This is a genomic window from Pseudomonas sp. NFPP24 (genome assembly GCF_900112095.1).
GTDB lineage: Bacteria > Pseudomonadota > Gammaproteobacteria > Pseudomonadales > Pseudomonadaceae > Aquipseudomonas > Aquipseudomonas extremorientalis.
Map to the genome: position 1 here is coordinate 1 of NZ_FOKD01000020.1, position 57,671 is coordinate 57,671.

49 protein-coding genes, 1 rRNA gene and 1 pseudogene (1 of these 51 running past the window's edge) are annotated in these 57,671 nt (G+C 61.4%); 27 read left to right on the plus strand and 24 right to left on the minus strand.

What is annotated here, in order from left to right:
• The first annotated feature begins 97 nt into the window (after window positions 1-97).
• Together rrf and mrdA are read left to right on the plus strand one after the other, a co-directional pair.
• Window positions 98-213: ribosomal RNA gene (gene rrf, locus BM026_RS27850) — 5S ribosomal RNA — on the plus strand.
• 216 nt (window positions 214-429) lie between these two features.
• Entirely contained in the window at window positions 430-2,322 is a 1,893-nt protein-coding gene (gene mrdA, locus BM026_RS27855) for a penicillin-binding protein 2 (RefSeq protein ID WP_071489740.1), read from the plus strand.
• A gap of 1 nt (window position 2,323) precedes the next feature.
• Here the strand turns inward: mrdA and BM026_RS27860 are convergent, their stop codons facing one another.
• Entirely contained in the window at window positions 2,324-2,725 is a 402-nt protein-coding gene (locus tag BM026_RS27860) for a GFA family protein (protein ID WP_092249497.1), read from the minus strand.
• Window positions 2,726-2,824: 99 nt separating this feature from the next.
• Between BM026_RS27860 and BM026_RS27865 the strand changes: the two genes are divergently transcribed.
• On the plus strand, window positions 2,825-3,292 hold the full coding sequence (locus tag BM026_RS27865) for an SRPBCC family protein (protein ID WP_093530805.1): 468 nt from the start codon (window positions 2,825-2,827) through the stop codon (window positions 3,290-3,292).
• A gap of 34 nt (window positions 3,293-3,326) precedes the next feature.
• Here the strand turns inward: BM026_RS27865 and BM026_RS27870 are convergent, their stop codons facing one another.
• Window positions 3,327-5,537 carry a TonB-dependent receptor gene (locus BM026_RS27870; RefSeq protein ID WP_093530807.1) on the minus strand — a complete coding sequence of 737 codons (2,211 nt, stop codon included), beginning with the start codon at window positions 5,535-5,537 and terminating at the stop codon, window positions 3,327-3,329.
• A gap of 198 nt (window positions 5,538-5,735) precedes the next feature.
• Here BM026_RS27870 and BM026_RS27875 point away from each other — a divergent pair, with 198 nt between their 5' ends.
• The 4 genes from BM026_RS27875 to BM026_RS27890 all read left to right on the plus strand — a co-directional run bounded on the left by BM026_RS27875 (window position 5,736) and on the right by BM026_RS27890 (window position 10,141).
• Complete coding sequence (locus tag BM026_RS27875; RefSeq protein WP_092249506.1) at window positions 5,736-8,093, plus strand: DNA polymerase II; 2,358 nt, start codon at window positions 5,736-5,738, stop codon at window positions 8,091-8,093.
• A 69-nt stretch (window positions 8,094-8,162) separates the two neighbouring features.
• A complete protein-coding gene (locus BM026_RS27880; RefSeq protein ID WP_092249509.1) occupies window positions 8,163-8,741 on the plus strand; it encodes a GNAT family N-acetyltransferase in 579 nt (192 codons plus the stop codon).
• A gap of 12 nt (window positions 8,742-8,753) precedes the next feature.
• Window positions 8,754-9,386 (plus strand): glutathione S-transferase N-terminal domain-containing protein, encoded by a 633-nt coding sequence (locus tag BM026_RS27885; RefSeq protein ID WP_092249512.1) that lies wholly within the window; start codon window positions 8,754-8,756, stop codon window positions 9,384-9,386.
• A gap of 164 nt (window positions 9,387-9,550) precedes the next feature.
• Window positions 9,551-10,141 (plus strand): DUF4174 domain-containing protein, encoded by a 591-nt coding sequence (locus BM026_RS27890; RefSeq protein WP_092249515.1) that lies wholly within the window; start codon window positions 9,551-9,553, stop codon window positions 10,139-10,141.
• A gap of 261 nt (window positions 10,142-10,402) precedes the next feature.
• On the opposite strand, the gene BM026_RS27895 is transcribed toward BM026_RS27890, so the two are convergent.
• The 15 genes from BM026_RS27895 to BM026_RS27965 all read right to left on the minus strand — a co-directional run bounded on the left by BM026_RS27895 (window position 10,403) and on the right by BM026_RS27965 (window position 30,246).
• Window positions 10,403-11,458, minus strand: a complete 1,056-nt coding sequence (locus tag BM026_RS27895; RefSeq protein ID WP_093530809.1) for an acyltransferase family protein — start codon at window positions 11,456-11,458, stop codon at window positions 10,403-10,405.
• A 22-nt stretch (window positions 11,459-11,480) separates the two neighbouring features.
• Window positions 11,481-12,890 (minus strand): murein biosynthesis integral membrane protein MurJ, encoded by a 1,410-nt coding sequence (murJ, locus tag BM026_RS27900; RefSeq protein WP_093530811.1) that lies wholly within the window; start codon window positions 12,888-12,890, stop codon window positions 11,481-11,483.
• Window positions 12,890-14,317 carry an O-antigen ligase family protein gene (locus BM026_RS27905; protein WP_093513835.1) on the minus strand — a complete coding sequence of 476 codons (1,428 nt, stop codon included), beginning with the start codon at window positions 14,315-14,317 and terminating at the stop codon, window positions 12,890-12,892. The genes murJ and BM026_RS27905 overlap by 1 nt, the downstream gene beginning before the upstream one ends.
• Window positions 14,318-14,319: 2 nt before the next feature.
• Window positions 14,320-15,423: a glycosyltransferase family 4 protein gene (locus BM026_RS27910; protein WP_093127049.1), complete on the minus strand. Its 1,104-nt coding sequence runs from the start codon at window positions 15,421-15,423 to the stop codon at window positions 14,320-14,322.
• Complete coding sequence (locus tag BM026_RS27915; protein WP_092249528.1) at window positions 15,414-16,631, minus strand: glycosyltransferase family 4 protein; 1,218 nt, start codon at window positions 16,629-16,631, stop codon at window positions 15,414-15,416. Before BM026_RS27915 ends, BM026_RS27910 begins: the two co-directional genes overlap by 10 nt.
• An 8-nt stretch (window positions 16,632-16,639) precedes the next feature.
• Window positions 16,640-17,968 carry a GH39 family glycosyl hydrolase gene (locus BM026_RS27920; protein WP_071489729.1) on the minus strand — a complete coding sequence of 443 codons (1,329 nt, stop codon included), beginning with the start codon at window positions 17,966-17,968 and terminating at the stop codon, window positions 16,640-16,642.
• Window positions 17,958-19,148: a glycosyltransferase gene (locus BM026_RS27925; protein WP_093513823.1), complete on the minus strand. Its 1,191-nt coding sequence runs from the start codon at window positions 19,146-19,148 to the stop codon at window positions 17,958-17,960. Before BM026_RS27925 ends, BM026_RS27920 begins: the two co-directional genes overlap by 11 nt.
• The gene (locus tag BM026_RS27930; RefSeq protein WP_071489727.1) at window positions 19,148-21,139 is read right to left on the minus strand and encodes a GumC family protein; all 1,992 of its coding nucleotides are present in this window, start codon (window positions 21,137-21,139) and stop codon (window positions 19,148-19,150) included. The genes BM026_RS27925 and BM026_RS27930 overlap by 1 nt, the downstream gene beginning before the upstream one ends.
• 15 nt (window positions 21,140-21,154) lie before the next feature.
• Complete coding sequence (locus BM026_RS27935; protein WP_071489726.1) at window positions 21,155-21,931, minus strand: polysaccharide biosynthesis/export family protein; 777 nt, start codon at window positions 21,929-21,931, stop codon at window positions 21,155-21,157.
• 29 nt (window positions 21,932-21,960) lie between these two features.
• Window positions 21,961-22,872, minus strand: a complete 912-nt coding sequence (locus BM026_RS27940; protein WP_092249537.1) for a glycosyltransferase family 2 protein — start codon at window positions 22,870-22,872, stop codon at window positions 21,961-21,963.
• Window position 22,873: 1 nt separating this feature from the next.
• Window positions 22,874-24,334: a mannose-1-phosphate guanylyltransferase/mannose-6-phosphate isomerase gene (locus BM026_RS27945; protein WP_093530813.1), complete on the minus strand. Its 1,461-nt coding sequence runs from the start codon at window positions 24,332-24,334 to the stop codon at window positions 22,874-22,876.
• Window positions 24,334-25,773 carry an undecaprenyl-phosphate glucose phosphotransferase gene (locus tag BM026_RS27950; protein WP_092249543.1) on the minus strand — a complete coding sequence of 480 codons (1,440 nt, stop codon included), beginning with the start codon at window positions 25,771-25,773 and terminating at the stop codon, window positions 24,334-24,336. The genes BM026_RS27945 and BM026_RS27950 overlap by 1 nt, the downstream gene beginning before the upstream one ends.
• Window positions 25,774-26,204: 431 nt before the next feature.
• A complete protein-coding gene (locus tag BM026_RS27955) occupies window positions 26,205-28,688 on the minus strand; it encodes a TonB-dependent siderophore receptor (RefSeq protein ID WP_093127061.1) in 2,484 nt (827 codons plus the stop codon).
• Between the two features lie 105 nt (window positions 28,689-28,793).
• On the minus strand, window positions 28,794-29,744 hold the full coding sequence (locus BM026_RS27960) for a FecR domain-containing protein (RefSeq protein WP_092249549.1): 951 nt from the start codon (window positions 29,742-29,744) through the stop codon (window positions 28,794-28,796).
• The gene (locus BM026_RS27965) at window positions 29,731-30,246 is read right to left on the minus strand and encodes a sigma-70 family RNA polymerase sigma factor (protein WP_071489720.1); all 516 of its coding nucleotides are present in this window, start codon (window positions 30,244-30,246) and stop codon (window positions 29,731-29,733) included. Before BM026_RS27965 ends, BM026_RS27960 begins: the two co-directional genes overlap by 14 nt.
• Window positions 30,247-30,406: 160 nt before the next feature.
• On the opposite strand from BM026_RS27965, the gene BM026_RS27970 reads away from it, so the two are divergent.
• The gene (locus BM026_RS27970; RefSeq protein ID WP_093513821.1) at window positions 30,407-31,036 is read left to right on the plus strand and encodes a LysE family translocator; all 630 of its coding nucleotides are present in this window, start codon (window positions 30,407-30,409) and stop codon (window positions 31,034-31,036) included.
• A 56-nt stretch (window positions 31,037-31,092) separates the two neighbouring features.
• Here the strand turns inward: BM026_RS27970 and inhA are convergent, their stop codons facing one another.
• The gene (inhA, locus tag BM026_RS27975) at window positions 31,093-31,773 is read right to left on the minus strand and encodes an isonitrile hydratase (RefSeq protein WP_092249555.1); all 681 of its coding nucleotides are present in this window, start codon (window positions 31,771-31,773) and stop codon (window positions 31,093-31,095) included.
• Window positions 31,774-31,863: 90 nt separating this feature from the next.
• On the opposite strand from inhA, the gene BM026_RS27980 reads away from it, so the two are divergent.
• Entirely contained in the window at window positions 31,864-32,868 is a 1,005-nt protein-coding gene (locus tag BM026_RS27980) for a GlxA family transcriptional regulator (RefSeq protein ID WP_093127071.1), read from the plus strand.
• Here BM026_RS27980 and BM026_RS27985 read toward each other — a convergent pair.
• From BM026_RS27985 to BM026_RS28005, 5 genes are all read right to left on the minus strand, one after another.
• The gene (locus BM026_RS27985; RefSeq protein WP_093530815.1) at window positions 32,802-33,716 is read right to left on the minus strand and encodes an alpha/beta fold hydrolase; all 915 of its coding nucleotides are present in this window, start codon (window positions 33,714-33,716) and stop codon (window positions 32,802-32,804) included. The two genes, BM026_RS27980 and BM026_RS27985, sit on opposite strands and share 67 nt — an antisense overlap.
• A 78-nt stretch (window positions 33,717-33,794) precedes the next feature.
• Window positions 33,795-34,355, minus strand: coding sequence for a GNAT family N-acetyltransferase (locus tag BM026_RS27990; RefSeq protein ID WP_093530817.1), 561 nt, complete (start codon window positions 34,353-34,355; stop codon window positions 33,795-33,797).
• Window positions 34,352-34,825, minus strand: coding sequence for a cysteine hydrolase family protein (locus BM026_RS27995; protein ID WP_092249565.1), 474 nt, complete (start codon window positions 34,823-34,825; stop codon window positions 34,352-34,354). The genes BM026_RS27990 and BM026_RS27995 overlap by 4 nt, the downstream gene beginning before the upstream one ends.
• Window positions 34,826-34,874: 49 nt before the next feature.
• Window positions 34,875-36,701, minus strand: a complete 1,827-nt coding sequence (locus BM026_RS28000; RefSeq protein ID WP_092249569.1) for a glycoside hydrolase family 15 protein — start codon at window positions 36,699-36,701, stop codon at window positions 34,875-34,877.
• Window positions 36,694-37,494, minus strand: coding sequence for a glucose 1-dehydrogenase (locus tag BM026_RS28005; protein ID WP_093127083.1), 801 nt, complete (start codon window positions 37,492-37,494; stop codon window positions 36,694-36,696). Before BM026_RS28005 ends, BM026_RS28000 begins: the two co-directional genes overlap by 8 nt.
• Before the next feature lie 253 nt (window positions 37,495-37,747).
• Between BM026_RS28005 and BM026_RS28010 the strand changes: the two genes are divergently transcribed.
• From BM026_RS28010 to BM026_RS28085, 15 genes and pseudogenes are all read left to right on the plus strand, one after another.
• Complete coding sequence (locus BM026_RS28010; RefSeq protein ID WP_092249576.1) at window positions 37,748-38,452, plus strand: HAD family hydrolase; 705 nt, start codon at window positions 37,748-37,750, stop codon at window positions 38,450-38,452.
• A gap of 25 nt (window positions 38,453-38,477) precedes the next feature.
• Window positions 38,478-39,701, plus strand: a complete 1,224-nt coding sequence (locus tag BM026_RS28015; RefSeq protein WP_093530819.1) for a transaldolase family protein — start codon at window positions 38,478-38,480, stop codon at window positions 39,699-39,701.
• Window positions 39,698-40,426, plus strand: coding sequence for a sulfotransferase-like domain-containing protein (locus tag BM026_RS28020; RefSeq protein ID WP_093530821.1), 729 nt, complete (start codon window positions 39,698-39,700; stop codon window positions 40,424-40,426). The genes BM026_RS28015 and BM026_RS28020 overlap by 4 nt, the downstream gene beginning before the upstream one ends.
• Window positions 40,427-40,436: 10 nt before the next feature.
• Complete coding sequence (locus BM026_RS28025) at window positions 40,437-41,162, plus strand: SDR family NAD(P)-dependent oxidoreductase (protein WP_093127098.1); 726 nt, start codon at window positions 40,437-40,439, stop codon at window positions 41,160-41,162.
• Window positions 41,159-42,295 (plus strand): SDR family oxidoreductase, encoded by a 1,137-nt coding sequence (locus tag BM026_RS28030; protein WP_093530823.1) that lies wholly within the window; start codon window positions 41,159-41,161, stop codon window positions 42,293-42,295. Before BM026_RS28025 ends, BM026_RS28030 begins: the two co-directional genes overlap by 4 nt.
• Window positions 42,296-42,302: 7 nt before the next feature.
• Window positions 42,303-43,073, plus strand: coding sequence for a class I SAM-dependent methyltransferase (locus tag BM026_RS28035; protein ID WP_071489708.1), 771 nt, complete (start codon window positions 42,303-42,305; stop codon window positions 43,071-43,073).
• Window positions 43,074-43,082: 9 nt separating this feature from the next.
• The gene (locus BM026_RS28040; protein WP_092249591.1) at window positions 43,083-44,312 is read left to right on the plus strand and encodes an MFS transporter; all 1,230 of its coding nucleotides are present in this window, start codon (window positions 43,083-43,085) and stop codon (window positions 44,310-44,312) included.
• Window positions 44,309-44,914: an adenylyl-sulfate kinase gene (gene cysC / locus BM026_RS28045; RefSeq protein ID WP_093513815.1), complete on the plus strand. Its 606-nt coding sequence runs from the start codon at window positions 44,309-44,311 to the stop codon at window positions 44,912-44,914. Before BM026_RS28040 ends, cysC begins: the two co-directional genes overlap by 4 nt.
• A 107-nt stretch (window positions 44,915-45,021) precedes the next feature.
• A complete protein-coding gene (locus BM026_RS28050; RefSeq protein WP_093127110.1) occupies window positions 45,022-45,672 on the plus strand; it encodes a CGNR zinc finger domain-containing protein in 651 nt (216 codons plus the stop codon).
• A gap of 78 nt (window positions 45,673-45,750) precedes the next feature.
• Window positions 45,751-46,251 (plus strand): sigma-70 family RNA polymerase sigma factor, encoded by a 501-nt coding sequence (locus BM026_RS28055; RefSeq protein WP_093530825.1) that lies wholly within the window; start codon window positions 45,751-45,753, stop codon window positions 46,249-46,251.
• A gap of 26 nt (window positions 46,252-46,277) precedes the next feature.
• Window positions 46,278-47,231: a FecR family protein gene (locus BM026_RS28060; RefSeq protein WP_093530827.1), complete on the plus strand. Its 954-nt coding sequence runs from the start codon at window positions 46,278-46,280 to the stop codon at window positions 47,229-47,231.
• A gap of 97 nt (window positions 47,232-47,328) precedes the next feature.
• Window positions 47,329-49,734 (plus strand): TonB-dependent siderophore receptor, encoded by a 2,406-nt coding sequence (locus tag BM026_RS28065; protein ID WP_093530829.1) that lies wholly within the window; start codon window positions 47,329-47,331, stop codon window positions 49,732-49,734.
• Window positions 49,735-49,933: 199 nt separating this feature from the next.
• Window positions 49,934-50,863: a type III secretion effector protein gene (locus tag BM026_RS29080; protein WP_139217588.1), complete on the plus strand. Its 930-nt coding sequence runs from the start codon at window positions 49,934-49,936 to the stop codon at window positions 50,861-50,863.
• A 15-nt stretch (window positions 50,864-50,878) separates the two neighbouring features.
• A pseudogene (locus BM026_RS29480) lies at window positions 50,879-51,087 on the plus strand (RNA polymerase subunit sigma-24); the annotation flags it as partial.
• A gap of 654 nt (window positions 51,088-51,741) precedes the next feature.
• A complete protein-coding gene (locus BM026_RS28085; protein ID WP_256575426.1) occupies window positions 51,742-52,671 on the plus strand; it encodes a hypothetical protein in 930 nt (309 codons plus the stop codon).
• Window positions 52,672-52,729: 58 nt separating this feature from the next.
• Here BM026_RS28085 and BM026_RS28090 read toward each other — a convergent pair whose 3' ends face one another.
• Window positions 52,730-53,881: an MFS transporter gene (locus BM026_RS28090; protein WP_093530831.1), complete on the minus strand. Its 1,152-nt coding sequence runs from the start codon at window positions 53,879-53,881 to the stop codon at window positions 52,730-52,732.
• 354 nt (window positions 53,882-54,235) lie between these two features.
• Between BM026_RS28090 and BM026_RS28095 the strand changes: the two genes are divergently transcribed.
• The 3 genes from BM026_RS28095 to BM026_RS28105 form a co-directional block, all read left to right on the plus strand.
• On the plus strand, window positions 54,236-55,222 hold the full coding sequence (locus tag BM026_RS28095; RefSeq protein ID WP_093513810.1) for a diaminopimelate epimerase: 987 nt from the start codon (window positions 54,236-54,238) through the stop codon (window positions 55,220-55,222).
• Between the two features lie 306 nt (window positions 55,223-55,528).
• The gene (locus BM026_RS28100) at window positions 55,529-57,544 is read left to right on the plus strand and encodes a type VI secretion system Vgr family protein (protein WP_093530833.1); all 2,016 of its coding nucleotides are present in this window, start codon (window positions 55,529-55,531) and stop codon (window positions 57,542-57,544) included.
• Window positions 57,544-57,671, plus strand: the 5' end (the start) of a protein-coding gene (locus BM026_RS28105; RefSeq protein WP_093127138.1) for a DUF4123 domain-containing protein. It continues 709 nt past the right edge of the window; only the first 128 of its 837 coding nucleotides appear in the window; the start codon lies at window positions 57,544-57,546; its stop codon lies off the right edge, out of view. Before BM026_RS28100 ends, BM026_RS28105 begins: the two co-directional genes overlap by 1 nt.

The window sequence follows — 57,671 nt, forward strand, 5'->3', positions numbered from 1 at the left end:
AAATGAACCGAAAGTTCGACGTTCACAAAACACCGAAAGCTGTCACATACCCAATTTGCTGAAGCGAGGCCCAGGCCGCGACTCAGTACCCGAATTTCTTGACGACCATAGAGCATTGGAACCACCTGATCCCATCCCGAACTCAGTAGTGAAACGATGCATCGCCGATGGTAGTGTGGGGTTTCCCCATGTGAGAGTAGGTCATCGTCAAGATTAAATTCCAGAACCCCTGATTGCTAACGCAGTCAGGGGTTTTGTTTTGGGCGGTCGAAAATTCAAGCGCAGCTCATCCTCAATAAATACCGTACCGTTGAGCAAAACGATGCAAAGTGTTTCTGCATTTTTGGTATGGTGCAGCACATTTTCACAGGGATTGATCTTTCACCCGCAGGATGCGGCGTCGACCTTCTTCAACGAGATGCTGTAGAAATGCCTGAACCGATACCCATCAAAGATCACGAAAAAGAAAACCGTCTGGTCAACAAGCGCCTGCTCGCCTGTGCGCTGCTGGTGATTGGCATTTCCTGCGCCCTGGTGGGGCGCATGTACTTCCTGCAGGTCGTGCAGTTCGACTATCACTCCACGATTTCCGAAAACAACCGCGTCCACGTATTACCCATCACGCCGACGCGTGGGCTGATCTACGACCGCAATGGCGTCGTGTTGGCCGACAACCGCCCTAGCTATAACCTGACCATCACCCGAGAGCGCACCACCGACCTCAAGGGCGAGCTGGACGCCATCGTCAGTTTGCTGCACCTGCCCGCCGAGGATCGCGCGATGTTCGACAAGGCGCTGAAGCAGGCACGCCACCCCTTTGTCCCTGTGACATTGTTTTACGAGCTGACCGAAGAGCAGATCGCGTTGCTGGCGGTGAACGAGTTCCGTCTGCCAGGGGTTGATGTAGAACCTCAGTTCGTTCGCCACTATCCCCTGGGCGCCCACTTTGCGCATTCCATCGGTTACGTGGGACGGATCAACGAGAAAGAGTCCAAAGCCCTCGATTCGGTTGAGTACCGCGGCACTCAATCCATCGGCAAGACCGGCATCGAACGCTTCTACGAGTCCGAGCTGCATGGTCACGTAGGTTATGAAGAGGTCGAGACCAACGCCCAGGGCCGTGTGCTGCGTGTACTCAAGCACACCGATCCGATCCCCGGCAAAAACATAGTACTGAGCCTCGACGTCCACCTTCAGGAGGCGGCAGAAGAAGCCTTGGGCGATCGCCGTGGCTCGGTGGTTGCCCTCGACCCACAAACAGGCGAAGTGCTGGCCATGGTCAGCAAACCGAGTTTCGACCCTAACTTGTTCGTCACCGGCATCAGCTTCAAGGAATATGCCGCGCTGCATGACTCCATCGACCGGCCACTGTTCAACCGCGTCCTGCGCGGGCTCTATGCGCCGGGCTCGACCATCAAGCCGGAAGTCGCCATCGCCGGTCTCGACAGCGGTGTCGTCACTGCACAGACCCGTGTGTTCGATCCCGGTTACTACCAACTGCCGGATTTCGACCACAAATACCGCAACTGGAACCACAGCGGTGACGGCTGGGTCGACATGGACGCCGCTATCATGCGCTCCAACGATACCTACTTTTACGACCTGGCCCACAAGCTGGGCATCGATCGCCTGCACGACTACCTGGCTGAATTCGGCCTGGGCCAGAAAGTGTCGCTGGACATGTTTGAAGAGTCGGCTGGCTTGATGCCCTCCCAGGCCTGGAAGCGCGCCACTCGCCGCCAACCCTGGTTCCCGGGCGAGACCGTGATCCTCGGTATCGGCCAGGGCTACATGCAGGTCACACCGCTGCAACTGGCCCAAGCCACCGCGCTGATCGCCAACAAAGGCGTGTGGAACCGACCCCGCTTGGCCAAGACCATTAACGGCGTGCCACCGGTGGATGAAAACCCTATGCCCAATGTGGTCCTCAAGGATCCACGTGATTGGGAGCAGGTCAACCATGGCATGCAATTGGTGATGCACGACCCACGCGGTATCGCCCGTGCTGCCGCACAAGGCGCGCAATACCGTATCGCTGGCAAGAGTGGTACCGCACAGGTGGTCGCGATCAAGCAGGGCGAGCGTTATAACCGTGAAAAGACCCTGGAGCGCCACCGCGACAACGCGTTGTTCGTCGGCTTCGCCCCAGCCGAACACCCGAAAATTGTGATTTCGGTGATGATCGAAAACGGTGAAGCCGGCGGTCGCGTTGCTGGGCCGGTCGTACGCCAGATCATGGACGCCTGGTTGCTCGACCAGGAAGGTCACTTGAAACCGCAATACGCAACGCCGGCCAAAGCACCTGGAGACCCAAAGGTTTAAATCAGGCTTTCCACTCGTCCCATTGCTCTACGCCTTCATGGGCAAGCCAGGGCACATCATGGGCCATCCAGATGTGCGCGGTGGGTTTGAAGCCCGGATCATCGTCCAGCGTCGCCACCCGGACAATGACGTGAGGTTGATGCCCTCGTTCGGCCATCAGGTGCGAGCCGCAACGCGAGCAGAAATGCCTGAGCTTGCCCGGCGACGACTCGAAAGACGCCAGCAGTTCCACACCCTGGGTCCAACGAAAGTGTTCGCGCATCACGCCGGCTGTCGTGACAAATGCCGCTGCATGCACCTTGCGGCAGCTGTCGCAATGGCAGTGGCTGATCGGCATGTCCAGACGCCTCACCTGATACCGCACGCCCTTGCAGAAGCAACTTCCATTCAATGGGTCAGTCATAACGTAATTGCCGGATCAATAAAGGGGTCATCATCATTGCTTACAATCCCAGGTTGCGCATTGTTCGATGTCACCTACTGTCAATGGAGGAGGTGACTTATGCACGTATTGGATCGAATCGAACGGAAAGTCCTGCTCAACGCTGCACGCAAACAGGTGTGGGAAGCCCTCACCGATGCCGAGCAGTTCGGCCAATGGTTTGGTATCGCCCTCGAAGGCAAAGCCTTTGTTGCCGGGCAAACCATCGAGGCACCGATCACCTATCCGGGTTATGAACATGTGATCTGGAAGGCCAGGATCGAACGCATCCTGCCGCAAACGCTGTTCTCCTTCTGGTGGCACCCTTTCGCGGTCGAGGCGGGTGTCGATTATGACCAGGAAACCCCCACGCTGGTGGAGTTCACCCTTGAAGACCGTGCTCCAGGCATTCTATTGCGGGTGGTCGAGTCCGGCTTCGACACGGTGCCAGAAGCCCGTCGGCAAAAGGCCTTCAAGATGAACTCCCGGGGCTGGGATGAACAAATGGGCAACATCGAAAACTACCTGAACCAAGCCCGCCAGGCATGACTGCAACAACGGGCTCACTTCGTTGTAGTGCTTTTTAGAAGTCTACAGTCGCCGACAACTTGGCAACACGCGGGTCGCCCTGGCTCAGGAAACCGCCCTGGGCCGATTCCCAGTACTTCGTGTTGGCGACGTTCTCCACGGTGGCGCCGAGGGTGACATCACGCTTGGCAACCTTGAAGTTGTAACGCGCGCCTATATCGAAGCGGTTCCACGTCGGCAAGCTCAAGTTGTTGGCGGCGTCGGCGTACTGCCCGCCCGTGCGCAGCCAGCGGCCATTGAGGGTTACGCCTTGCAGGCCAGGCACATCCCACTCAACATCGGCGTTGAGCTGGAACGAAGGCACGCCGATTGCTCGGTTACCGTCATTGGCGCCGTTTTGCGTGTCCTTGAGTTCGGTCTTCATCACCGTCACACCGCCCAGCAAACGCAGGCCGCTGAGGGGCTCGCCGAAGACGTTCAGTTCCACGCCTTTGTTGATCTGCTGGCCTTCACGCACATAGCGCGCTGTAGTCGCATCGATGACCTGAACGTAGCCGGCCCCAGGCTGTTCGATACGGTATACACCCAGCGTGGCGCCATAGGTGCCCATGTCCACCTTCACACCCGCTTCGATTTGTTTGGAGCGAGCGGGCGCAAACGCCTGGCCGCCACCGATGATCGTCCGGTTACCCGAGTTGACCGGCGACGTCGGGCCTTGCGCAAGGCCTTCGATGCGGTTGGCGTAGAAGGACACGTGTTGCCACGGTTTGAACACCAGGCCGTAGACTGGCGTGGTAATTGACTCGTCATAGTTGGAAGTGCGCGTACCGCTCATGTAGTTGTAAGCCTGTACCACCATCTGCTGGCGGCGCGCGCCCAGCGTGACCAACAGGCGGTCATCGAAGAAGCCCAGGGTGTCGGACACCGCTGCGCTGCGCACGAATGTTTTGCCTGTAATGGTAGGGTCGCTGAAATCAGTGCCTGGCGTATTGCGCGGGTTGTTCAGGGTGGGCGGAGCGCCGGTCACAGGGTCGTAGATATTGGTTCGGGTAGCCGTCGACGAGGCGTTGAACACATAGGCATTGCGTGCTTGAGTCCAGATACCGGCCAGGCCAAAGTTGAGTCGATGGCTCACAGGGCCGGTCTGGAAACTGCCGTTCAACCCGCCCATTAAGCTGCGGTTGTCTTCTTCGTGGGCGATGGTCGAGCGGCTTGCCAGGGCATTGCCGCTGTTGTCAGTCAGCGTGACCGACGAGTAGCGCCCCATTTCCCGGGTGTGCTTGGCACCGCCTGCTGCATAGGCCGTCCAGTTGTCGTTCAGGTCATACTCGGCGCGCAGCATCCCCAGGGTGTCTTCGAGGCTGGTGCTGCTCCAGCTCGGCGCGTAGTTGGTGTCTGCCGAAGGCGCATCTGGCACATGGGTGGCCGTGCCAAGGAATACCGAATTACGCCCACCGTTGATGCGCTGCTTCTGATACACGAAATCACTGGACAGACGCAACGCATCACCGCGGTAGTCCAGGCCCACGGTGAACAGCTTCGAGCGCTGATTTTCATCATCGATGCCGGTATCGCCTTCGCGCTGGGACAGGTTCACGCGTGCACCAACCTGGTTGTCCTCGCCGAAGCGCTGGCCAATATCCAGATGCTCGCCCACCCGGCCATCGCTGCTGATATCGGTACTGAAGCGACGCAGTGGCAGGTCATCGGCGCGCTTGGGTTGCAGGTTCACACCACCGCCTATCCCCGAGCCGGTCGGTGTCACACCATTGATGAAAGCATTCGGCCCCTTGAACACTTCCACACGCTCCAGGGCGTCGGTGGACATAATCTGACGCGGCAGGATGCCGTACAGGCCGTTGAAGGACATGTCGTCACCGGCGAGCGGCAGGCCTCGGATCATGAACGTCTGTGCCTGGTTGGCATAGCCAGACGCCTGGCGCACCGATGAATCATTGAGCAGTACATCGCCGATCGTTTCGGCCTGTCGGTCGCGGATCAATTTCTCGGTATAGGAGGACATGCTGAACGGCACGTCCATGATGTCCTGGTTACCCAGCACCCCCAACTGAGCGCCACGTGCCACCTGGCCGCCGGCGTATACCGGGGGCAGGGCGCCTGGCGCAGGGGCCTCGGCGCTGACAGTGGTGGCGCCCAGTTCCAGCGTGCCGGTTTCCTGGCTGGCGTGAGCCGAGAGGCTCAGGGAACAGCACAGGGCGAGCAGGGTGGGGCGATACGGCACAGCGAATGGAATACGGGCGGGCATGGTCGATCCTGACGGTGAACCGTCAATGGTGAGGGAAAGGGCAACAATGGTTGCGCTTCCTCACTGCGCGGATACAACTCCAGTGCAAATGATAGTAATTATTATTAACGTCATGCAACAATTTTGTGAGATTAAGGTCCGCGCGTTCGGATGCCGAGTAGAATCACGCCCTGAAAGCGATTCCTGAGGTGCGGTACGGTGGATTTACAGCAGGGTTTTGTCCTGACCCGGCATTGGCGCGATACCCCGGCGGGCACGGAGGTCAGTTTCTGGCTGGCCACCGACCAGGGTCCGAGGTTTATCCGCCTACCTGTGCAGACCTCGGTGATGTTCATCCCCGAAGCCCATCGCAAGCCGTTGGATTGGCTGCTCAAGGGCGAGCGCGATATCGAACTGCGCCCGTTGCAGTTGTGCGATTTCCATCACCGCCCGGTCCTGGGTCTGTACACACGCCAGCACCGCCAGGCGATGGACGTGGAAAAACGCCTGCGCGCTGCGGGCGTCGACGTCTATGAGGGCGATGTGCGCCCACCCGAGCGCTACATGATGGAGCGCTTCATCACCGCGCCCGTGTGGTTCGGCGGCACCCCCGACGCTACCGGCGCACTCTGCGATGCGCAGATGAAACCCGCGCCCGACTACCGCCCACCGCTGAAACTGGTGTCCCTGGACATCGAGACCACCGCCCAGGGCGATCTGTATTCCATCGCTCTCGAAGGCTGCGGCGAACGCCAGGTGTACATGCTCGGCCCGCCGAACAAAACTGACGTGGTGGATTTCAAGCTCGACTACTGCGACACCCGCGCCCAACTGCTCGAGCGCCTCAATCAATGGCTCGCCGAGCACGACCCCGACGCGATCATCGGCTGGAACCTGGTGCAATTCGACCTGCGCGTGCTCCACGAACATGCCCAGCGCCTCAACGTGCCGCTGATGCTCGGGCGGGGCGACGAGCCGATGGCCTGGCGCGAACACGGCAGCCGCAACCATTACTTCGCGGCGGCAGCGGGGCGGTTGATCATCGACGGCATCGAGGCCTTGCGCTCAGCGACATGGAGTTTCGAATCCTTCAGCCTGGAAAACGTCGCGCAAACCCTGCTCGGCGAAGGCAAGGACATCTCCACGCCGTACCAGCGCATGGACGAAATCAACCGCATGTTCGCCGAGGACAAGCCCGCCCTGGCTCGCTACAACCTCAAGGACTGCGAGCTGGTCACGCGGATTTTCGCCAAGACCGAACTGCTCAAGTTCCTGCTGGAACGCGCCAGCGTCACCGGGTTGCCGGCCGACCGCAACGGCGGCTCCGTCGCCGCGTTCACCCATTTGTACATGCCGTTGATGCATCGCCAGGGCTTCGTCGCGCCTAACCTGGGCGACAAACCACCCCAGGCCAGTCCGGGCGGCTTCGTCATGGACTCACGGCCCGGCCTCTACGAATCGGTGTTGGTGCTCGATTACAAAAGCCTCTACCCGTCGATCATCCGCAGTTTCCTGATCGATCCGGTCGGCCTGGTCGAAGGCCTCAAGCACCCCGACGACAGTGAATCGGTGGAAGGCTTTCGCGGCGCGCGGTTTTCCCGTACCCGACATTGCTTGCCGTCCATCGTTGCGCGAGTTTCCGAAGGCCGCGAAGTGGCCAAGCGCGAACACAACGCGCCGTTGTCCCAGGCCCTGAAAATCATCATGAACGCCTTCTATGGCGTGCTTGGCTCCAGCGGTTGCCGGTTCTTCGATACACGGCTGGCCTCGTCGATCACCATGCGCGGGCACCAGATCATGCGCCAGACCCGCCAGTTGGTCGAAGCCCAAGGCTACGAGGTGATCTACGGCGACACCGACTCCACCTTCGTCTGGCTCGGCAAAGCCCACAGCCAAGTCGAGGCCGGCCGCATCGGCCAGGCGTTGGTCCAGCACGTCAACGACTGGTGGCGCGAGCACCTGCACACCGAGTTCGGCCTGCAAAGCGCCCTGGAACTGCAATACGAAACCCACTTCACGCGCTTCCTCATGCCGACCATCCGTGGCGCGGAGGAGGGCAGCAAAAAGCGCTACGCTGGCCTGGTGGTGCACAGCGATGGCAGCGAGGACATGGTCTACAAGGGCCTGGAAACCGTGCGCAGCGACTGGTCGCCCCTGGCCCGGCGCTTCCAGCAGGAACTCTACCAGCGCATCTTCCATCGCCAGCCGCACCAGGACTACATCCGCGACTACGTGCGCCGCACCCTGAGCGGCGAGCTCGACGAGTTGCTGATCTACCGCAAACGCCTACGCCGCCGGTTGGACGACTACGAACGCAACGTGCCGCCCCATGTGCGCGCCGCGCGCCTGGCCGATGAGTACAACGACCGCCTGAACCGCCCGCGCCAATACCAGCGCGGCGGCTGGATCAGCTACGTGATCAGCGTCAACGGCCCCGAGCCGATGGAGGTGCGGCAAGCGCCCATCGATTACGATCACTACGTCACCCGGCAATTGCAGCCGGTGGCCGATGCGATCCTGCCATTCGTGAATGACGATTTCAGTACCTTGGTCGGCGGGCAAATGGGTCTGTTTTAAAACGCTTGATTCGTCCGTGCGCGAGCCTGCACTCTTGGTCACTGACGACCACCTTGACGGCGCAGCCCCATGACCGAACTTACCTTGACCGGCACCACGGTCGAACTCCTACCCCTGCAACGGGCACACAAGGCCGCCTTGCTCGAGGCCGCCGCCGATGGCGAATTGTGGAACCTCAAGGTCACCAACGTGCCGGGCCCGGACACTGTCGACCAGTACATCGACACCGCCCTGGCCGGGCGCGATGCCGGTAGCGTGATCCCGTTCACCCTGGTGCGCCGCGACACCGGCCAGGTGGTCGGCAGCACGCGGTTCTGGAAGGTCGACCGGGTCAACCGCAAACTGGAAATCGGTCACACCTGGCTGGCGCTGTCCACCCAGAAAAGCGCCATCAACACTGAAGCCAAACTGTTGCTGCTGACCTACGCGTTCGAAGTATTCGGCTGTGTGCGTGTTCAATTCACCACCGATGAACTCAACGAAAAGTCCCGCGCCGCGATCCTGCGCCTCGGCGCCGTGCAGGAAGGCATCGTGCGTCACGAACGCATCATGCCCGACGGGCGCAAGCGCAACTCGGTGCGTTTCAGCATCATCGACTCGGAGTGGCCGCAGGTAAAAGCCAACCTGCAGGCCAAACTGCAACGCTAGGAGGACAGGTCCATGTATACGCTCTACGGCATCGACGAATCCGGCTCCTGCATGATCGAAATTGCCCTGCAGCGCTGTGCGGTGCCGTGGCGCAGGGTCGACGCGGCTTCCTGGGCAGAGGGCGAGGGCAGTGACGAACTGGCTCGTATCAACCCGCTCAAACAGGTGCCGACCCTTGTGACGCCTGACGGCCAGGTGCTGACGGAAAGCGCAGCGATCCTGATCCACCTGGGCCTGGAATTTCCCGCCTCCCACCTGTTGTCCGGCAACCGCGCGCAGATCATTCGCGGCCTGGTGTATATCGCCGCCAATTGCTACTCGGCGATCGGCATCATCGACTACCCGCAACGCTGGCTCGGTAACGTCAACGAAACCGTGCAGGCCCAGCTTGTCACCGGCACACGACGCTACCTTCACCAGGCCTGGGTGGTGTTCGCCGGTCAGTTTGCCGACCAGTTGTTTGCCCCGGACAACACCCCGAATGCACTGGGCCTGATGGCGGCGGCGGTGTCGCGCTGGGATGAGGCACGCGACGCGTTGAGCGGCCTGGCGCCAGGCTTTGCCCTGAGCCTGGCACAAGTGGACGCCGACCCCATCGTCGCGCCCGTATTTGCTCGGCATTGGCCGGAGTGGAAGGTCTCATGATGTTTCCGCAATCAGTGGAAACAATGACAGTCGCAGCCATCAAACCCTTGCGTGGCGGGCGTCCTGTCCTACGCTTTCTTAAAGTGGTGTAGGAATCATCCTTGAATTTGACTGTCGCAGACATGAAACTCAAGAACCCTGCATGGAATTCAAAGGAGGTGCGCATGCTCATCCGGTCGCTGACCCTGGCTACCTTGATGGCTTTTACGGGGCCGCTGTTGGCTGCTGATGATATCAACCCGCTCAAGCAGGACTTGGGCAAGGCCCGGCCGCTGGTGGTGGTGGAGCTTGATGCAGGCAACGACACCTTGGCCAAGGTCAAAAATCAGCTGGACGAGCCTGCGACCAAGCAGTCCTTTGAAGAACGCAGCATGGTGTTCTACACCGTGAAGTTCGGCAGCATCGGTGCTGAAGGCGAGAAATTCGCCAAGGACCCCAAGGACAGCAGGAAACTCACCCCGCCGGAAACCAACGCGCTGATCCGTGCCCTCAAGCTGGGCGCCGGCAGTGGCACCAAAGTGATCCTGGTGGGCAAGGACGGCGAGAAAAAACTCGAGAAGACCGTACCGCCGGATACCCTCGACCTGAAGGCATTCTTCAGCGCCATCGACCAGATGCCGATGGCCGAGAAAGAAACCGCTGCACCGGCCGAGCCTGAACCCGCCGCCGCACCAGCGGAGAAGCAGGGTGCCAAGGCTGGCACCAAACCTGGCAAGCCCGCCAAGCATGCCGCGCCGCAACCATTGGACGACTGATCCTGTGCGGGAGCTGGGCAGTCGGCTCCCGCAGCAGAAACCTGCAGTAACAGCTCTGCGAAGAATATGATAAACGTTATCATTTACGCCTTGTTCTTCGCGCGCGACCTCTAAGTCCTTGATCTCTACGTCACCGGCCCCTTCAACCTGCTCGATCGCGAGTACTTCAGCTACGCCGGCAACCACGGCGTGTACGGAGCGCCGCGCAACCTGATGACCCGTGTCAAATACGCTTTCTGACGCAATGATTGAACGGCGCCCTCAAGGCGCCGTTTTTGCGACAGACGCCTTGCGCACCGGAAACGGAAAGTAGAAAAACCGCAGGAACGCCACCCGCTTGATCACTTCCCCGATCAACAACGGCATCACCACCGCCACCACAAACCCCACGCAGGCCGCGACAAACGCGGGCAGCCCCAGGCGCTCCAGCAGGTCGACCGTCTTGTGCTGGATCTCGCCGTGGAAGATCAGCAGGATCAAGGTGTTCTGACCGATGTAGGTCATGGCCCGCGTGACCCAGGTCGACACCATCAATACGCGCGCCAGCGCCCAGCAGGCGTACACGCCGATCACGGCCGGCAGGGTGGTCCAGAACCAGTGGTCGTAGCGTCGCTGCGCCAGGTCCATGGTGTCCCAGGTGAAGGTGAACACCACAACGAACAATGCAATCGAAATCAACAGGGTCAGCCAGGAGCCCGCGTGGGTGCGCAGCCAATCACGCAGCAGGTAGCCGACAATGAAATAAGTGCTGCTGATCAAGGTGATATCCAGGCTGAACGGCAGGCCCGGCAGCACCCAGGTATGCCCGCCTAGCGCGACTGGCAACTGCCAGAACCACGGCAGCATCCAGACGCCCACAATCAACTGCAGCGTTACCAGCGCGCAACTGAGCAACAGTGACAGCTTCAGGCGCTGGATCAGGCGCAGCATCACCCAACTGAACAGGATCGCCACCCAGAAATGCGGCAGGAACCACAGCGCCTGCCACGGAATGGTATCCACCGAGGCGTACAGCACACCGCCGATATCCGGCAACAGCGGCTGGCCACGCAGAATGCTGCGCACGATCACATAGGTGAGCATGGTGAAGAAAAACGGTTTGAGCAGGCCATCGGCCTTGCGTATCGCCATCTCCACGAACGGCTGCTCGGGCTTGAAGAACACGCCCGACAGAAAAAAGAACAGCGGCAAGATGAACGACGCCAGCACCGGGTATAGCAAGTCCGGCGAAGTGGCGACGAACCAACTGTGGGCAAACACGATCACCAGGATGCCGATGCCTTTGGCGATATCCATTTGAATCCAGCGATGTTTCATATGAGTTGTCCTGATCGATCATTCATGCTTTGCGCCACGGTCTCAGCCAGAGTGCCATGCCCAGCAATACCACCGCGCCAGCCAGGGTGCTCAGCCCCAGTTGCAGCCACACGCCTTCAATCCGAAACAGCGCCAACGCCGCCACGCCCATCAGCACCGCGCTGAGCAGCCAGCTCCGAGCCCAGGGCAGGGCGCCGAGCAAGGCCTGGCGTTGCATCAGCAGCAACGCGGTGCAGAGCACGCCGGCCAGCGCAGCCAGCGGAATCCCGGCCAGGCCGAACACAAACGGCAGCACGCCCAGCAACAGCACATTGGCCAGGCTGCCGAGCAGTTCACAACGCAATGGCTGGCGCGTATCGCCTGCAGCGTAGGCGTAGCGCGCGAGCAGGGCGTTCCAGGCGCCGAACACCAGCGGTACGGCAAACCAGGCGAGCAGCAGCGGCAACGGGGAGTCCAGCGATTGCTTGGGCAGCAGCAACGCCACCAGGCTCGGCGCCGCCGCCACCAGGCCGACTCCGGCGGGCAGGGTCAGCACGCTGGCGGTTTCCAGGCCACGCTTGAGCAGGGCCAGGCGCTCGTCGCCCTGGCGCCGACTCATCATGCCCAGCAACACCTGGTTGAGGCTCATCAGCGCAATCAGCGGCAGGTTCATCAGCTTGCGCGCCAGGTTGACCCAGGTCACCGCACCTTCGCCCAGCAAGGACGCCACCAGCCGTTCGATCAAGGCCAGGCCCTGGCTGGCGCCGTTGCTCAACAGCAGCGGGCCGATGCGTTGGCCCAGCTCCCGCAGTGGTGCCCACGACCGCTGCCAATGCCACGGCCGCCAGCCCTGGCGCCACATCGACGGCAGCAACGCCAACGGCATCAACAGGCTGCCGGCCAGGCAGGCCAGGGCCAATGAGTGAGGTTGAGTGGCGGTGCCGGCGAAGGCAAGGTAGGCCACCGGCGGCAGGTTGAACAGCAACGAGCCCAGGCCCGCCAGTACAAAGCGCTCGCTGGCTTGCAACGCAATGCTGAACAGCGCATGCAGCATCAGCCCCGGCACACACCAGGCGACAATCTGCAAGTTGCTGCTGGCGAGCGCCGTGGCACTGGCCGCCAGGCCGGGCCCGAGCAGTTGCACCAGCCACGGCGCCAATACAGTCAACAGCAGGCTGGTGACCAGCGCGATCAACAGCAACGCCGGGAACAACACCGCCAGCCAGCCCAGCCGCTCGTCGTCCTGGCGCGCCAGGTACAGCGGCAGCGCCGCTGCACTCAGCACACCGCCGGCCAACGACATGCGCAGCGCCTCCGGCAAGAACAGTGCGATCAGGAACGCATCACTGCGCTCGCCCGCGCCCCAGGCCGCCACCAGCAACCACTCACGGGCAAAGCCCAGGCACAGCCCCAGCAGCGTCGCCAGCGTCAGCCATGCGGCAGAGCCCAGCATCAGCGCTGTACGCCGTCGAGCAGCGTTTTGCGCGACGTTATGCTTTTCACCTGCGGCAGGCGCGCCGGAAACAGACGCCGCGCTTCCAGCACATTGATGCCCACCATCAGCCAGAACAGCGCGACCATCACCACGGCAAAGCTGAAGTAGTGGTCAAACAGGCCGCTGACCAGTGCCGAGAGAATCCCGGCGGTGGTGCCCAGCCACAGCGCGTTGTCCTTGGTCAGGCGGATCGGGCCGCGTTCCGGGCGCGCTTCACGCCACCAGCGCACGGTCACGGCCACGAAGAACAGCATGCCGACGATGCCGGTCTTGTAGATGAAGTTCAGCCACAGGTTGGAAATGCCCAGCAAGTGGGTGTCGGGGACGGGCGGGTCGACCTTGAAGCCGATGCCGAACGGATACGCCATCACCGCCTGCGGGAACATGCGGTACTCGTCGAAACGCACTTCGGTACTGGCGTTGCTCGATGAGAAAATCGTCGCCAGGCGCTCCTGCAACGGCGGATACGCGATCACCAGCGCCACCGTCAGCGCCGCGCCGATCATCAGCAGGCGCCCGGTGTACGGCACCCGGCGCGTGGCCATCCACAGCAGCACCAGCGCCAGGCTGACCATCGCGCCACGGCTACTGGCCAACAGCAAGGCGGCGGCGCCCAGGCACGCCACGCCCAGGCCCAGTGCGCGTTTCCAGCCTTGCTCGGTCATGCCGAAGCAGAACGCCAGGGGCAGCAGCAACGCCATGATCCCGCCGATGGCATTCGGGTGCATCCACGGCGAGCCCATGCGCGACGACATCGCCTCCAAACCGAATTTGAGCATGTCGAAGTTGCCGTAGTTGAACAGCGCCAGCACCGGTGCAATACCGGCCCCGGAGCGTGTGCGCACGAACACCGCAATCGACAGCACCAGCATCGCCAGGCTGCCCAACAGCAGCGCGATCACCAGGGATTCGCGGTGCTTGTGGTCCACCAGCAACTTGGCACAGAGGAACACCGCCGACAGGCTCAGCAACCAGCGCAGCCAGTTGGCGACGCCGCTGGTGTCGGCGTGAATAGTGACCTGGCCGACGATGAACGGGAACACGCTGAACAGCATCAGCCACAACAGCATCTGGTCGGTGGGCCGACGGGTGAGGCTCGGCGTATCCGGCAGGCGCGCCAGGAAGTTGTGCCACAGCACCGCGCCCCAGGTCAGCGCCAGGATCGCTTCGCTGACGGTACTGCGAATGCCCAGGTTGACCGTGGAATACGGCATGAACGTGGCGACCAGGGCGAACAGCACCAGGCCCCAGAACGGAAAACGCAGGATGGTCACCGCACCGGCCAGGCCGATCACGGCGAGGAACGCCTTGGCCGGCGACAGCAGCAGGGCGGCGGCGCCGAACAACAGGCCGAACAGTATGGCGACGAGGCTGGGCAGGTTCACGTTCACTTCAGCTCCTCGATCAGTTCGGCCAGGCGCCCGCGATAGGCGCGATGATTGAAGCGTTCTGCCCACTGCCGGCATTGTTCGGGCGATTCATCGGCGGCACGCTCGCCGAGGCTGATCATCAACTGCGTCAGCGCTGGACCATCGGTGGGCGAAAAGCGCGGTGCCGACGGCGGGGTGATTTCATCCAGCGACGTGCCGCTGGCCACCGCCACCGGCGTGCCCACGCTCAGGGCTTCGATCACCGGCAGGCCAAAACCTTCGGCGTAAGACGGTTGCCACAGGCGCGACGCCTGGCGGTACAGCGCATGCAATTCGGCATCCGACACGCCACTGAGTGCACGAATGCCAGGCAGGCTGCGCTGGTTTTCAGGCAAATGATCGAGGCTGCCCACCAACACCAACTCCGGCACGCCGGGGGACTGGCGCCGCGCCTGCTGCCAGGCCTCCACCAGGAACGGCACGTTCTTGCGCAGCTCGCGGGTGCCCACCAGCAACCAATAGCGCTCGGGCAATTGGCGCGGGCCGAGGTCCGCCGCCAGTTCGGTAAAGCCGTCGACCTGATTGGGCAGCACACGAATCTTGCCCGCGGCCTTGGGAAACAACCGCGCGGTTTCATCGGCGCTGTACTGCGACGGCGTCCACACCCGGTCGGCGCTGTGCACCGCGTAGGTGATCGACAGGCGATCGCTGGTCTTATAGATGAGCGCCTTCAAGCGGTTGGCGTGGTAGTTGTTCAAGGTGATCTGGAACAGGTCATGCAACAGCACCACGGTGCGCAGGCCCTTGGGTTTGGGCGGCAACGGCAGGCCCATGTTGAAGGTGCTGATGTACAGGTCGATGTGGTGCTCGCGCAACGCCCGTGGCAGAAACCCGGCTTCGAAGCGCAGGCGATTCTGCGGCTGGTGCATGGCGGTCTTGGCGCAACCCCAGGCCGGGCAGTGCGCCTGCAAGCGGGTTTCATCGCCCAGGGGCGCCACGGTAAACCGCTCGAGCTCGATGCCGGGCAGGCCGTGCAGGGCGCTTTCCAGCGCGTACACCTGGCGGCTGATGCCCGATTGCGGCGAGGTGCCGACGGTGCGGTAATCCAGGCCTACACGCATGCGGGCTCCTTTTGATTCTGGGGCAAAAGGGTCGTGTAGACCTTTTCCAGCTGGCTGGCGGCGACGTTCCAGTCATGGGCACGACGCACATAGGCGCGGCCGGCTTCACCCATGGTCGTGGCGGCATCGGGAAATTGCAGCAGGCGCACCACCGCATCCGCCAGGCTCGCAGCGGTTTGCCCGCCGAGGTAATCCAGGCCTTCCACCAGGTCCAATCCCGATACGCCTTGCTCGGTACTTGCCAGCGGCAAGCCGGCGGCCAAGGCTTCCAGTACCTTGAGCTTGGAGCCGCCGCCATGGCGCAACGGCGCCAGGAACACCGAGCAGCTCGATTGCAGGCTCAGCAGGTCGGGCACAAAACCCTGCCACTCGATACGCGGGTCCGGCCAGCGTGCGCGCCAGCTATCGGGCATGCCGAAGCCGCACACGCTCATGCGTACGTCGGGGCAGCGTTCCCAGACCTGGGGCAGGATTTCATCCAGGGCCCATTCGATGGCGTCCACATTGGGCGCGTATTCGTAGTTGCCGAGAAACAGCACGCGTTGGGTGGTTGGGTCGGGACGGGCGGCGGCGAAGTGATCGCAATCCACGCCGTTGACCACCACCGACACCGGCTTGCCAGCGATTTTTTCCAGTACCTGCGCATCGCTGTCGGTCACCGCGACCACCTGGGCGGCCTGGCGCATCACGCGGCGTTCCCAGCGGGCGTAGCGCCATTGATCGTAGCGAATGAACGGTAGCGACCAGCCCGGCAAACGGTCATACGTGGCGGCGCCAAGGGCCGATTCAACGTTGTGTTCCGTCAGCACAAAGGGTTGGGACTTGCGCGCCAGCACCTCTTCATACGGCTGGAAGCTGTAGCTGTGTTCGATTTGCACCACGTCCCAAGGGTCACCCAGCAACCAATTGAAGGTGTCCTGCAATTCACCCGACAAACCATTCACGCTGGCCAGCAGCGGGTACGGCGCAAACAGCCCGGCCAACAGGGTCGTGACGCTGCGCAGAGGGCGGCGCGGCAGGATGATCAGTTGTTCGAGAAACGCTTCCAGCACCTGGCGGTCGCTGAGCGACACCGGGTGTTTGTCATGCAAAAGCAGGGTGATCCGATGCCCGCGCGCGGCGAGGTTGCGCAGCAGATGGAACTGGCGCGTCTTGCCGCCGCTGGTGGCGGGCCAGGGTGAGTAGGGCAGGATCCATAAAATACGCATGGCAGGCCTCAGTCCCATAACAGAATTTGCAGGTTCGACTTGACCGGCACGGTCAGGCCGCTGGTGCCGCTTACCGGGGTTTGTGTGCCGCGCAGCGGGTCGTACAGGGTGGCGCTGGCCAGGCCCGGCAAGTGGGCGTTGCCGCCCTGGGCCGACCAGAAGAACCACAGCTTGCGCCCGTCGGCGCGGGTCCATCCGATGCTGAACAGGCCGTCGGGCAACTGGTCGGCAACCGGCGGATCGCCCGGCGTGAGCGTCGGCCCACTGACGTCGAGGAAGTTCTTCAAGGCTGTGTAGACGGGCTTGGGGTTGGTGTCGATATCCAGCAAGCCGTAGGAGCGGTCACGCACGCTGGCGCGCTGGTCGAGGTCGCTCAAGGTGAACAGGAAGATCTTGTCGAAATCCATCGCACTCATCAGCGCCAGGCGGCGGACCACGTAGTCGGCCTGGGCCTGGAGGGTGATGATGTCCTGGGCGTCTTTTGGCCCCTTGTAGGTTGACCAGCCCCACTCGGTGCTCCACAGCGTGTTCACGCCGCCATGGCGCAGGGCCTGGTTGAGCTGGGTGGTCTTGGCGATGAAGTCCAGGTTGGCCGGGTCGTTGCCTTCGGGCAATTGGGTATAGGGGTGGTAGGAGATCACTGTATTCAGGCTGGCCACGCCGAGTGCGCCCAGGGCGTCGAACATGGTCTGGCCACTGGGCATTTCGCTGAAGAACGCCATGCCGGCGGCCACCACCGGTTTGCTCGGGTTCACTGCGCGCAAGGCGTTGGTGGTGACGGTCAACAGATTCGCGTACCCGGCAGGGTCTGCCGCCGGGCGCCAGAAGCCGAGCAGGTTCGGTTCGTTCCAGACTTGCCAGGCCTCGACGCTGGGGTAGCGCTGCGACAGCAGAGCCATGCGGTTGGCAAACACATTGGGGTCTTTCGGCGGGTACTGGTCCGGGTACATCGACAGCGGCGGGGCGCTGCTGATAAAACGCGCCGACCCCACCAGGTAAAACACCGACTTGATCTGGTTCTGCTGCAGCTTGCCCACCAACTCGTCGAGGGTGGCGAGCTTGTATTGGTTCTGCGCGGTTTCCAGCTGATCCCAATGCAGATCCAGGCGCACCCACTCCAGGCCCAGGGCCTTGAGGCGGTCGATCTGCTTCTGGTAGCGCTCGGGGCTGAACCACAAGAACTGCGCATTCACCCCCAGGAAGTCCTTCCAGACCACCTCCTTGCTGCCCTTGAGCACATGGCTTTCGGCATCCGCCTGGCGTCCCCACAAGAATGCGGTCAGGCCCAGGGCGGCGACCACCGCGAGGGTGGCCAGGTAGGTGCGTTTACGCGCCATAGGGGGCTCCGGTGATGGCCTGCTCGAAGAGCTGCTTGAATTTCCGCGCGGTCAACGGCCACACGCGCTCACGGCCGATTTCGCCGGCCCGTTCGGCCCAATCCCGGGCCAGCAGCGGCGTACGCGCCAGGCGCAGCAGCTGTTCGCCGAGCGCGGCTACATCACCCTCGGGGTAGATCGCGCCGTTGCCGCTGGCGACTTCCTCGGCAAACGCGCGGGCGTCGGAGGTGATCGCGCCGCGCCCGCAGGCGGTGGCCCAGGACAGTGCGCCACTGGTGCCACGCTGGCGCCCCAGCAGGCCGAGTTTTTTCGATTCACGGTAGGGCAGCACCATCACGTGGTGCGCCTGGATGGTCTGGGCGATGTCATCCGCCGGCAGGTTCAGGCGCCAGTCGATGGCGTCGGTCAGGTCCAGCGCCGCGATCTGTGCGTTCAACTGCTCCAGGTAGTTACCGCCTGCGCCAAACGCCATTTCCGCGGCGGTGCCGCCCGCCAGTGTCAGGCGCACGCGGTCGCGCAATTCGGGGGCTTGCTTGAACACATCCGCCAGTGCCTGCACCAGGTCTTCGATGCCTTTGCCTCGGTAGATAAACCCGAAATACAGCAGGCGCAGCGTGGCGAGGGGCGGTATTGGTGCCGCCGGGATCGGCAGATTGGCATGGTTGATCACCGCAACTTTGCCGGCCGGCAGGTGCATGCGCTGGCTCAGGCAGTCGGCGCCCAGGCGGGTGAGGGTCACCAGCCGGGTCAGCCCCTTGGCGACCTGGCGCTCTTCGCGCAGGGTCAGCGGGTCGGCCAGCACCACGGCTGCCTGCGGCAGTGGGCTGGGCAACCTTTCCATCAGGTTCAAGGGGAACGGCAGGTGCTCGCGGCGCCACACGATGCGTTCCGGGTCATGCACCGTGGCGGTCAGCGGCAACTGGGGGTAAGCCTTGCGCAATTCACGCAAGGCCAGGAATTCCCCCAGGCGCCCGCCGCCCAGTTCGGCGTGTACCAGGTCGACGGCCTGCCAGTCGAACGCGTCGATGGCCTGTTTGATCGCTCCGGAGTTGCCCGCCACCCCGGCCAACGGCGTCAGCACCGTCACACCAAGGTGTTCCAAGGCCGTGCGAAAATGGTTCGCGTAGTCGGCGATCCCGTTTTTCTCCGGCGGCAAGGGGGCGAGCAGGGCGATTCGCATCAGAACGCTCCCCGGTACTTGCCGATGGTGCGCAGCACTTTGCCCGGCACTTCAAACTTGCGACGGTTGATGATAATGCCGTCCACCTTGCCGAACGCGGTGTTGAGGATCGACAACGCATGCTCCACCACCGGCACGGTACTTTTGCGCGCTTCCACCACCAGCCCGATCAGGTCGGCGCGACGCAGATCGACGAACGCCTCGCGGTTGTCCAGCAGGGCCGAGGCATCCAGCAGCACCACTTCACCCGGCGCAGCAGCGTGCGGCCCGCCGACGCGCACGTTGATGCCGTTTTCACTGAGCAATTGGCGCAGTTGCTCAACCACAAAGGTCACCCCTTCGCCGTGACGCGCCGAGGTCAGGCCCAGGGTCACGCCCTGTTCGGCAATGCGCTCGGGCTGCAGCAGGCTGTACAAACGGTAGATGCTCGCATTGAACGCGTTGGTGCTTTGCGCGGTGGAGGTGTCCAGCTCCGGCAGGGTGGTCCACAGCGGCAGGCCGAACTTGCGCTCCACCAGGCCACCGTCGTGAATCCGCTGGTCGAGCAGGTAGCACAGGTAGATCACCAGCAGGCCGACCACGATGGCGAACGGAATCGCCAACACCAGCATCACCAGGGTTTTCGGGAAGATGCGGCCCGGGTTCAGGGTGGCTTCTTCGATCACGGCGATGTTGCTGATCTGGCTATTGTCCAGCTCACGGTCGATGCGCGATTTTTCCAGGTTATCCACGTACAGCGCGTAGTTGCGCTCGGTGGTGTTCAGCTCGCGGGAAAGGCGAGCCAGCTCCGGCTCGATCTCCAGGGCTTGCTTGCGTTGCTCTTCCAGGTTCAACAGTTGTTTCTGTTGTTGCACCAACTGAGTACGCAGCGCCACGTTGTTGCTGGTTTCATCCAGCAACACGCGCTGCAAGTGAATTTCCAGGGTGTTCGGCGCACGGTTCTCCGAGGCTTGCACCGTGTTGCTCTCGCTGTTGACCTGCATCTGCATGGCCCGGATCGACGCGTCCAGGGCTTTGACCGGCGGCGCATTGTCGGTATAGGTGCGCATCATGTCGGCCTTTTCCAGCAGCTTCTGGTTGAGCAGGCGACGCAAATCCTGCTGCTGCGGGTTCAGGGCGATCTGGCGTACGGTGGTGACTTCCTTGGGTTGGCCCTTGAGCTGGGTGCGCGTGCTCTGGATCGCGCTGTCGGACGAGGCGATCAACCGCGTCGTGTTGAAGGTCTCACCGCGCAGCACGTTGATGCGCTCGGACAAATCCTCCAGGCGGTCGGTGATGCTCGCCGCGCCGATCTGGTTCAGGTGCGTGAGGATCTGCTCCTTGTAGCTCTTGATCTCGGTGGCACTGTTGGCTACCTGGCCTTCGTAGAACGCGTACAGGCTTTTGCGCCCCAGGGCCTCGGTACGCTCGTTGATGTAGGTCTCGACCCAATCCTTGACCACCGCCTGGGCGATCTCGGGGTCACCCCACTTGAAGCTGATGTCCATCACCGTGGAACCGACGGCGTGGCTGACCTCGAAGTTTTTCTCCAGGCTGGCGGCCAGGCGTTCCACCGGCGTGGTTTTCTCCACGATACCGACGGTTTCAAGCACTACGCGCAGGCCATCGAACACCGCGCCCACGCCGCTCTTGACGTAGTACTTGGTGCGCTTCCAGAAACCTTCCGGCGGCGGCGCGTTTTCAATCACTTCCAGGTAATGCTCGGCCACCGCGCGTACGATCGGCCGGCCGGTGAGCAGGCGCTCTTCGTCGACAATCGGGTCGCGTTGGGTGCTGGGCATTACCAGCGCCTGGCGGTTGCTGATCTCGATGGGCAAGGTCGAATCACGCCCTGGCTTGACCAACAGGCGCGCGGTGGACTCGTACTTGGCCGGCAGCAGGAACGCTCCCAGCAGGATGATCACCAGCGCGGCAATCGCCGCCAGCTTGAACTCATGCCGGAAGATGAAGAACAAGCGCAGAAGATCACGAAAAGAACGGATCTCGATCATTGGGATGTCGCTCCTTTAGTTGTTGCCGCCGCTGGTTCGGGTGTAGTTGTAGCCAACCCCGATCGACTTGGTGAACGGGATCAGTTGGTTCATGTAGGTATCCACCCCCTGGATGCGTTCGCCCACGTTGGACTTGGGCACGAATACCACATCGCCGCGTTGCAGGCGCACGGGTTTGCGTCCGTTGGGACCGGTCTTGAGCAACTGGCTGAAATCCAGGAAGTACGCGCGATAGGCACCCTGGGCGTCTTCGCGCAGCAGGGCGACCATGCTGGCGTTGCCTGCCGGGCTGACCCCGCCGGCACCGATGATGGCTTGTTCCAGGGTGTTGGCCGTGGCGATCTGCACCGCCGTCGGGTTGTTCACCGCGCCGCCGACGATGATCGAGCCGCTCGGCGCCTGGTTGATGTTCACCGTCACACGCGGTTCGCGGTAGATGGGCGCGAGTTTGCCGGTCAACTCCGTGGCCAGCTCCGACGGCTGGCGACCGGCGACCTGCACCGGCCCCAGGAACGGGTAGTTGATCTTGCCGTCGGTCTGCACCGTGTACAGCGTCAGCTCATAGATGGTGCTGACGTTGAACGCCGACAGTGTCGGCATCTCGCCGGCATCACGGACGATGCGCAACTGGTCGCCGATGCGGATGCGCTCCACCGCCGGCGGCAATTGTGCCAGCTGGTCGAGGGCGCGTTTGCCGGCCTCGACGGTGTCACTGTCGGGCGGGACGATGCGTGCCGGCGTATTGCAGGCGGCCAGGGCCACCATGGCCACGACGAGCAGGGTTCGTTTCATCAAGGGGGACTTCCTGTGGGTCATGATGCTCACCTCCAATAACCGGGAAACATGCTGATGCGCCGCTTGAGGGCGAGGGGGAGGCGGCGCTCCAGATGGCCCAGCCGGTAGCCGAGCAGTTTGAACGCGCTGCGCACCAGTACTTCGGGAACACGGTGCAAGGCACCGGCCTTGCGCAAGGCCGCCAGTTCAGCCAGCACGTAGCGTTTGCCTTCGCTACCGGCATCGCCAAAGGCCTGCTTGATCCACGGTTCGCGGCCGTAGAACACGCCGATATCGAAGTAGCGGTGAAACTCATCCATGAGCTTGTAATCGTGCGAGTGATGCACCAGCGCCGTGGCGGCGTAGCGCACCTTGTAGCCTTCGAGCAGCATGCGCGCCGCCACATAGGCGTCCTCGCTGCCGATCACATCCGCCGGGAAACCGCCCACCGCCTCCAGCACGCTGCGCCGGTAGACGGAAAACGAGTCGGAACTGAAGCAGGTCTTGATCCCCAGCTCCGGCGCATCGGCCAGGCTCTTGCTGCGGCTTTGCTCCGGGTAGTTGAAGTGCCGCGATTGCGCACCCAGTACTCCGGCATCGGGGTGCGGCAACTGACGACCGTAGGCCACGCCGTTGAGCGGGTCCTGCTGCAATTCGGCGAGCAGGTTGGCGAAGGTTTCCGGGGTGGCGGGGATCGCATCCTGGGTCATCACGATCAGCGCGTCGCCGCTCACCTGCCCACTGGCCCAGCGCCGGGTGCCGCCGTGGTTGAAGTCACGCGCGTCGATCACCTCGACCCGCGCCCCGAATTCGCGAAAGCGCGCCACAGTGTCATCGTTGGAGGCGCTGTCCACCACCAGCATCTCGTCGGGTTGCAGGGTTTGCATCTTCAGCGCCGGCAGCAGGCGGCCCAGATGGCTGGAAGCGTTACGGGTCGGGATGATCAGTGAGGTGAGCATGTCATTTCTTCACTTCTGCGGGCGCGCGCCCGTAGATGTCGTCGAAACGCACGATGTCGTCCTCGCCCAGGTACTCGCCGCTCTGCACCTCGATCATCACCAGGTCGATGATGCCGGGGTTGGTCAGGCGGTGCTTGTGCCCGGCGGGGATGTAGGTGGACTCGTTGGCGTTGATCAGGAATTCGCGCTCGCCGTTGGTGATCTGCGCCGCACCGCTGACCACCACCCAGTGTTCGCTGCGGTGGTGGTGCATCTGCAACGACAGCGACGCCTGGGGCTTGACCACGATGCGCTTGATCTTGAAGCGGCTGCTTTCCTCCAGCACGGTGTAGGTGCCCCATGGCCGGGTGACGGTGCGGTGCAGGCTGTACGCCGGGTGGTTCTGGCGCTTGAGCTCGGCGACGATGTAGCGCACGTCCTGGCTGCGCTGGGCGTCGGCGATCAGCAGGGCGTCGGGGGTGTCGACGATGATCAGGTCGCGCACGCCCACGGCGCCGAGTACGCGCTTGGGCGAGTCGATGTAGCAGTTGTGCACGTCGTGCAGAATCGCTTCGCCGTTGACCTGGTTGCCATGGGCGTCGCTGGGGGTGAGCTGGCGCAGGGCTTCCCACGAGCCGATGTCGCTCCAGCCGATGTCGCAGGGCACCACGGCGACTTGCCTGGATTTCTCCATCAGCGCCACGTCGATGGACACATCCGGCGCGCTGCCGAAGGCGTCCGCGTCCAGCTCACGCTGGCGTGAGGTCTTGTTCTGCAGGCTTTGGCTGTGCTCCAGCGCGGCGCGGGCAGCGTCCAGTACGTCCGGTGCATGGGCGGCGAGTTCGTCCACCAGGGCGCTGGCCTTGAAGCAGAACATGCCGGCGTTCCACAGGTGTTTGCCGCCGTCGAGGTAGCCTTGGGCGGTGGCCAGGTCGGGTTTTTCCACGAAGCGCTTGACCCGATGGCCGGTGCCCAGCGCCTCGCCCTGTTCGATGTAGCCAAAGCCGGTTTCCGGATGATCCGGCTGAATGCCGAAGGTCACCAGGTAGCCCGCTTCGGCCAGGTCGCGGGCCTGGGGCACGGCCTCGGCGAACGCCACTTCATTGAGGATCAGATGGTCGGCGGGCATCACCAGCAACTGCGCGTCACCGCCGAAATGCTCCTGCACATGCAACGCCGCCACGGCAATCGCTGCCGCCGTGTTGCGGCCGAACGGCTCCAGCAGCAGGTCCAGGGGCAGATGGGCCTTGTTGACCAGGCGGTAGTCATCCAGGGTGCGGAACAGCAGGTCGCGGTTGGTCACTGTCAGCACGCTTTCCACACCCGGCAGCTTGGCCGCGCGCTGGAAGGTTTTCTGCAGCAGGCTCTGGCCGTCGCGCATGCGCATGAACGGCTTGGGCATGTTCTGCCGGGACACCGGCCACAGCCGCGTGCCCGAACCACCGGAAATAATGCAGGGAATCAATCCGTTGAGTGTGTTCATCAATAGACTTCCTTGGTGGAAAGGACGGCTGGGACCGTCATGAAAACGATGTACAAGTCGAACCACACCGACCACTTGGAGATGTACTCCAAGTCGTATTCGACCCGTTTCTGGATCTTGAACAGGGTGTCGGTCTCACCCCGGTAGCCGTTGATCTGCGCCCAGCCGGTGATGCCCGGCTTGACCCGGTGCCGCGAGCTGTATTCGCTCACCGCCACTTCGAAGGGAATGCCCGCAGCCTTGGTCGCAGTGGCATGCGGGCGCGGGCCGACCATGGACATGTTGCCCAGCAGCACGTTGAACAGTTGCGGTAGCTCGTCGATGCTGGTCTTGCGGATGACGCGGCCGACGCGGGTGATGCGCGGGTCTTCGCGGGTGGTCTGGCGTTCCGCGGTGAAGTCGCTCTGGTCGGTGTACATCGAGCGGAACTTGAACACGCGGATTTCGTTGTCGTTGTAGCCATAGCGGTTCTGGCGGAACAGCACCGGGCCTTTGGAATCGAGCTTGATCGCAATCGCCGTCATCAGCATCACTGGTGACAGGCATACCAGCGCCAGGCTGGCCAGCAGCAAGTCCTCGCAGCGCTTGATTACCGGCGACCAGCCGCGCAACGGCAATTGCGAGGTGTTGAACATCAGGATGCCGCCCACATCGGTAATCTTGCTGTGGCCGTAACGCAGGGCGGCCATGTCTGGTACCAGCATCACGTTCACCGACAGCTGCCGCAGGCGGTTGACCAAACCATGGATGCGCTGCTCGGCGGCCCAGGGCAGGCAGATCATCACCTGGTTGACCTGCTCGGCGCGGATCAGCTTTTCCAGGTCGCGGGTGTTGCCCAGCAGGGGCAGGTTGCTCAGTTCCTTGGGAATGCGTTCGGTGCGGTCGTCGATGAACCCGACCAGGCCGGAGCGGATGTCACCGTTGCGCAGCAGGTGATCGGCAACGTGTACGGCGGTGTCGGTAAAACCCAGGATCACCGTGCGTTGCAGGAATTTGCCGGCACGCATCAGCTTGCGATACAGGCGCAGCATCAGCAGGCGCTCCAGGCAGAACAGCGCCAGGCTGGCGACGTACCAGGTCACCAGGTTGCGCGGGGTCAACTGCGGGAACATTTGCAGGATCTGGTACATGAACAGCAGGATGCAGAACGCCGCCGACCAGGCCTTGATCTTGGTTTTCAGGCGCAGGCGATTGCTGAACAGTTCTTCGGAATAGATGCCCAGCGCCTGGAACAAAATAATGGTGAGGACCGCGAAAAATACCAGCAGGCCCAGGAAGTGGGCGCGCAGCTCAGGGGCCATCGGGTCGAGCAAGAGCACCAGGACCATGGGGGGCAGAATGGCCGTCAGGCCATGGACCAACTTGACGAAAACAACAAAGAACTCAACAAAACCGGCGCGCGTTAAGAACAGGCTGTCGACGGACGACTTCTCTCGCATACAAACATCCCTCATTGCACTCCAGGCTTCACTGTTCGACGGTTTGTTCAATAAGCGGTGACTGGCTTCAGAACTAGGGTCGAACGACTACGCTGGGTAATACGCAACTAGCCATTCCAAATGCAGCTATCCATTTGAGTGGGTTTTGCGGGGTAGTGACTAAAGGAGTGTTCCTTTGGTATGTGTTCAGTCAATGAATTGACGATGGTGCGGAGGTGGCGTGTTAGACAGGTTAACTGGCTTTTTCTTAGGCATTTTATTGACGTTCCTTGTCCGAACACTCGGTGATTGGGTGTGTTTTTGAGTGTAGGAACAAATGTCAGATTTTTCCTGCTTAAAGGAAAAACCTTTTTCAATGCGAGGTAGGAAAAGGGGACAAAGAGGGAGGGGCAGGGCGCACTAAGTACCCTGCCACCGGGGCTTTCACCGGATCAGAAGTTGCCTTTCAAACTGACGGTAAAATTGCGCGGTTCACCGTAGAAGTTGCCCCAAGAGGCGGTGCCGACCGTATTGTAATAACTTTTATCGAACAAGTTGTTGCCGTTGAGCGCCACGGTCCAGGTGTCATCGAGGCGATACGCCACGCGCGCGTTCCAGGTGGCGTAACCGGCCTGTTCCAATTTGATGGTTTGCACGCGGTAGTTGCTGCTCTGGGCGTTGACTCCGGTGCCCACGCTCCATTTCGACAGTGCGCCATCGAGCTGGTAGTCACCCCACACGCGCAGCATGTGCCGAGGCACATAGGTGTTGGAGACGCCGCCTTCTTTTGTGCTGTCAATGGTGTTCAGGGATTTGGTCTGGGTGTAGGTGTAGCCGCCGAACAGTTGCAGGCGCTCGAGCACTTCACCGCTGATTTCGGCCTCCACGCCTTGGGCGCGCACCTTGCCTTTATCGGTGTAGCAATAGCCATCGGCAGAGGTCGGGCAGAAGCTGTTGTAGTCGGTTTCGGCGCCGTTTTTCTCGATGGCACGGAACAATGCCAGGGAGCTGTTGAGGCGCCCATCGAACCATTCGCCCTTGATACCCAGCTCGTAGTTGTCGCCGATTTTCGGTTTGAGCGCCGCGCCATCGGCCGTAGCGTAGGCACTCTGCGGCTGGAAGATATCAGCGTAGCTGGCGTACACCGAGAGGTGCTCATTGAGGTCGTAGATCAGTGCGGCGAACGGCGTGACCTCGCCGGTTTCCTTGGTGTGCGCATCTTGCAGGGACCACTCGCCCCAGCCCAGGTTATAGGACTCGCGACGGTTGTCGTACCAGCTCACGCGACTGCCGACGATGAACATCAACGGCTCGGCCAGGCGCAGGCGCAAGGTGGCATAAGTACCGTATTGGGTGGCGGTTTCCTTGACCGTGCCGCCACGGTACATGTTCGGCCAGAAGGTGCTGTTGGCCGGTTCCGGGAAGTGGTGGTCTGGCTGGTAGATGCTCTGGCGTCTGGGCAGGTTCTGGATTGCATAGACGTCGTCCTGGGTTCCGCGGCTGCCGTTGGCGCCGAGGATCACTTCGTGTTCCAGGCCGAAGGCTTCGAACTTGCCGTCGATATAGGCATCGAGGCCGTAGTCCCTGTGGTCGTAGTCCATCAGCGCTGCATAGGAGTTGGCCGTCGGCGTCGGGTCGCCGTAGTTGATGGTGCCTTCGCTGGCGGCGTATTTGGTGTCTTGCAGGTTGCGGCTGTGCACTGCCGAGACCTTGAGTTTCCAGTCATCGTTGAAGTGGTGGGTGACGTCGGCAAAGAACGTGGCACGCCGGCTTTGCCAGTCGTTCCAGGATTGGCCAAGGCAGGTCGAGCGGCTGAGGTTGGCGCTTTTGCCGTCGGCGTAGCGCGGCAGGCCACCCCAGCACGGGGAGGCATCGACATCCTCGTAGCTGGCGCCGACGCCCAGGGTCGTGTCAGGTGTGAGGTCAAAATCCAGCGCACCGTAGAACGCCTGGTCCTTGCGCTTGGCGATGTCCATGTAGGACCCGCGATCCTGCTGGCTCACGGCAGCGCGGCCACGCAGCGTGCCGCTGTCATTCAGCGGGCCGCCGGTGTCGAGATCGGCGCGGTAGTTGTCCCAGGTGCCGGCCGACAGCGACAGGCTGGTGGTGGGCTTGGCCTGTGGCCGTTTGCGCACAAAGTTCACCGCGCCGCTGGCGGTGCCGGCCCCCTTGAGCATGCCGGCGGCGCCCTTGAGCACTTCCACGCGGTCATAAATCGCCATGTTCGCACTGAAGCTGTCGGCCTGGACGTAGTCCTTGCCCATGTCCAGGGGCACGCCGTCGTACTGGTACTGGCCGAGCATCTTGAAACCACGGGAGTAGAAATACTTGCCGCCCATGGGCGACTCGTAGGAAGTGATGCCGGGCGTGCGCTCCATTACGTCGTCGATGGTGGTGACGTTCTGGTCGTCCATGAATTGGCGGGTCATCACGCTCACCGATTGCGGGGTTTCCCGCAGGCTGTGTTCGCCCTTGCCGATGGTGACTGCACCGGTGGTGTATGACCCGGTGCCCTCGGTGGTGACACCCAGGCGTTCGCCGTTGATAAGGGTAGCGCCCAGGCTCAGCGAGCCGGTATCGGCCACTTGCGGCAATAGCATCCAGGTGCTGTTGCCCTGGCGTTGGGCTTCAAGGCCCTGGCCGCGCAGCAATTGCTCAAGCGCTTGCTGAGGATCAAGGCGGCCGCTCAAGCCCGGGCTTGTCTTGCCGGCGACGCTGGTGGCGTCGTAGGACAGGCTGATACCGGCCTGGCGTGCGAACTGATCCAATGCAGCGGCGAGGGCGCCGGCCGCGATGTTCCAGTCACGGGCCTGGGTGTCGCTGGACGGTGTATCGGCCATCACGGCCAGGGGCAGGGCACTGCTCAGGCAGGCGCCAAGCAAGGCGGCCTGCATGGCGCGCTTGAGGGGTGAACGTTGGGAGGGGAACGCTTGCATGACCGCGGGGTGCTCCTGAAGGAAGTGGACAGAACCGGCCTGTTGATCGGCCTTTCCTTACAGGTCGAACGGCAATGAGAATTCACCTCATTTATTTTTGAGCGGTTACGCGCGCGCGGAAACCGTCACCCAATAGCGGCTGCGGTACGTGAGATCGAGCTTGAGTGATTGCGCGATCAGGCCCAGCACTTGATCGGTGTCGTCCAGTTGATAAGTCCCCGACACTCGCAGCCCAGCCACCGCCTCGCTGCAGCGCACCAGGCCGTTGCGATAGCGCGCCAGTTCGGCGAGGAAGTCGTCCAGCCGCATCGCCTGGGCGCTGATCACGCCGTCGCTCCAGGCCCAGGGGTCAAGGCCGTTGCCGACAACCGGACGAATGCCGCTGCGATTGAACAACACCTGCTCGCCAGGCTTGAGTACCTGGCGGGCATTGCCCGCATGGCTGTCGGCAAACACCGCCACCGTGCCCTGTTGCACCGCCAGCTGTGTGCCTTGGGCTTCTTCGCGGACCAGCAGACGCGTGCCAAGGGTGCGCAGGTAGCCGTCGCGGGTCTGTACCCAGAACGGTCGGTGATCGGTGCCGGTGTTGACCAGTATTTCACCCTGGCGCAAACGCACCAGGCGACGCTCTTTATCGAAGGCCGTGTCGAGGGCGCTGGCGCTGTTCAACTGGATCCGGCTGCCATCGTCCAGCGCCACCCAGCGCCGCTCGCCGGTGGCCGTGCGGTAGTCGGCCATCAGTGCAGGCAGTGGCGTGTAGTCGCGGCCGAGCCAGGTCAAACCGGCCGCACCCGCAACCAGGCCGAGCAGTTTCAAGCCTTCACGACGGGAGATGTGTCGGCGCGCGCCGCGCAGGGCGTGCCGGCCGACCTGGGGCGGCAGTTGGCTGAAATCGTCATTCATTGCGGCCACCCGCTGCCACACCAACTGGTGCTCGGCGCTGGTGTGCAGCCAGCGTTCGAACGCGGCGGTGCTGGCGTCGTCGGCCACGTTGAAGCGCAGCGTGATCATCCACTGGATGGCCTGGTCCACCAGGCGCGGGTCAGCCTTCGGCATAACGCAAGCGGTAACAGGCATGCAGCGCTTTGGACAAGTCACGTTCCACCGTGGCCTTGGACACACCCAGGCGCAGGGCAATCTGCGCACAGGTCAGGCCGTCCAGTTGCGCCAGCAGGAAGGCTTCGCGCACCCGCGGCTTGAGCTGGTCGAGCAAGCGGTCGATGCGTTCCAGGCTATCGAGAATGAGCAGGCGGGTTTCTTCCGACGGCACTTCGAGTTGCGGAAAATGCGCAAGGCTTTCCAGGTAGGCGCGCTCCAGTTCGCGGCGGCGGTACTGGTCGATCATCAGGCTGCGGGCGATGCTGCTCAGGTAGGCGCGCGGCTGCTGCAAGGTTTGCTGTTTGCGCGCATTGAGCAGGCGCACGAAGGTTTCCTGGGCCAGGTCGGCGGCGTGTTCACGGCACCCGGTGCGCCGGCTCAACCAGCCGCGCAGCCAGGAATGATGGGCGTGGTAAAGCTGGCCGATGGCGGCGTGGTCCAGTGGGTGATCGCTCGACATGGGCATCCTGGCACAGCTGTCTTAATTGATAATGTTTCGCATTCTAGACGTTGGTCGTGGCCCTTCGCAATTCCCGGCGCGCACTGTATCCAGCACAATTTTTTGTTTGCCGCCGGTGCACCGACTAATCTGCAGGCTTTTCTCGGTGGAAGGCTTGAGCATGATCGACCTGGCGACCCTGGCGGTTTTTTCCGGTGCTGTGCTGCTGTTGCTGTTGTCCCCGGGGCCGAACATGGCCTTTGTGATCAGCCACGGCGTGACCCACGGCTGGCGCGGCGGGATGGCGTCTGCCCTGGGCATTGGCGTGGCCGACGTGCTGCTGACCGCCTTGACCGCCACCGGGGTGACGGCGCTGGTTGCCAGTTGGCCGCCATCCTTTGACGTGATCCGGTATGCGGGTGTGATCTACCTGCTGTGGCTGGTGTTCAAGACCTTGCAGAAAAAACCTGGGGTGGATGCTGGCCCCGTCAGCCGGGTGCCGCTGGGCCGGGTGTTCCTGCAAGCCATGCTCAACAGTTTGCTCAACCCTAAGGCGCTGCTGTTTTTTGTGGTGTTCCTGCCACAGTTCGTGAGGCCCGAGGCGGGGTCCATCGCAGTGCAGTTGATGGTGTTGGGGGGCGTGTTGACCCTGATTGCGGGCGTGTTTCATCTGCTGCTGGGCATGTCTGGCGGGGCGCTGAGCCGGTTCTTCGCCAGGCGCTCGAAAGGCGCCTGGTTGCAGAAGTGGGGTCTGGCGACGGTGCTGACAGTGCTGGCGGTGCGCCTGGCGGTGATGTCGCGTCCGGCCTGACTAAACGTGTTGGGCCAGCTTTTTGTGGCAAGCCCGCTCGCCACAGAGAAAGCGTATCAACCCAACCGAGCAGCTGCCCGTGCGACGATCTCCCCGCGTACCCTGCGCGATTCGGCGGTGCGCTTGTTGGCCTCGTCCAGCACATGCCTGGGGGCGGTGTCCGGGCGACCGGCATCGAACGGCGGTGCCGGCGCGTATTCAATCTGCAGTTGCACCAACTGCGCCGCTGCTTCGCTGTACAACTCTGCCGCGAGGGTCAGGGCGAAGTCGATCCCGGCAGTGATGCCGCCACCGGTCAGCAGGTTGCCATCGCGTACCACGCGCTCTTGCACAGGAATGGCGCCGAGCGGGGCGAGCAGGTCGTGGTAGGCCCAGTGTGTCGTCGCCTTGCGTCCGCGCAGTAAACCCGCCGCACCGAGCACCAGCGAGCCGGTACACACCGAGGTCACGTAGCGTGCGGTTTGTGCCTGGGCCTTGAGGAAATCCAGGGTCTGCGGGTCTTCCATCAACGCGCCGACGCCGGAACCGCCGGGCACGCAGATCACATCCAAGGGCGGGCAGTCGGCATAGGCCATGGTCGGGGTGAACACCAGGCCGGTGCTGGAGGTGACGGGGGCCAGGTCTTTCCACACCAGGTGCAACTTCACGTCCGGCAGGGAACCGAGCACGTCGTAAGGGCCGGTAAGGTCCAGTTGCTGGATGCCGGGGAACAACAGAAAGCCGATCTGCAAGGTCATGAATGAAGCTCCGATAAAGGGGTGGACGGCTTCACTCTAGAGGCCTAGGCTTTGGCGGATGCGCCATTAAGCCCACGAATCACGCCAATCATGCCTCGAATCGTCCATGTACTCGCTTTCGATAACGCCCAGGTGCTCGACGTCACCGGGCCGCTGCAGGTGTTCGCCTCCACCAATGACCTGGCGCGCCAGCGCGGCGAACCTTTGCCTTACGCGGTATCGGTGATCGCCGCGCAATCGCAGCCGGTGATGACCTCCGCCGGTCTGGCGCTGGTCGCCGAGACGCTGCCCGCTGTCGATGCGCCGTGCGATACGCTGGTGATTGCCGGCGGCTGGGGCGTGTACGGCGCCGCCGAAGACCCGGCGCTGGTGGACTGGGTGCGTGCGAAAGCCAGATATACCCGGCGCATGACCTCGGTGTGCACCGGCGCTTTCCTGTTGGCCGCCAGCGGTCTGCTCGACGGCTGCCGCGTCGCCACCCACTGGACCCGTTGTGAAGAGTTGGCGCGCAAGTTCCCTGCGCTGACGGTGGAGTCCAACCCGATCTTCATCCAGCAGGGCGCCGTCTGGACCTCCGCCGGTGTCACCGCCGGTATCGACCTGTGCCTGGCGCTGGTGGAGGAGGACCTGGGCCGCGCCGTGGCCCTGGAAGTGGCGCGGCACCTGGTGGTGTTTCTCAAGCGCCCCGGTGGCCAGTCGCAATTCAGCGTGACGCTGTCCCTGCAAAAAGATGACAGCCGCTTCGCCGAACTGCACGCCTGGATAGCCGAACACCTCACCCTGGATTTGAATATTTCGACCCTGGCCGCCCAGGCCGGCATGAGCGAGCGTAGCTTTGTACGCCACTACCGCGCCGAAACCGGCCAGACCCCGGCGCGTGCCGTCGAGCTCATCCGCGTCGAAACCGCGCGTCGGCAATTGGCCGATAGCACGGCGTCGGTCAAACGCATTGCGGTGCAATGTGGGTTCGGTTGCGAGGAAACCCTGCGTCGCAGCTTTCTGCGCGCCTTGTCGGTGACGCCTCAGGCTTATCGTGAACGTTTTTCGCCGAGCAATTCCAACACCGCGTCCAGTGTGGCTTGCGGCGCTTCCTGAGGGATGTTGTGACCCACGCCCGGCAACACCCGGCGCTGGTAAAGCCCGCTGAAATGCTCCACGTCGTCATCCACTTCGGGCGGCGGACCCACGCCATCATCGGCACCGCACAATGAAATGCTCGGCACCGAGATCGCCGGTTGCAACGCCAGTGCCTGCTCGATGGCTTCCAGCGCCGGGTCGCCAGGTGCGTACATGAAGCGGTGGCGGTAGGAGTGAATCACCACCTCGACAAAATCCGGGTTATCAAACGAAGCTGCCGTCTGCGCATACAGCCCCGGCCCCTCGGCCCAGGACGGCGACCACAGCGACCACAACAGCTTGCACAACTCGCCCCGGTTGGCGGTCAAGCCGTCCACACCGCGCGGGGTATGAAAGTAGTACTGGTACCACAAGCGATGTTCCGTCACAGGTGCCCTGGGCTTCAGCGACTGGGCGATGTCCTGGATGTTGTAGCCATCCCCGGTCACCAACCCATGCACGCGCTCGGGCCACAGCGCCGCGACGATACACGCGGCGCGCCCGCCCCAGTCGTACCCGGCCAGCGTGGCCTGCGGGATCGCCAGCGCATCCATGAAGTCCAGCAGGTCCTTGGCCAGCGCCGCCTGCTGCCCTGAACGCATTACCTGCGCATTGATAAACCGTGTCGGGCCGTAACCGCGCAGGTACGGCACCAGCACACGGCAGCCATGCCCGGCCAGTACCGGGGCAATCGCGTCATAGGCACGTGGGTCGTAGGGAAAACCGTGCAGCAGGATCACCGGTTGGCCGTCGATGGGGCCGTGGGCTTCATAGGCCATATCGAGCATTGAAGTGCGTACGTGGAGCCGTGGGGGGGTCATGGTCATGGTTCACCAAATGGCCAGAGATGCTGGAACTCTAGCCGAAAGGTGTGACGGGAAGAGGTGGTTTTTGGGACCGCGGGCTTACTTGTCCAGTCTGGATCGATACGGCCATTCCCGCGCCAGCAGCCCCAGCACTTCAAGATCATGTCGCTGGCCGTTCCAGAATCCGGCTTCTCGCATTTTTCCTTCGGCTTTGAAGCCAAGACGCTCCAGCAACGCGCGGGACGCGTGATTATGTGGATGAACCAGCGCTTCCACCCGCTGCAGATACATCTGCCTGAAACCCCATTCCAGCGCGGTGCGCAGCGCTTCGCTCATCAGACCCTGGCCTCGGAATTGCGGTGCTAGCTCACAGGCCAGCGAGCAACTGTTCCATCCCTGGTTCCACTTGAACAAGCCACAACTGCCGATCAATCGGCCCTCGAACTCAAGCCCCCAGCGAGTCCCGGGATTCGGTTGGGTACGCCATTGGGCAAAGGTCTCGACCAGGCGCTTTGCCTGGGCAATATTGGCCATCGGGTCTGCGCCGAACCAGCGCATGCTGTCGGTATCACGGTAGATGGCGAACAGCGCTGGGGCATCCTTGGGCACCAGCTCCCGCAGTTGCAGGCGTTGAGTGTGCAGGGTAGGAAAGGGGGTCATAAGGTGGCAGCGACCTGGTCTCGATCAACCACGTGCCCAAAGTGATGCCGCCACAAGTCCACCCCCAACTGCCCGGACCTGTCCAGCGACGAGCCTATCGTCAGATCGCTGATCAACGTCGGCTGCAACCCGGCATCAAACAACGCAAACCCCGCCGCCAGCACGCAGGTGTCGGTCTGGATGCCGCACACCAGCACGCGCTCGGGCCCCATGTTTTTCAGGTAGGCAACCGTCTCGGGCGTTGGCGCGTAGCCGTGCTTGATGAAGATACGATCCGCCGCAATCAGGCTTTGGTCATCCGGCGCCGGTTGCCAGCCGAGTTGACGGGCGAAGGGGGTAATGCTCTCGTCGTGACGCTCCACGGTGGCGATTGACGGCATGCGGCCCAGCAGGGCATTGATGCCGTCCACCAGCCACGCGGGAGGGTTGAACGAGGGTTGCACATCGATGATCAGCAATACCTGGCGCATGGTGTTCCTGTCCGTGGCCTGGAGGGCTGCCCATTGTGCACAGGCTATTTCAGGGTTGCCAGGTGGTTTTCTCCCCGCTGAGCTTGCGGTCCAGGAACGTCGCCGCGCTGATCAACGCCAAGTGGCTCAAGGCCTGGGGCGTATTGCCCAGGTGCCGGGCCTGGTTGTCGAACTCTTCGGCGTACAGCCCCAGGGGGTTGGCGTAGCGCAGCAGTTGTTCGAACTCCAGGTGGGCCTTTTCCACCTGGCCGGCGCGGGCCAGGCATTCGACGTACCAGAACGAGCAGGCCGCAAACGCGCCTTCGGTGCCTTGCAGGCCGTCGATCTGGCTGTCGTCGTTGCGGTAGCGGTAGACCATGCCGTCGCGCACCAGGCTTTTCTGGATCGCTTCCAGGGTCGAGAGCCAGCGCGGATCGGTCGCCGCGACAAAGCGCACCAACGGCATCAGCAGCATCGAACCGTCCAGCGCCGTGCTGCCGATATGCTGCACGAAATGCCCGCGTTCCTCGTTCCAGAAGTTGCTCCAGATATCCGCGTAGATCGCCTGGCGGGTCTGGTCCCAGCGCGCGAACGGCGCCGGCAGCGAGCGCTTGGATGCCAGGCGGATGGCACGGTCCAGCGCCACCCAGCACATCAGCCGCGAGTGCAGGAAGTGGTGCTGTTCGCCGCGCATCTCCCAGATACCCACATCCTCGGTATTCCAGATTTCGCAGACCTGGTCGGCGACTTCCACTGTGTGCTTCCAGCCCTCGTGGGAGATGGCTTCGCCGTACTTGTTGACCAGGTACACCGCGTCCATCAGCTCGCCATAGATGTCCAGCTGGATCTGGTCGAACGCGCCGTTGCCGATGCGCACCGGCTTCGCGCCGCCATGGCCTTTGAAGTGCTCCAACTCGGCTTCCGGCAGCTCCTGGCGACCGTCGATGCCGTACAGGATATTGATCTTGGTCGGCTGGCCGCAGCAGTCACTGACGCGGCCCTTGAGCCAGCGCATATAGGCGTTGGCCTCGTCGACAAAACCCAGGCGCATGAAGGCGTAGACGGTGAACGACGCATCGCGGATCCAGGTGTAGCGATAGTCCCAGTTGCGCTCTCCGCCGGGGCTTTCCGGCAGGCCGAAGGTGGCGGCGGCGATGATTGCGCCATGTTTGCGCGACGTCAGCAGCTTGAGGGCCAGGGCCGAGCGGTTGACCATTTCGCGCCAGCGCCCACGGTAGTTCGATTGCGCGATCCAGCCGCGCCAGAATTTCAAGGTGTGGGCCAGGGCCAGGTCGGTGCAACCGCTGTCTACGCGTTCGTCGTCCTGGCCGCCGAGGACGAACTCGGCACCTTCGTCCTGGTCCAGGGTGAAGCGGGCTACGGCAGCGCCGTCCTGGATCTGCAGCGGATGGCTGCCGGACAGGCGCAGGCCGGGCTGGCCGTCGGCACTGAAGCATACGGTGCCGTTGTCGACGGTCGCGTGTGTGGGCGTGCACGCATAGTCATGCCGCACGGCGCAGCGCAGATGAATCTCGGCCGTGCCGCTGACCACCCGCACCCGGCGTATCAGCAGTGGCAGGTCGTCGATTTCTTCGCTGATGGCCAGCAGGTCGGTGATCTCTACCACGGCGTCGTCGCTGAGCCAGCGGGTTTGCAGCACGTTGGTGTCGGGCAGGTAGATCTGCTCACGGCGCGCGTTGGGCAGGTCCGGGGTGAGCTGGAAGATGCCGGCATCGGGGCTGTCCAGCAGCGAGCAGAAGATCGACGGGCTGTCGAATTCCGGCCAGCAGAAGAAGTCGATGCTGCCTTTGTCGTTCACCAGTGCCGCGCTGCGCATGTCGCCGATGATGCCGTGGGCATCGATGGGGCTTTGTTGCTCGTTCTTCAAATCAACCATTGCCACGGAACTCCGGATACAGGCTCATGCCGCCATCAATAAAGAGTGTGCTGCCCACGACGTAGTCGGACGCATCACTGGCCAGCCACACCACGGCGTTGGCCACGTCTTCCACATCGCCGACCCGTCCATAGGGAATCAGCTTCAGCAGTTCCTTCTCTGCGGCGCCTTCAGTGGCCGCACGATTGATCGCCGTACGGATCGCTCCCGGCGCAATGCCATTGATGCGGATGCGCTGTTCGCTGACTTCCTGGGCGAGGGTGCGCATCAGCATTTCCACGCCGCCCTTGGACGCTGCGTAGTTCACATGCCCGGCCCAGGGGATCAGCTGGTGCACCGAGCTCATGTGGATGATTTTGCCGGCTGCCCGCGACACACCCTCGCGCACGCCCTGGCGGTTGAAAATGCGCACGGCCGCCCGGGCACACAGGAACTGGCCGGTGAGGTTGACGCCAATCACCGTATTCCAGTCGTCCAGGCTCATGTCCACCAGGTTGGCGTCCTTCTGCAGGCCGGAGTTGGCCACCAGGATGTCCAGGTGGCCGAAGGCATCGAGGGCCTGGGCAAACAGCTGTTCTACCTCTTCTTCTATAGAGACGTTGGCGCCGATGGCAATCGCCCGGCCACCCTCGGCGTTGATCTGCCTGGCCAATGCCTCGGCCGGGGCAGCCTGGCTGTTGTAATTCAGCACCACGGCCGCTCCGGCTTGTGCCAGAGCCTTGGCCGCGCCGGCGCCGATTCCGGAACTGGCGCCGGTTACCAGCGCCACTTGTTGCTCCAACGAGATACGCATTGCTCACCGACCTTTATTTCGTGAGTTCAAGTAGCTGACTGACGGTGCGCAAGGGAAGTTCAGCCGTGTGAATTTAGCGACTACAACCATGGTGGAAAATGGAATAACAGAACTATAAAAAATAACCATAAGATACTAAAAAACCGCTTAAAAGCGTTTGACAGGCTTTTTGTGCCCGTGTCTTATAGGCACACCTCAACCCGCTCCGTTGGTAGTTCGGAAGTCATCGCGGGGCCACTTACAAGAGGTATCTATGTGCCTTTCGGCCGATATAGGGGAACTACCAGTTCAGGGAAAAACCGCTGCCTTAGTTGGCATGCCTAAGTTAGTGATCTTCGATTGCGACGGTGTACTCGTCCAAAGTGAAGAGATCACCCTGTCTGTGTTGATCTCCATGCTAAATGCACGTGCACCTGGCAGTGCGACACTTGATGTGACACGTTTTATCGAACACTTCCGCGGACGCAGAATTGCGGAGTGTTTGCGTGAAGCTGAATGTATTTTAGATATTCATTTGGACAATGAGTTTGAGCAACACTTTCGTCAGCGCGCGCTGGATGCCTTGACGCTTGATTTAAAAGCGACGGATGGGATTGTTGAAGTGCTGGACAGTTTGCGGGTCCCGTATTGCGTTGCCTCCAGCGCACCCCGTAGCAAGATAGAACACTGCTTGCGTACTGCCGGTCTGTTTTCTTATTTCGAAGGGCGAATATTCAGTTGTTATGAACTGGGTCGCTGGAAGCCAGATCCGTTGGTGTTTTTGACGGCTTGTGACACTTACGATATTGCCGTTACTGATGCGCTGGTTATTGAAGACAGTGTTACGGGTATTCAGGCGGCCGTCGCTGCCAATATAAGGGTTTTGGGTTTTGGTCCACCGCACCGGCGTGCACAGTTGGCGGCTGCCGGCGCATTACCGATCGCCGACATGCGTGAAGTACTGGCGATTTTTAATTGATCTTATTACTCAGGGAGGAGGCGTTGTGAACACACTGGGTTACCTGGAAAGACTTAAACGCAACGATCAATCTTCACAGCTATGGTGGGATTCTTCGCCTGCCGTTTATCTGCCTTACAAACAGCACCTGCTGGATAAGTACCCGGCCGCCGCAGCTTATATAGATGCGTTGATGCCAGACGATTTCTCCCAGCCCCGGGGCTTGTGCAGCGTGACCACCAATCCCCGGCTGGTGACCGCTGTTATCCTTGAAAAACGCGAGTACTGGTCGTCGCGCTTCAACCTGGCGAGCCTGACTCCCAGCGAATTGCACAAGCAGTTGTACAACGAGGTCATCGTTGAGGGGGCGTCGGCGCTCCAGCCGTTGTGGGTTCAATCGGCACAGGTCGAAGGCTGGATTTCCGCCCAGGTCGACCCGGTGGATGTGCGCTGCACCGAGCGCATGACCTTCAGGGGCCTGGAACTGCATCGCCTCGCACCGAATGTGATGGTCAAGGTGCCGGGCAGCCTGGAGGGGTTGTTGACCGTCGAGCAACTGGCCGCCCAGGGCGCGTCGATCAATATCACCTTCTGCTTCACGGTTGCGCAGTTCCAGGCCGGCATCCAGGCCATCGAGCGGGGCATGGCGACCGCGCGCAGCAACGGTATCGACACTGCCCACTGCAAGTACGTGATCACCTTCATGATCGGGCGTTTCGCCTGTCAGCCCGAACTCACGCTGCAGGCCGCGGAGCGTGGCCTGGCATTCAGCGCCGAGGAGCTGCGCTGGGCCGAGCTGATGATCTACGAGCAGGTCCAGGCGTTGGTGGCGGCCGCGAGCGTGCCGGTCAAAACCTTGCTGTCCAGTATCAAAGTCGATGTGGACGAGCGAGGCAACAAGCATTGCTGGCACCTGGAAAAGACCGGGCATGCGGCAACCTGCTACACGCTGACGCCGGATGTGGTGGAGTTCCTCATCGAGCGCGAAAGCCACGGCAAACCGGTAGTGCCCGCCTTGAAACCACAGAAACCGCCCGCGTCGACCTTCGCCAAGCTGATCCGTATCCCGTATTTCTACGAAGCCTACTTTGTCGACAGCATCGAGCCGTATGACTTTGGCAACCATGAGGCGTTTATCAACGCCTGCAACGAAGCCAACAGCGCGCACCGACGCCTGACCGATTACTGCGTGCGGCTTTGCCCGGTGACCAAGCCTTTCAAGCGCGCGCTCAACGCACTGCTGGCCGCTGAATTCGGGGTGGTCGCATGAACCGGATGATCGGGTTGTGGGCCCACCCACGTTCGCGCTCCACCGTGCTGGAACGTGTGTTTATCGAGAGGGGCGATTTTGAGGTTTTCCATGAGCCCTTTGCGCACATGGCGTTTTCCGAGGACTCGGCGATCCCGTCGGATGAGTGGGATCACAGTTTGCCCACGACGTACCAGGGTATAAAACAGCATCTGTTGATCGCCCGTGAGCGCACACACGTATTTCATAAAGACATGTGTTACCACTGTCTGGATAATTTGAAAGTTGACAGTGAGTTTCTCGCGCAACAGGACAATATCTTTCTTATCCGCGAGCCGGCCAGCAGCATTATTTCCCATCATCGGGTGCACCCGGATATGCCGTTGCAGGCCATTGGGCATAAAGCGCTGTACGAGATCTTTTGCGTGGTCACAAAACTCACGGGCAAAGTGCCTTATGTGATTAACGCCGATGATCTGGCCGCTGAACCGGAACGGGTGATTCGTAAGTTGTGTGATTACTTGGGCATTGAGTTTCTGCCGCATGCCATGACGTGGAAGCGAGAGTGTCCGCAACAATGGAAAACCTGGCGTCGTTGGCATGCTGCGGCGGAAAACAGTGAGCGCATTGTGACGCCGGATAACCACCACATCGATATGAAAGCCTTCGACCAATACCCGAAGTTAAAATCGATGTATGAATACCATCGGACTTTCTACGCGCGCATGAACGAATTTTGCCAATAAGGATGGTTGTATGAAGAAGTTGATTGTTACCGGGGCGGCCAATGGCATTGGTCGGGCCACGGTGGAAATGGCGATTCAACAGGGTTACTTCGTTATCGGCGCCGACAAGGATGCCGAAGGCCTCAACGTGTTGCAGCGGCTTTACGGTGCTGAAGTATTTGAAGCGCATATCGCCGACTTTTCCGATATGGCGGTTATCAAGGGTTTTATTCCTGAACTGTATAAGCGTCATGCAACCGTTTATGGCTTGGTCAATAACGCCGGGCTTTATCACGGTAAAAGTGTCTACGCCTATTCCGATGAGCAGATCGACGAGATCCTCACCGTCAATCTCAAGGCACTGGTGTATCTGTCCAAGGACTTCGCCGAACGGGAAATGACCCACGAAGCCCCGCGCAGCATCGTCAACATTGCTTCGGTGGCCGGTGAAGTGGGCAGCTGCGATGCCCTCTACGGTGCCACCAAGGCGGCGGTGATCGGCCTGACCAAGGCCAACGCCTGGAACTTTGCGCCGTTCGTACGGGTAAACGCGGTGTCCCCGGCGCTGATCCATGACACCGCCATCTACGACACCATCCCCGAATACCGCCGCGCCGAGTACGCACGCCAGGAAGTCCTCAAGGATCCGATCCAGCCTGGCGGCGTGGCCGAGGTCATCTTGCTGCTGGTCGGCGATGCCCTGCGTCACAGCACCGGCAGGGTGATTTCGGTCGACAACGGAGCCTACCCACGGTGAGTCATTCGATGCGCAAGAAAAAACTGCTGCTGGTGGGCGCCGGCAACCTGTGCCTGCAGATCCTCAAGATTCTCGGGCCGAAAAACGCGTTCGAGTTTGTGGTGTTGGGGCGCAATGAAGAGGCGACGATCCGGCTGTGCAACCTGGTGGCGCTGTCGTGCGCGCAACTGGGGCAATTCATTGCTATCAGGCCGGTGATTGCTGACCTCACGGACATCGGCCGGGTGACGCAGCTACTGCGTGAAGAAGCCCCGGATATCCTGGTGAACTGCGCGTCGCTGCAGTCGTGGCGGGTGATTACCGGTTTGCCCAAGTTGTCGTTCGAAAAGCTCGACCAGGCCCAGTTCGGGCCATGGCTGCCCATGCACCTGACGTTGATGCACTGCCTGATGCAGGCGGTGAAGGCTTCCGGCATCTCGGCCAAAACCGTCAACGCGGCGTTCCCCGATGCGGTCAACCCGATCCTGGCTCGCGTCGGCCTGGCACCCGATATCGGTGTGGGGAATGTGGCCAACCTGATTCCCGCCGTGCGTCTTTCCATTGCGCGGTTGCTCGAATGTTCGCCCGCCGATGTGCAGGTGCAGTTGTATGCCCAGCACTACTTCAGCCACTACGTGCCGCGCGGTGGCCTGCCACCGCGTGCCAGCTACCGCCTGTTGTATGAAGTGCGCGACCGCCCGCAGGTGGCCCGCCTGCCGGCCGAGGCGATTTTTTCTACGGTCAAATCCGAGTTCCGTCGCCTGGGCGGGGTGGATGGGCAATTCCTGACCGCGTGCTCCGCCGTCACGGTTATCGAAGGGCTGTTTTCAACCACGCCGGCGTGGGTGCATGCGCCTGGCCCACTTGGGCTTCCGGGTGGCTATCCGGTGCGGCTGCATGAGGGGCGGATCGAGGTGCAGTTCTCCGAGGCCTGCCCACGGGATGAGGCGGTGCGCATCAACAGCATCTGCCAGAGCCAGGACGGCATCGACGAAATCCATTGCGATGGTTCCGTCACGTACAACCCGCAGTGCATGGCCTTCATGCAATCGATGCTGGGCTACTCCAAGCACAGCATGTCCATCGAACAGTCCGCCGAGTTTGCCCGTGAGTTGGCGAGCAAGTACCTGTCCTTCAAGAATTCGACCTGGTAGGTATGTCATGAATCAGATGACCAGAAACAAGCACAACGACGTGGCCAGTTACTCCGCGCAGTACTCGACGGAATTTGTCGAACGTTGGGATGAGTTGATCGATTGGGAGAAGCGTAAGGCGGGGGAGGGCGGGTTCTTTGAAAACCTGTTGCGAAGCCACGGCGTGCAGTCGGTGATCGACGTCTCGACCGGCAGTGGTTTTCATGCCGTCCAGCTCAAGCAGGCCGGCTTTGACGTGGTCGCCACCGATGGCAGCAGCACCATGTTGACCAAGGCGCGGGCGAACTTTCGCAAACATGGCCTGGATATCCAGTCCCATTACCGTGACTGGCATTCACTGGATCCACAGGAACTGGGGCAATTCGACGCCGTGGTGTGCCTGGGCAGTTCGCTGTGCCATGTGTTTGAAGCGCATGATCGATTGAGGGTGCTGGCGAAATTCAGGGCCTTGCTCAAGCCGGGCGGGTTGCTGATTGTGGACCAGCGCAATTTCTTCGCCATCCGTGCCGGTAAATTCAAAGCCAGCGGTCATTACTATTACTGCGGTACGAACGCTTCGGTGAGCTTGGGCCAGGTCGATGAACGCCTGTGTGAGTTCATCTATTCCTTCGATGATGCGCAGCAGTACAGGCTGCAGGTTTACCCCCTGTTGCCGGGGGAGTTGAAGGGGGAAGTGCTCAAGTCCGGATTTACCGACCATGAAAGCTACGGTGATTTCGAGCGTGACTACGACATGATGGATTGTGATTTTGTCATCCACACTGCGCGCGCCGAATAGGGAGGCTTGATGAGCACACTCGTACAGAGCAATGCCCGCCCATTGGACAGTGTCGTGCTGGCGATCGTCCTCACCGGGTTCGTGGCCAGTACCTACGGCTTTGGGGTTTACCTGTTCGCCAACCTTGTCGTGGACATGCGCCGCGACATCGGCTTCGACTACACCACGGTGGGCCTGATCACCGGCGGCGCGCAGATTGGCTTCCTGCTGTTTTCGTCGGTGACCAGTTACATCAGCCGTTTCTTCGACGGCTGGAAAATCAGCCTGGTGTCCACCGTGATGACGTCCCTGGCGCTGCTGGGCCTGAGCGTCAGCGACAGCATCTGGTTGTCGGGGGCCTTGTTGATCCTGCTCGGTGGTTGCTCCGCCTCGGTGTACATCCCGCTGGCGGAAATCGTCACCAAGGGCTTCAGCCCGGGTAATCGCTCGCGGGTCATGGGGCTGATCTCCAGTGGCACCAGCTATGGCGTGTTCATCAATGGCTTGCTGGTGTCGTTCCTGACCTTGAATGGTGGCTGGCGCTCGATCTGGCTCACTGCCGGCCTGATCTCGGTGGCCCTGTGTCTGGTGGCCTGGTTTCTGTTGCGCAACCTGGCCGCGAGCCAGGACACCGGGTTTGCCGGCGAGCGCGCCGTAGCGTTTGACAGCCGCCAGCCGTGGCTCAGCCGCTCGCTGTATCTGACCTGGGCCATCGCGTTTCTCAATGGCATGGCATTGCTGCCTTTCCAGACGTACCTGGCGCCCTTCCTGCGCGATGAATTGGGCGTATCGGTTCAAGACGCCGGGTTTATCTGGACCACCATCGGTGCGGTGGGCATGGCCTCGGGCTTTCTGGTGGGGTGGATTGCCGACAAGGTCGGTGTGCGGGCGTCGCTGGCGATGTGTTTCCTCAGTGCAGGACTGGCCGCCACCCTGGTGTTCAGTTTCAACAGCCTCCCGCTGTTCTACTTGGCCGCGTTCCTGTTTGCGCTGGCGTTCTACCCCATTTTCGGGCTGGTCCCCAGTTACATCGGGCAGATCGTGCCGGTCAGCCGGCTGACCCAGGCCTTTGGCATCGCCAATGTGCTGATCGGCTTGGGCGGGGTGTGCGGCAACTTTCTGGGTGGCTTTTCCAAGGACCTCACCGGGTCGTTCTCGACGGTGTACTGGGTGGTTGCGCTGTTGCTGTTCGTGCAATGCGTGATGGTGTTCATGTTGGGTAAACCGCCGACTGCGGCGAAGGAGGGCGTGCGGCCATGAGTTATTTTCCAGACAGTCCAAGCCAGAACCTGCACGCGTTTGCGTTCAGCCATCGGCGCGCCGGACGCGGGCCCAAGCCTGCGGTCATCTGGCTGACGGGTATCTCGGCGTCCGGCAAATCGACCATCGCTGATGCGTTGGACATCGCCTTGCAGAAACAGGGGCGGATCACCGCGATCATTGATGGCGACTCGGTGCGTGGCGGGTTGTGCCGCGACCTGGGTTTTACCGACAGCGACCGCGATGAGAATATCCGGCGGGTCGCCGAAGTGGCCCGCTTGATGATGGAGGCGGGGCTGATGGTGATTGTCGCGCTGATTTCACCTTCGTCGGCCAGTCGGCATTACGCACGTTCGATCATCGGCAATGAGTTTTTTGTCGAAGTGCATGTGGATGCACCGTTGGAAGTTGCTGAACAACGTGATCCGAAGGGCCTGTATAAAAAAGCCCGTGCGGGCCAGATCAAACACTTCACCGGGATCGACTCCCAGTACGACGTGCCGGTGTTTCCTGAAGTGCACTTGAATACCCAGGCGCTTTCGGTGGAGCAGTCGGTCGAGGCGATTCTGGATTGGGTGGGGCACAACGACAGTCGCGGTTAGCCGTCTGTCTTTGCGTCGGCTTTGCGCCGGGATGACAATATCTGTAACTCGAAAAAACAAGGTAATCTGCGCCATCGCAGGGAGAACGCGTTTTTTCGGGAGCAGGCATGACACATTTTACGGGCACTGCAAAATCAATTCGCCTGATTGGCGGGGCCCGGGTCCTGGACTTCATCAATACCACCAATGGGCGTCGCCCCGGCACTTCGCTCAAGGTCATGGAAGAACGGCTCACCAGTTTTCAGTTCTTCTTTGAATGGGCCCTGCATGCGTCGTTGATCTCGGCCCGGGAGTTCGATGACTACAAGCCGATGGTGTTTGAGTCATCGATGGCTTACCAACCGAACCTCGACGCGATCATTGCGTTCAGGGAATGCCTGTATGCAGTGTTTTATCCGTTGTCCTTGCAAGCTGCCGCGCCCGACCACGCCTTGCAGCAGATCAACGAGGCCTTCCAGCAAGGCGCAGCACGGCGGGTGCTGCGTTCTGTCGACGGCAAGCCTGCCTGGGCGTGGATGCCTTGCACCACGGCGCAGGAGCTCACGGCCATGGTGCTGGGCCGCCTGGCCATCGAGGCCACGCAATTGCTGGTATCCGGTGATCTGCACGCATTGCGCAGTTGCAGCGCTACCGACTGCGACTGGGTGTTTCTGGATATCTCCAAGAACAAACAGCGCAAGTGGTGCCAGATGAGCGTGTGCGGCAGCCGGGAGAAACTCAGCCGGCTCAGACAGGTGGGTGGCAAAACGGCGCATTGAGGGCCCATGGCGAGTAGCAATTGCCCTGCTTAATAGGAAACATTACTATTCACGCCCCGCTTCCCCAGTGCTCCCACGATGATCCCTCAGCCGCCCCGCAGACCAGGCTTTTTCGAACACTACGAAGAGTTGATCGGGACCTGGACGCGCCGCCTGAGAAATCGCCAGCAGGCCGAAGACCTGGCCCATGACACTTTCGTGCGGGTGCTGGAGGCAAAATCCTCCGAGGTCGAGCAACCTCGCGCCTATCTGCATCAAACGGCGCGCAATATCGCCGTTGACGCCTTTCGACGCGAAGACCGTCGCGAGGCCATGACCCTGGAAGTTTTTGATCAGCGTTCGCCGCACACCGGCGACCCGGAACATTTCATGCACGCGATCCAGTTGGCGGACTCTATCGAGCGAGCCTTGGCCGAGCTGCCGCTCAATTGCCGCAGGATTTTCATCTGGCAGAAAATCGAGGGCCTGACCCAGCAGGAAATCGCCGACCGCCTGGGGCTGTCTAAAAACATGGTGGAAAAGTATATGATCCGCACCCTGCGGCATCTGCGCGACCGCCTGGACGCGATGGCGCCATGATCGCCCGCTCTGAAACAGGATCATCCATGATGGATAACCGTGCCCGAGACGAAGCCGCGCAATGGTTTGTGCGCCTGCAAGACGCCGAGTTGAGTGCTGTCGAACGCCAGCGTTTCGACGCATGGCGCACTGAGCATCCCGATCACCAGTATGAGTTCGATGTATTGCAGGGCGTGTGGAGCGCCGCTGACTTGCTGCCCAACGCCCGCCTGCAGGCGCTGTGCGAAGCGCCCGCGGAAAGTCCCAAGCGCCGAGCCATCCTGCGTTATACAGTGGCCGCCAGTGTGGTTGCAGTCGCGCTGGGGCTGGGTCTGTTCAGCGGGCTGGATCATCCCAAGCCCTACCGCGCCGAGTTCAGTACGCGTCTGGGGGAACATCGCCAGGTGGCCTTGCCCGACGGTTCGGTGATGGACCTCAATAGCCGCAGCATCGTCACGGTGCATTACGAAAAAGGTCGGCGTGGCGTCGAGATCAAGCAGGGCGAAGCGATGTTCAGCGTCGAACATGACACCAGCAGGCCCTTTGTCGTGGCGGCCGGGGCAGGGCAGGTGACCGTGACCGGCACGCGATTCGATGTGCGCCGCGATGACGACCAGACCCGCGTCATGGTCGAAGCCGGCACCGTGAAAGTACAAGGCCGTGCGCCGGACAAGATGGTGACGCTGACAGCGGGCCTGGGCAGCCATGTCGACAACCAGGGGCGGGTAGCCGCGGCCTACGCGGTGAACACCGAAGAACTGACCGCCTGGCGTACCGGCAAACTGGTCTTCAACAACGCTTCGCTGGGCGAAGTGGCCCGGGAAGTCTCGCGTTATCGGGAGCAACCGCTGCGGGTCAGCACGCCGGCCGTGGGCAACCTGCGCCTGACCAGCGTATTCAAGTCCGACGACACCGATGCCTTGCTCAAGGCGTTGCCGCACATCCTGCCGGTAGCCTTGCGCACCTTGCCGGACGGCAGCCAGGAAATTATTTCACGCTGACATTCAGGTTTTTTTCGAGTTCTTCGTCTTCTCCTGCAACTGCAACTGGTTTGCATTAACAGCCGCACACTCTTGCGATCACAGGACTAGGTTCGACGTGAAAAAACTCGCCGTGAACAACAATAAAATCTCCCGCTGGGCGCCGCTGGCCCTGGCGCTTGCGGTCAGTGCCGCGCTGCCTGTGGCCTATGCCGCCGAGGCTATCCACATCAAGGCCCAGTCCCTGGGCACAGCGCTGAGCCAGTTGGGCCAGCAGACGTCCCTGCAAGTGTTCTTCAGCCCCGAACTGGTTGCGGGCAAGCAAGCGCCGGCGGTCGACGGCAACCTTTCCCCCGAACAAGCCCTGCGCCAGTTGCTGCAAGGCAGCGGCCTGGACTACCAGATCGATGCCGGCTCCGTGACCCTGCGCCCACTGAACGGCGGCACCGGTGAAGCCGGCTCGCCGCTGGAACTGGGCGCCACCGATATCAAGGTGGTGGGCGACTGGCTCGGCGACGCCAACGCCGAAGTGGTGCAGAACCACCCCGGCGCACGCACGGTGATCCGCCGCGAAGCCATGGTGGAGCAGGGCGCGATGAATGTCGGCGACGTGCTGCGCCGTGTGCCGGGTGTGCAGGTGCAGGAATCCAACGGCACCGGCGGCAGCGATATTTCCCTCAACGTTGGCGTACGTGGCCTGACGTCACGCCTGTCGCCACGTTCCACCGTGTTGATCGACGGTGTACCGGCAGCGTTCGCGCCGTACGGTCAACCGCAATTATCGATGGCGCCGATATCCGCCGGTAACCTGGACAGTATCGACGTGGTGCGCGGTGCCGGTTCCGTACGCTACGGGCCCCAAAACGTCGGCGGCGTAATCAACTTCGTGACCCGCGCCATCCCCGAGAAGTTCTCCGGTGAAGTCGGTACCACCCTGCAAACCTCCGCCCATGGCGGCTGGAAGCACATCGACAATGCGTTTATCGGCGGCACCGCCGACAACGGCATCGGCGCCGCCTTGCTGTACTCCGGGGTCAATGGCAACGGTTACCGCAACAGCAACAATTCCAACGACATCGACGACGTGATCTTCAAGACCCACTGGGCGCCGACCGATCAGGACGACTTCTCGCTCAACTTCCATTACTACGACGCCAGCGCCGACATGCCCGGCGGCCTGACGCAGAAGCAGTTCGACGCCAACCCGTACCAATCGGTACGCGACTGGGACAATTTCAGCGGGCGCCGCAAGGACGTATCGTTCAAGTACATCCGCCAGATCGACGACCGTACCCAGGCCGAGGTGCTGACCTATTACTCCGACAGCTTTCGCGGCAGCAACATCGCCAACCGTGACCTGAAGACCCTCGGTTCCTACCCGCGCACCTACTACACCTTCGGCATCGAGCCACGCGTCTCCCGTGTATTCGATGTAGGCCCGAGCACCCAGGAAGTCAGCCTGGGCTATCGCTACCTCAAGGAAGGCATGCATGAGCAGGCGACCAGCCTGAATCTGGTCAACAATGTACCGACGCCGGGCGGACAGAGTGACGGCCATGTCTATCAGGATCGCACCGGGGGCACCGAGGCCAACGCGTTCTACATCGATAACAAGATCGATGTCGGCAAGTGGACGGTGACTCCGGGGATCCGTTTCGAAGATATCCGCACCGAATGGCACGACCGTCCGGTGATCGCGTTGAACGGCACCCGCACCCAGGAAAAACGCCGCGAAGTCCACAACAACGAACCGCTGCCCGCATTGAGCGTGATGTACCACGTTTCCGACGCCTGGAAACTGTTCGCCAACTACGAGACCTCGTTTGGCAGCCTGCAGTACTTCCAACTGGGCCAGGGCGGCACCGGCGACCAGACCGCCAACGGCCTGAACCCGGAAAAGGCCAAGACCTACGAGGTGGGTACGCGCTACAACGACAATGTCTGGGGCGGTGAGCTGACGTTCTTCTACATCGACTTCTCGGACGAGCTGCAATACGTCAGCAACGACGTGGGCTGGACCAACCTCGGCGCCACCAAGCACACCGGTATCGAAGCCTCGGCGCACTATGACCTGTCGAACCTGGACCCGCGCCTGGATGGCCTGACCGCCAATGCCGGCTTCACCTACACCAAGGCCACGTCCGAAGGTGACGTGCCGTTCAAGGGCCGTGACCTGCCGCTTTATTCCCGTGAGGTGGCTACCTTGGGCCTGCGTTACGACGTCAACCGCTGGACCCATAACCTGGATGTATACGCCCAGTCCGGCCAGCGTGCGCCAGGTACAACCAGCACCTATATCACCCAAGGTACGGCTGACGGCCAGTACGGTGATATTCCGGGCTACGTCTCGGTCAACGTGCGCAGTGGCTATGACTTTGGCGAGCAGTTGTCCAACCTGAAACTGGGCGTTGGTGTGAAAAACGTCTTCGACCAACAGCACTACACCCGTTCCAGTGACAACAATGCTGGACTGTACCTTGGCGAGCCGCGAACGTTCTTTGTACAGGCCAGCGTCGGGTTCTGATTCATTGCGAAAGGAAAAGTCGCAGCTCCCTTCAGGGCTGCGATTTTTTTTGCCTGTTTCCTACGTGTGCGCAGCGCATTTGGCTGTCTGTCGCGGAACTGATTCCGACGCAAACCCCACACATGGGCACACCTTATTGGCATCGACGCTAAGTTGAAGCGACAGCCTGAAGGTCACGCTCACTGTATTGGAGAAACTCATGTCGGTATTGACTCTCGATCCGCCCGTATCTGCATCAACCACGCCCAACCGGACGCTGGCAGACACCAAGCCTCAGGCTAAACCCGCCGGCCCGGCGCCTACAGCGCTTTCTTTCAATGACCATCGCGCTGCCAGCGTCAGCTTTCACTGCAGCGAGAATAACTCCGGCCCTGTGCTTGGTAACGCTCAGCCAACCATGGGCGGTCACTTTTCGGGTCAGCACAGCGTGTTCATGCCGCCCAGTTTCAGGGACAGGTTCAAAGAATTGATGACCAGTTTGCTTGGTGGTCACCGATCACCGATGCATCCAGGCTGTAGTAATCCGCCGCCAAGGCCGAATCCTGGCTGGAGCAGCCCGCCGCCACGACCGAACCCCAGTGTTGGCAGGCCATGCCCGACCCGACCGTGCGAATCTGATACTGACTACAGCTTGAAGAACCGTGAACAGTTGATGCGGCTGATGCTCGACAAATTTACAGCCTTCGAGGACACCGGGTACCCGGGCTACATGAGCGTTGACAGCATTAAAACGAAGGCGAATCGGCCGTTGCTCCCTGAATACGGTCCGAACAAAGAAGAGAACAAAAAAAGGAACCAGGAAACTCGCCTGGCCAAGCAAGTCTTGAAAGATCCGAACCTGATGAATGCCATCTTCCGAAACCCTGTCACAGGCGCACGGGAGCGTCTGGCCAGCCCACAAAGGCTGGACATGCTTGCCAACAGGGAGGACTACTTCACCTACCACAGCGACAAGCAATTGCGCCAAGAAGTGCGTGAGCATTGGGGTCGGAATCCGCGGATCGAAGTCCTTCAGTGGTGGGCGAACAGACCGCTGACGGGTGATTCTGAGCAGGACCATCGGACCCAACTGGCGAAGGAGCTCCTCTTCCATCGCAGCGATCTGGTGCAGAAACTGTTCAGAAAATGACTTCCAAATCGGTCCCTGGCCCACGACACCTTTGTGCGGTGCTTGAGGCAAAATCCTCCGAGGTTGAGCAACCTCGCGTCTATCTGCATCAAGCAGCGCGCAATATTGCCGTTGACGCCTTTCGACGCGAAGACTATCGCGAGGCCAGGATCCTGGAAGCCTATGAAAAGCGCACGCAGCACACGGGCGAGCCGGAGCGTTTCATGCGCGCGATCCAGTTGGCGATGGACAATCGCTTCTCTTGGCTGCGCGATGGTCAGATCAAGCGAAAGGAGTTGATGGACTATCACCCAGTCACAATGGAACCGTTCGTGAAGACCCCGCCATACAGAAAACATCCACCGGTCATTGACTGCCGGTGGAGGTCTTCATCTACTGAATCAGGTCTGGACCATGAATTCGACATCTTGTGAATCCCGTCATGCTCCGTACAAAATCTCGACCTTGGCCGCACCTGCGCAGGAGGCGGAAAACCCGAGAGAACCTCAGGGACTCAATCTCACATCCTCGCCCAGGTTCAGCTTCAAGGCGCCCACCGCGGAAGATTTTGACAAAGGCTCTCGAGCCCTCATGAAAGAGTCGACCCCCGGTTCGGTTATTTCAGTGTTTTCCAGTCTTTGGAACAAGTTGGTCCGCCGTTAAGCCTTGCAGTCTCACATCGACACAACTTTTTAGAGCATGGAGGCTCGATAAGGTGAACTGGTTACAAACGCTAAAGACTCATTCGGGTATATGCGGCGTTTTGGACGGCAGTCGTCGGAACCATCGTTTTCTCGGAGCCACTCAAGCAGAGCTTGTGCCACGTTGATTTCAAGGTGTTTTCGAGATCAGTTGACCAAGGCACAGGTTACGTAATCTAGATAGAGTGGAGGTTGATCATGGTCGATAGTGTCAATAACTATGTGCGGGCGAGAGCGTCAAATATACTGAATATTCCCTCAGCAGGCGCGGATCGGCCAACGGGTAGAGGTGATGCCCGCGATACAATCGATAGGAGTGCGCTGGGCAAGCCGCTGCCGGCGGCGCCGTCATTCGGCGCCAGTTTTTTGAATGGCGCCTCAAGGCACTTTGACGGTCAGAATTTGTATGGCGGCATGACGAAGGCCGGCAACCCCTATGTCAGTTCAGACGATCACGTGTTGGCGACGGCCCTGATGAACAACTGGTCATTACTGGACGCGTTCAAGAAAGATGGTCAGTTGACCCAGGCTTCCTTGCAGGAGATCGCTAAAGAGGAACCCAGCAGCAGTAAGGTCTCGGAGCGCACCATCATGTTGGCGCTAGAGATACTCAACCGTCCTCGGCTGAACGACGCTATCTTGGAGAAGGGCGGTAAGATCACGTATGACAGCCTTGGCAAAGCGGCCGACTTGCAGGTTGGCAACACCAACCCCAACACCCAAAGCGCGGACCCGTTCCATGCGAAGACTGATGCGCAGGTCGTCAAGAGTTTGAGGGGCATGTTTGACGAATTACGCGACAAGTCGAAAGACTGGACGTTCTTCTTTGATAAACATCGATATCTGAAAACAGACCTCATCATCGAAATGAGCATGGACCCAGACCAAACCGATAAGAACGGTGAGCCTGTACGAGATGCGCGTACTCGGGTTCCTTTAAAGAAATACACCGAGTACCAGGTATACCTTGGCAAGAATCTTAGGGAGAGGCCAGGGTTGCTGGCTTCTCTAGACAGTCACAAAGCCAATGGTCACAACATTTTCGGCAGCCATAACGACGATGGATGGATAAAAAACTACAGCGTTGATCGCTGGCTGAAAAACGACAAGAAAGAAAAAGGGAGATAGGCCCTGCCGGCAGGCACGGGCCGTTTGAAATACTCAAACGGCCCATGCCGCTTCGCTCTCAAACCCGCAGTATTTTCCCACTGATCGCTACCACCGCCAGCAACACACCGACCAACAGGAAGGCGGTTGCCAGGCTGCTGCCGTGGGCGATGAAGCCGATCACGGCCGGCCCAGCCAATATCCCGGCATAGCCCAGGGTAGTGATGGCCGGTACGGCAATATGTTCTGGCATGACAGTCTGTTTACCGACGGCTGTGTACAGCACCGGAACAATATTGGAGCAACCGGCGCCTATCAATGCGTAACCCAGCAAGGCCATTTCCCAGGCGGGGGACAGGGTGGCCAGGAATGTGCCGGCGGCCGCAAGCGCACCGCCGCCCACAATCACCCGGGTAGCACCCAGCCGGCGCACGATGGAATCTCCGGTCAATCGTCCGACCGTCATGGTCAGGGCAAAGGCTGCGTAACCCAGACCTGCATAGGCTTCATCGAGGCCGCGCTCGGCACTGAGAAACACCGCGCTCCAGTCAAGTACCGCACCTTCTGCCAGGAACACGATAAAGCACAGGCAACCGATGAACAGCACCACACCGTGAGGTACGGCAAACGCCGGGCCCGAACTCTCACTGCCGTAAGGCAGCAGATGCGGCGCGGCCTTGAGCAGTGCTGCCAATGTGATGACAATCACCACCAGGGTCGCCTGCAACGGCGACAGGCCCAGCCCGAGCAGACCCGAGACACCCGCCGCACCGACGATCCCTCCCAGGCTGAACAGCCCATGAAAGCCCGACATCATGGTTTTGCCGCTGGCGCGTTCAACGATCACCGCCTGCAGGTTGACCGTGGAATCCACCGTGCCCAGGCCCGCACCGAACAGGAACAACCCAGCCATCAGCAGCGGAATCGAACTGACCGTCGCCAGCAGCGGCAATGCCAGGCAGATCATGATCGTCCCGGCGCTCAGTACGCGTCGGCAGCCGAAACGTGAGGCCAATGCACCCGCGGCGGGCATGGCGATGATCGAACCGACCCCCAGGCACAGCAGCAACAGCCCCAGCGTGCCCTCGCTCAGACCGGCGCGAGCCTTGGCATACGGTACCAGCGGCGCCCAGGCCGCGATGCCGAAGCCGGCAATGAAGAAGGCGATACGGGTCGACATTTGCTCCTGCCGCCCGGGAACCACGGGCGCTGAGGTGGGGATGGCAGTCATGAAAAATCCTTGGTTTTGCGTTCAACGAACGATGTCCGGCGCGACATCCTTGCACATCAGGCCTTGGTGTGCGAGCCGGGTTCCGTTGGGATTCGGGCTGCCTTGAATTTTATTTTTACAAGCTGGAACGCCAGGGCGGGTTGCAGCCACATACGTCGTATCGAGTTTGTAGGAGGCGGTCTGGAAGGTGTGTAATCCCTGCGGGAACGATTGAACCCCAGGGTTCTCGTGGTGGATTACCACCTTCCAGGCCGCTTCTGAAACTGCGTCAGGCGGGTGGTGTGCAACGGCGGGATCCCACACAATCGAGCAACTCCTTTTTTGCGCTCAACCCATGCCTCGGTGGATGACCTCATGACTCTGTTCTACGACGCTCGCGGCAATATCTATGGTGTGGTCAGCCCGGCTTCATTGAGCAGCAAGGGCATTGATGTACCCGAGAGCGCTGAGCGTGCCGCGGTTGTGCGTACCGCCTGGGCAGCGTCGGCTATCGCCTCGGAATGCAGCTGGGGCTCGGTGCCGCGCCCGGCTGGTGGCAAGGCCCACCGTTGTGATGGCCTGCTGGTGGGGCCGTTCCAGGACACGCCGCCGTTCGATCTGCTGATCGTAAACACCGACGGTTCTTTGGCCGAGCGCAGCGGTAATGGCTTGACGATTTTCGCCCAGGCCCTCACCGACCAGGGCCTGATGACCGAGGCTTGTGAGCTGCGGGTCCATCACGACAAATCGGATGCGCAATCACCGGTCGCCACTCGGGTGGAACCTGCCGTTCGTGACGATATTGCAGGGTTCTGGGTGGAGCTGGGGGTACCTGCCTTCGGGCCGGCGGCGGTGGGCGCGCAGGGGGTTGGGCAGGTGTTTTTGGAGGGTACTGAACTGAGCCAGGTCAGCGAGCTGGCGGCGATCAGTCCACAGTGGGCTGCCAGTCAATTCGTGCGGGTGGGCAACCCCCATTGTGTGACGCTGGTCCAGCAGCTCTCGACGTTGCCGGACAACGCACAGATGCTGCTGCCAAACCTGTTCCAGCCCTTGAAGGCCATCGCCTTCGCGCCCCCTGCGGGCGGTGGCCGGCCTTGTGAGGCGGGGGTCAACTTGCAATGGGCGGCGCGCCAGCCTGGCAACCAGGTCATAGCGCGGGTGTTCGAGCGCGGTGAGGGGCCGACCGCGTCTTCCGGCACCAGTGCCAGCGCCGTCGCCTGCGCGGCATGGCGTGCGGGCTGGGTCGAGAACGGTGACGTCGCGGTGGTGATGCCGGGTGGCGTTGCGCCGGTACGCTTGCACACCCAGGGCGAGACGCTGCTCGGCGTCAGTCTGTTCGGGACCGCACGGCTGCAGGCCTGAGGTTTTTTAACGGCTGACGCTGTGATTCAGTGTCGGCTGTTTCTGTGTCAGTTAGTTGTTATTAAGAAGTTTAGTGTAGGGCATTTCTTATTGTTAAGAAGTGGCACATTGACTCGTTTTATTGTTTTGTAAAAGACACTTCCAACTTCTTTGTACGAATCTTCTTTTTTATTTTAAAACAGCCGATTTTTTCCCGTAATCGCTAAGCTTTGAGGCGTTCAGGGGCTTTTTCTCGGCAGTTTATTCGCACACTTAACGAGGCAAAGCATTCCTGCGTGCTCATTCATTTATGGCGGGTAACAACGGATGGTTAACGCGTTTGTTTCGTCACGTTTCAAACTGATTCTTCCCTGCATGGATACCGACTTTCAGGTGCTGGCATTCAATGGCGGCGAGCGCCTTGACCAGCCTTTTTTCATCCAGGTGCAGGTGGTGAGTGAAAATCCTTCCCTTGACCTTGAGAGGTTGCTCCATCAACCCGCCTACCTGGATTTCGGAATGGGCGAAGGGCTGCATGGCCAGGTTTACGCAATCGGCCGGGACGACCCTGGCCGGCGCATCACGCTCTACCACCTGACCCTGGCACCGCGCCTGGCCTACCTTGCACACCGGCGCGACCAGCGGATCTTCCAGCAACGCAGCGTGCCGCAGATTATCGCGGCGGTGCTTGAGCGGCATGGCATCCTGGCGGACGCCTATGCATTCGAGCTTGGTCCCGTGGTGTATCCGCCACGCACGTTCTGTGTGCAGTATGCGGAGAGCGACCTGCACTTCATCCAGCGGCTGTGTGAAGAGGAGGGCATTCATTACCATTTTCGTCACAGCGCGGATGCCCATCTGCTGGTGTTCGGTGATGACCAGACGGTGTTTCGCCGTTTGCCCCAGCAACGCTACTGCCCTGCTGGCGGGCCGCAAGCCGCTACGCAGGTCGTCCAGCGTTTTGATGTGCGCCTGGCCACACGCACCCAGAAGACGGTGCGTCGCGATCATGACTTCGAACACCCTTCATTGCTGCTGCAGGACTGCGCGGGCTCGGCGCCGGCGCAACCTCTCGAGGATTATCGTTACCCAGCGGGATTCACGGGTCATGCCCGGGGCAAGCGCTTGGCGCGGCGGGGCTTGGAGCGTCACCAGCGCGACCGTCTTCGCGCATTGGGCCGCAGTGATCAACCGGCGCTGCGCAGCGGGCATTTCCTTGACTTGCGCGATCACCCCGATCCGTCCTGCAATGACTTGTGGCTGATCACCTCGGTGCGTCACGAAGGTCATCAGCCGCAGGTGCTGGAGGAGGCGACGCCCACGACTGATGGCTTCCAGGGGTATCGCAATCGCTTCACCGCGACGCCTTGGCAAGCGGTGCATCGACCGCCCCTCAAACATCCCAAGCCGACCATCCATGGCAGCCAGACCGCAACGGTGACCGGGCCGCCGGGGGAAGACGTGCATTGTGACGCCTATGGCCGGGTGAAGGTGCGCTTCCACTGGGACCGCCTGGACAAGGCGGATGATAAAAGCAGTTGCTGGGTTCGGGTTGCATCCGGATGGGCCGGTGACGGGTTCGGTACAACGATGATCCCGCGTGTGGGCATGGAAGTGCTGGTGACCTTCCTTGAAGGGGACCCGGACCAGCCGTTGATCAACGGTTGCCTGCCCAACGCGTCGCACCGGCCGGCCTACCCCTTGCCGCAGCACAAGACCCGCAGCGTCTTGCGCACCCGCAGTACGCAGGGGGGCGAGGGCGCCAACGAGTTGTACCTGGAGGATCGTCGTGGCGAGGAGCTCATTTACCTTCGTGCACAGCGGGACCTGGAGCAGCAGGTCGGCCATGACAGTCGGTTGGAAGTGGCGGGGGAGCGACGGGAAGTCATTCATGGATTGAGTACGGCTCACCTGGCCAGCGAGGAGCATCGTCACATCACCGGCGATCGCAGGATCGTGCTCAAGGCGAGCGACTACCTCGATGTACTAGGTGACAGCCGTACCCATGTGGGGCAGACCCTTATCCTGGAGGCCGGGCAGCAGTTTCATCTCAAGTCCGGTGCCAGCCTGGTGATCGACGCCGGGGCGCAACTGAGCCTCAAGGCGGGGGGCGAGCATCTGGTCATCCAGGCCGGCGGCATCTTCAGCAGTCGCCCCATTACCCTGGGTGGAGCGCCGTCCGTCACCCTGGCGGCGAATGCCTCGGCAGCGATCGACACACCCAGGATCTCCCTGGTGCAAGGCAGACTCATGAACCTGGCCAGGCAATTGGGCGCCGATTACTGCCCGGTGTGCGAGCGCTGCCGCGAAGGACGGTGTGAACTGCCAGGGAGGGCCGCTTGATGCCAAGGATGCCAGGCCAGTGGATGGACCAACAGCAACAGCGGGGACGACGACTGTGCTTGATCCTTGAGGGGCAGAGCGACGCGCGCGCACCGCTGCTGGAGGTACGCGACTTGCCGGCGTACCG

Coding starts and splice junctions, on each gene's coding strand:
- mrdA (WP_071489740.1), top strand. CDS start 430: ATGCCTGAACCGATACCCATCAAAGATCACGAAAAAGAAAACCGTCTG.
- BM026_RS27860 (WP_092249497.1), bottom strand. CDS start 2,725: ATGACTGACCCATTGAATGGAAGTTGCTTCTGCAAGGGCGTGCGGTAT.
- BM026_RS27865 (WP_093530805.1), top strand. CDS start 2,825: ATGCACGTATTGGATCGAATCGAACGGAAAGTCCTGCTCAACGCTGCA.
- BM026_RS27870 (WP_093530807.1), bottom strand. CDS start 5,537: ATGCCCGCCCGTATTCCATTCGCTGTGCCGTATCGCCCCACCCTGCTC.
- BM026_RS27880 (WP_092249509.1), top strand. CDS start 8,163: ATGACCGAACTTACCTTGACCGGCACCACGGTCGAACTCCTACCCCTG.
- BM026_RS27885 (WP_092249512.1), top strand. CDS start 8,754: ATGTATACGCTCTACGGCATCGACGAATCCGGCTCCTGCATGATCGAA.
- BM026_RS27890 (WP_092249515.1), top strand. CDS start 9,551: ATGCTCATCCGGTCGCTGACCCTGGCTACCTTGATGGCTTTTACGGGG.
- BM026_RS27895 (WP_093530809.1), bottom strand. CDS start 11,458: ATGAAACATCGCTGGATTCAAATGGATATCGCCAAAGGCATCGGCATC.
- murJ (WP_093530811.1), bottom strand. CDS start 12,890: ATGCTGGGCTCTGCCGCATGGCTGACGCTGGCGACGCTGCTGGGGCTG.
- BM026_RS27910 (WP_093127049.1), bottom strand. CDS start 15,423: ATGCGTGTAGGCCTGGATTACCGCACCGTCGGCACCTCGCCGCAATCG.
- BM026_RS27915 (WP_092249528.1), bottom strand. CDS start 16,631: ATGCGTATTTTATGGATCCTGCCCTACTCACCCTGGCCCGCCACCAGC.
- BM026_RS27920 (WP_071489729.1), bottom strand. CDS start 17,968: ATGGCGCGTAAACGCACCTACCTGGCCACCCTCGCGGTGGTCGCCGCC.
- BM026_RS27925 (WP_093513823.1), bottom strand. CDS start 19,148: ATGCGAATCGCCCTGCTCGCCCCCTTGCCGCCGGAGAAAAACGGGATC.
- BM026_RS27930 (WP_071489727.1), bottom strand. CDS start 21,139: ATGATCGAGATCCGTTCTTTTCGTGATCTTCTGCGCTTGTTCTTCATC.
- BM026_RS27935 (WP_071489726.1), bottom strand. CDS start 21,931: ATGAAACGAACCCTGCTCGTCGTGGCCATGGTGGCCCTGGCCGCCTGC.
- BM026_RS27940 (WP_092249537.1), bottom strand. CDS start 22,872: ATGCTCACCTCACTGATCATCCCGACCCGTAACGCTTCCAGCCATCTG.
- BM026_RS27945 (WP_093530813.1), bottom strand. CDS start 24,334: ATGAACACACTCAACGGATTGATTCCCTGCATTATTTCCGGTGGTTCG.
- BM026_RS27950 (WP_092249543.1), bottom strand. CDS start 25,773: ATGCGAGAGAAGTCGTCCGTCGACAGCCTGTTCTTAACGCGCGCCGGT.
- BM026_RS27955 (WP_093127061.1), bottom strand. CDS start 28,688: ATGCAAGCGTTCCCCTCCCAACGTTCACCCCTCAAGCGCGCCATGCAG.
- BM026_RS27960 (WP_092249549.1), bottom strand. CDS start 29,744: ATGCCGAAGGCTGACCCGCGCCTGGTGGACCAGGCCATCCAGTGGATG.
- BM026_RS27965 (WP_071489720.1), bottom strand. CDS start 30,246: ATGTCGAGCGATCACCCACTGGACCACGCCGCCATCGGCCAGCTTTAC.
- BM026_RS27970 (WP_093513821.1), top strand. CDS start 30,407: ATGATCGACCTGGCGACCCTGGCGGTTTTTTCCGGTGCTGTGCTGCTG.
- inhA (WP_092249555.1), bottom strand. CDS start 31,773: ATGACCTTGCAGATCGGCTTTCTGTTGTTCCCCGGCATCCAGCAACTG.
- BM026_RS27980 (WP_093127071.1), top strand. CDS start 31,864: ATGCCTCGAATCGTCCATGTACTCGCTTTCGATAACGCCCAGGTGCTC.
- BM026_RS27985 (WP_093530815.1), bottom strand. CDS start 33,716: ATGACCATGACCCCCCCACGGCTCCACGTACGCACTTCAATGCTCGAT.
- BM026_RS27990 (WP_093530817.1), bottom strand. CDS start 34,355: ATGACCCCCTTTCCTACCCTGCACACTCAACGCCTGCAACTGCGGGAG.
- BM026_RS27995 (WP_092249565.1), bottom strand. CDS start 34,825: ATGCGCCAGGTATTGCTGATCATCGATGTGCAACCCTCGTTCAACCCT.
- BM026_RS28000 (WP_092249569.1), bottom strand. CDS start 36,701: ATGGTTGATTTGAAGAACGAGCAACAAAGCCCCATCGATGCCCACGGC.
- BM026_RS28005 (WP_093127083.1), bottom strand. CDS start 37,494: ATGCGTATCTCGTTGGAGCAACAAGTGGCGCTGGTAACCGGCGCCAGT.
- BM026_RS28010 (WP_092249576.1), top strand. CDS start 37,748: ATGTGCCTTTCGGCCGATATAGGGGAACTACCAGTTCAGGGAAAAACC.
- BM026_RS28020 (WP_093530821.1), top strand. CDS start 39,698: ATGAACCGGATGATCGGGTTGTGGGCCCACCCACGTTCGCGCTCCACC.
- BM026_RS28025 (WP_093127098.1), top strand. CDS start 40,437: ATGAAGAAGTTGATTGTTACCGGGGCGGCCAATGGCATTGGTCGGGCC.
- BM026_RS28035 (WP_071489708.1), top strand. CDS start 42,303: ATGAATCAGATGACCAGAAACAAGCACAACGACGTGGCCAGTTACTCC.
- BM026_RS28040 (WP_092249591.1), top strand. CDS start 43,083: ATGAGCACACTCGTACAGAGCAATGCCCGCCCATTGGACAGTGTCGTG.
- cysC (WP_093513815.1), top strand. CDS start 44,309: ATGAGTTATTTTCCAGACAGTCCAAGCCAGAACCTGCACGCGTTTGCG.
- BM026_RS28050 (WP_093127110.1), top strand. CDS start 45,022: ATGACACATTTTACGGGCACTGCAAAATCAATTCGCCTGATTGGCGGG.
- BM026_RS28055 (WP_093530825.1), top strand. CDS start 45,751: ATGATCCCTCAGCCGCCCCGCAGACCAGGCTTTTTCGAACACTACGAA.
- BM026_RS28060 (WP_093530827.1), top strand. CDS start 46,278: ATGATGGATAACCGTGCCCGAGACGAAGCCGCGCAATGGTTTGTGCGC.
- BM026_RS29080 (WP_139217588.1), top strand. CDS start 49,934: ATGTCGGTATTGACTCTCGATCCGCCCGTATCTGCATCAACCACGCCC.
- BM026_RS28085 (WP_256575426.1), top strand. CDS start 51,742: ATGGTCGATAGTGTCAATAACTATGTGCGGGCGAGAGCGTCAAATATA.
- BM026_RS28090 (WP_093530831.1), bottom strand. CDS start 53,881: ATGACTGCCATCCCCACCTCAGCGCCCGTGGTTCCCGGGCGGCAGGAG.
- BM026_RS28095 (WP_093513810.1), top strand. CDS start 54,236: ATGACTCTGTTCTACGACGCTCGCGGCAATATCTATGGTGTGGTCAGC.
- BM026_RS28100 (WP_093530833.1), top strand. CDS start 55,529: ATGGTTAACGCGTTTGTTTCGTCACGTTTCAAACTGATTCTTCCCTGC.